The organism is Shewanella ulleungensis (assembly GCF_014648315.1).
Lineage (GTDB): Bacteria > Pseudomonadota > Gammaproteobacteria > Enterobacterales > Shewanellaceae > Shewanella > Shewanella ulleungensis.
Genome location: NZ_BMQW01000002.1, coordinates 634,386 through 679,674, shown reverse-complemented (window position 1 = coordinate 679,674; position 45,289 = coordinate 634,386). Strand labels below are relative to the sequence as shown.

Below are 45,289 nucleotides of genomic sequence, written 5' to 3'. Positions count from 1 at the left end.
TTTGTGCTTTCATGGATGTAACGTTGGTATTTACTGAAATAGCCATAATTTATGCCCTCTACCTAACTCAAATAGTGCCTGTCAGTTATATCAGGCAAAGTTTATTTTCTACATACACTGTAACGGCTACGAAGATAAAAACTTTAGGAAAATTTTTGACTTGTGACTTTTTGCTAAAAGATATTGATAAATAACAAAAAACAGGCCAGACGACCTGTTTGTAGTAGCACTTATTTATAACATTACTAAGTCAATTAGATTAATTAACCTAATAGTGACAATGCCGTTTGTGGAATTTGGTTAGCCTGAGCCAACATAGCAGACGATGTTTGCGATAAAATCTGCTGCTTAGTTAATTCTGCTGTTTCAGAGGCAAAGTCAACATCTTGAATACGACTACGGGCATCTGTAACGTTTGATTCAATATTACTTAAATTATTAATGGTAAAACTCATACGGTTTTGCACCGCACCTAAATCAGCTCGCTGCGCATCAATATCAGCCAATGCAGCGTCAATAATAGTAACTGCGTTTTGAGAACCTTTAGCGGTTGTAATATCTATTTGGTCTACCGTTGATGTAGCATTGGCACTATCGTCGCCACCTAAAGCGAATGCTGTTGTTGAAGTTCCTGCTGAAGTTAAAGTCGCACCATTGTTAGCGATGCCTTCAAAAGTAAATCCAGTCCCTGCAGCATCTAAAACCGCAAAGACTCCTGTTGGTTCAGAGGCACCATTTAGTGCATTATTGATTGCATCAACCATAGAGGCTGCATCATCTACATCTCCCATGTTAACGGTTAATGCCTCAGCAGCAGCACCGGTACCAGATGGAGTATAGGTAAAATCGAAATTACTACCGGCAGTGATTGCTGTAGTTACATTTGCTGCAGTATATGAACCTGCTACTGTTTGACCTTCTTTACCCAGTACATCTGCAGATACATCACCAATGGTAACAGAAATAGTTTCATTGGCATTTGAACCCACTTGAAAAGATTGCGTCCCGTAATTACCGTTTAATAACTTTTGGCCACCGAAAGATGTCGTATCAGCTATTCGAGTTAATTCTGTTTGCAATGCTGATAATTCTTTTTGAAGCGCTTCGCGGTCTGATGACGAGTTAGAGCCGTTAGCAGATTGTAATGATAAGTCACGCATACGTTGTAAAATATTGGTCGACTCTTGCATCGCACCTTCAGCAGTTTGCGCAATAGAGATACCATCATTGGCATTACGAATTGCCACACCTGTACCATTGATTTGGCTAGACATACGATTTGAAATTTGTAAGCCGGCGGCATCGTCTTTGGCACTATTAATGCGTAACCCTGAAGATAAACGCTCCATAGAGGTAGATAACTTGCTGTTAGCACCATTAAGGTTATTTTGTGCTTTCATTGATGTGACGTTGGTATTAACTGAAATAGCCATATGTAAAATTCCTCTTCTTAGTTGAACGCCAAGACTCGGAGCTTGGCTAAACGGTTAATCATTAAACTGTTTAATCTGTTGTAAAGCCTTTTATAAAAGGCTATTTTCGAATGTCTTTTACAGATATTGATTATTCACATCTGTGTCCAAACACTCTGCATTTCATTACATGTATTTATCACTACTATTTTATAACTGCTGTTCAAGCTTATATATAATCAAACAAACTGAGCGTGCCGACTTTAGTAAACAAACTCGATACCGCATTAAGCGCTAACTGCTGTTTTTCAAACTCGGTAATCGCTGAGGCAAAATCTAGGTCTTCTAACTTTGATAATGCCGAGGTGTTAATAATCTTTTCGTCAGTGTGATTGTCGCTGTACTGTTGCAACACTTTTAAGCTGTTGCCGGTTAAGCTCCGTTGCTGACTCATTTGATTGACACCACTGTCTAAGTTATTCAATAGTTGTGCCAACTCTGACTGACCTGCGGGAGTTTGTGTATCTTCACCGCTTTCAAATAAGGCGATAGCCTTGCTGAACGTATCGAAAATACTGACTTCTGCCACTTCATTAATGCTAAAAGTGTCGCCAGCTTGAGGTTCGCCATCGATGTTAACCGTAATGCCGTTAACGGTAACCGGCACAGAAGCGTCAAAAGGTGTTACCGTTGTGACAAGGTTTGCCGCACCGTCATACACTTCTACATTAAGCCCACCTATACCGTCATCTACAAAATTAAAACTATACGTATCAGGCAGATGCGCTGCATCATCAGTGATTTTGGCACTGGTCACCACAAAGTCGCCTTGCTGTAACGACGAATAATTGACGCCATAGTCGCCCATGGCATTGGGCGCGTTCATAAAGGCGGCATCACCTGGAGTATTGGTGTTTACCTGTACGCCGGTGGCGATATTACTTTTACGGATACCTGAGTCGCCGCTATAAACTACTTGACCGTTATTATCGAAAGCAAATGGAATATCGTTAGTTTTAGTGCCGCCAAAAATATAATTGCCCGACTCGTCTTTGGTGTTAGCGATGGACATTAATTGTTCAAGACTTTGACGCATGTCATCGGCAATGGTTTGCCGCTCGGCGGAAGTCATGCTGCCGTTGGCGGCGCGTAACATGGATTCTTTCATGCTGGCAGCTAAATCGTCGGCCTGGCCTAACTGACTTTCGGTTTGTTGGACATGATTGGTGGCGTAATCAATATTTTTAACAAATTGATCGACCAGGGTGTTCCTTTGTTTAAGATTATCAATCGCAATGGCCGCTACAGGGTCATCGCCTGCGGTTTCAACTCTTTTGCCGCTCGAAATCTGCCCCATGATGCTATTAGTGGCAGACTGCTTTTCTAAAATACTGTTGGTACTTTGCTGAAACATTTGTCCGGTAGAAATTCTCATGGCTTATCTCCTAGCGAACCGAGCTTAATAAGGTGTCAAAAATCGTTTGCGCGGTAGACATAATGCGCGCAGCGGCCTGGTAAGATTGTTGAAAGCGCAATAAATTGGCGGCTTCTTCGTCAAGGTTAACGCCTGACTCACTTTGTACCCTGTCGTAAGCTTGCTGATAAATGGCCGTTGCTGAATCAACTCGCACTTCTGCGGCTTTGGTTTGGCTACCAATATCTAATTTGGTGTTTTCAAATACGCTGGTTAAGGTGCCAGTGCCGTTGTTCATTAATTTGACGTCCGACAAGGATGCCATTTCAACTGCGTTGCTGTTATTACCTTCGGCAAAGGCTAGGTCGAAGGTAAAACTGTCGGCGGTTGCGGTGCCACTGGTGCTAATGTCAAAATCAATACCAAAGGCATTGATGTTGTTGTTGGTAATTGTGCCTGTGCCTAATGAAGCGCCTGCACTGTCAAATGCTTGATAAGTATTGGCAACCGTATTAATGGTAAACGTAATTGATGAACCCGTTGCTGAGCCAGGGAAACCAGCCACACTTGAGTCCATGCTGTTTAAGCTAATTGACGTATTACCAGAATTTGCTGTGGCGGCGGTTAAAGTTGGCCCTGCTGCGGTAATGCCTTTAGGGTCGGTCATTACCACTTTTAACCCCGAAGCTGCACCTGCTGTTGGCCTGATTTCAAACTTATCACCATCGGCAATTGGGCCATTAGCGACATTAATGGTGAAACCTGCACTACTGGTAAGTTCGGTGCCCGATAGCGTCAGTGTTGATACTTCACCGGTTTGGTTATCTTTTAATGCATAACCGCCTGCGGTGGTAAAGCTCAACTCATAACTGCTGCCCGATAAAGCGCCCACATCGTCAATATTGACTGATAACGCCGCAGAACTGGTGTTAGTTGAATAACTGCCAGCACGGCCTGATGACATTAACGAGCTGTTAATATCGCGAAAAATATCACTGCCCACTTCGCCATTTAAATCAAAACCACTTGATTGCATTTCATTAAAGGTATCGGCAACACCTAATGCAAGCTGGCCTAATTCGTTACTTGCAGGGATTAAGGTGTCGTCGCGATACGCGAATAACGCCCCTAATTGACCGCCTAATTTACTCGGGTCGACATTAAGCGTTTTATTAGAAATAGATGCTGTGAGTGTGGGTTCGTTAGGGAATGGATCGCCAGCGCCAACGCCCATGCTCATTGCCACTTCCCCAGACACCAACATCACCGAACCGCCTAACATAATCGATTTGGCGCCAGTATCTAGCGGGATCACGTTCACTTGTGCGTATTCGCTGAGTTCTAAAATCAATGCGTCTTGTTTGTCTAAAATCTCGTTGTTGTCGCCTTGAGATTTCATTAGCTCTAAATTGATGTTAGCCAGCTCTTTGCTAATTTCATTAACGCGAGTGGTTACAGACTCAATTTGGCTGTTGGTTTGTTTAACCTGATTATCTAGCTGCGACTGCATTTGATTGATGTTAATGGCCATTTGCTCGGCCGAACTTAAACTGTTGCTGCGAATACCTAAATCAGTGGGTAAATCAGCCACACTATTAATGCTGGCAAAAAAGTCATTGATGCTATTAGGCACCATGCTGCCAACTTGCGCGTAAAGCTCGTCAAGTTCACTTAATTTTGAGTATGTGGTTTCTGCCGCGCTCATGCTGGTTTGGCCGATGCGCAATTCACGCGCCGCAAACTCGTTATAAACACGTTTTACGTCAGACACATAAGTACCTGTACCATAAAAGCTGTCGCCAAGGCGTTGTGATTGTAACGTCGCCTGTGTTGCCGTTTGACGGTTGTAGCCTTCGGTATTGGCATTGGCGATGTTATTACCGGTTACCCCAAGTTGAGACTGAGATGCCATAACGCCGGTGCGTGCGATGCTAAGTAGATCAATCGCCATTATTTAGTCTCCAGGGGTAATACAGATTTAAGGCCTTCTTTTACCGACTTCATCACGTTAATCACCTTGTTGGCATATTGTGGGTCGGTGGCATAGCCCGCCTTTTGTAATGCGCGAATAAATTGTGTTGGCTCGCTAGCCACTTTGCGCGCATCTTCGTAACGATCGCCTTGACCAATAAATGACACAAAGTCGCTAAAGCTTTGTTCAAGGTCGTCGTACATTCTAAAGTCTGCTTTTTGTTGCACAGGGATGCCTTTTTCAAACTCCAGGGTGTTAACCGAGGTTTTTTCGCCCTGCCAACGTTTGTCGGCTTTAATGTTAAATAAGTTATGACTCATGGTGCCGTCGTTACGGCGAACCACTTTTTGACCCCAACCGGTTTCAAGTGCCGACTGAGCAATTAACACTTCAGCTGACGTACCCAAGGTTTTAGCCGCTTTTTCAGCATGCGGATACAACACTGAAATAAAATGTTGTGGGCTAGTAAATTCGCTCACTGCCACGCCTTTGGGTTTTAATTTATTGGTCTCTTGCGGCAAGTTATTGCCTGCGCTTATCGCCGCACTCACGGGTGTAGCAGCTTGCTGCCCAGAAAAAGACTGGCTTGCTAACTGCTCGCCACGTAATACGCTGGCTAATTGTTGTGGCATCACAGAAGCCATTTCGCTGTGATTAATGGCATGGTGCGATGTTGCGACTTGCTCTGTTGGCGCTATGGTGTCTAAAGTGTCTTGGTCAAGTTCGCTTGGTTGCGGCACAAACATCGTTGGATTAACTTTACTATCACTGTCGCCACGCAATACTGACGCTGGGGTAACAGGGCTGTTGTTTGGATCAAGTTGCTGCACCATTAACTCTGCAAGGCCTAACATGCCTTTGTTTGACAGGTCGACCGACATTTGTTGGTCAAGCATTTGCTCAAAAAACTCTGTTGTTTCACTGTTCATCGGATTGTCTGACTTAAAAGCGGCATTCGCATCGCGCATGCTTTTCATGAGCATTTGAACAAAAATACCTTCAAATTGCTTTGCCGCTTCTTTAAGTGCCCCCTTCTCGTCTTTCTGGGCCTGGACACGAAGTGAATCTAGTCCTCCTAGATCCAGAAAGTTCGATGAATTTGACAACTTTTCCATAGTCATACCGACAATTTTTAGATGATGATAAGTTCACCATGCAAAGCCCCTGCCATTTTTAACGCTTCGAGTATGGCAAGTACATCGGATGGTGCTGCACCCACTAGATTGACGGCTCTTACAAGCTCATCAAGACTGGTGCCTGGATTAAACATAAACATACGACGATCTTTTTCTGACACATCGATAGTGCTGTTGGTGGTGACCACGGTATCGCCACCGGCCAATGCGTTAGGCTGTGACACTTGAGTAGCTTCTGCAATGGTGACCGTTAAGCCGCCATGAGTCACTGCAGCAGGCAACAACTTAACGTGCTGGCCAACCACAATGGTGCCGGTACGTGAGTTAACAATCACTTTGGCTGACTCGTCTGCTGGCTCAACTTCAATGTTTTCAAGGGTTGAAAGAAACGACACCCGTTGCGATGCATCACGCGGTGCACTCACCTGAATAGAGGTTGCATCGATGGCACGGGCCATTTCTGGACCAAGTAAATCATTAATGGCATCAGCCATACGCTTTGCGGTAGAAAAGTCTGAGCGACGTAAATTAAATGTGAGGTAGTCGCCACTTGCAAATGGGCTAGCCACACTGCGCTCTACAATCGCACCGCTTGGAATACGCCCAACCGTTGGGGTATTTTGAATCACTTGCGAGCCATCTAAGCCTTCGGCACTGAATCCGCTCACTACAAGGCTGCCTTGTGCAATGGCATAAACGTTGCCATCAACCCCTTTTAAGAAGGTTTGAATTAAGGTACCGCCACGTAAACTTTTAGCTTCGCCTAAACTCGACACGGTAACGTCAAGGTTTTGACCCGGCTTGATAAATGCTGGCATGTCGGCATGTACAGCTACTACCGCGACGTTTTTTGAATTAGGTCTTACTGAGTCGGGTAAGTTAATGCCAAAGTTTTTAAGCATGGTACGAAAGGTTTGCTCGGTATATCGGGTTTTTTCACCAGTACCGGGTAAACCGACAACTAAACCATAACCAATTAACTGGTTACTTCTTACGCCTTGAATATTGGCAATATCTTTTATGCGCTCTGCATGAACTGGTGCTGTTAGGATTAACAGCGAGGTCATTAGCGACACCAACAATTTGATTTTCATGTATTACTCCTTAAAAAGGCCACCAGTCGCTCATGAAAAACGAATTCAACCAACCCACTTTTTGTGAGTCGGCAAATGTGCCTGTGCCGCTGTATTGAATACGAGCATTGGCAACACGGGTTGAATCGATGGTGTTGTCTGGGTTGATGTCTTGGCTACGAACAATGCCGGTAACGCGAATAAATTCATCACCGTTATTAATTGATATCCATTTTTCGCCGCGAATAACTAAGTTGCCGTTACTAAGCACTTGCATCACGTTAGCCGAAATACTGCCATCTAAACTGTTAGATTGGTCAGCATCTGCTTCACGGGTTGTACTCATGCTATCGGAGTAGCCAAGATCAAGTGGAATGCCGTTAATTGACACATTTTTACCACCGGCATAAACAGGTTCGACATTTAAGTCACTGCCTTTAGATATGTCATTATTGGCGCTCTTTTTAGCTTGAGTAGACTCTTTTAACGTAACGGTAATGATGTCGCCGACTCGATGAGCACGAATGTCGGAGAACAAGCTCGAGGCTTGAGTATCAAGAAAAATAGATCCCGTTGCGGCTACCTGCGTCGGTGGCGTGTCTGGGTATACCGGCGCATAAAATGGGTCATCGGCAATCGGCTTTTTAGGTGTAGAGCTGCAGCCTACCAATAAAATTACAGACGCTAACGTTATGTACTTAATCATGATAGCTCCTTAGAGATTCTGATTAACGTAAGACAGCATTTGGTCAACCGCTGAAATTACTTTTGAGTTCATTTCGTAAATGCGCTGACCTTGAATTAAGTTAACTAATTCTTCTGTCACGTTGACGTTAGAGGTTTCTAACGCGCCCTGACGAATAGCACCTAAACCATCTTGCGATGCAGTGCCTTGAATTGGTGTACCGCTGGCACCGGTTTCGGTGTAAAGGTTTTGCCCTAATGGGTCTAACCCTGACGGGTTAATAAAGTCTGTCATGGTTAGCTGGCCGATAACCTGGCTTTCTGCAGTACCTGGTATTTGCACCGACACTTCACCTTCTGCTGATACGGTTATACTGGTGGCATCATCTGGAATAGTAATGGCGGGTTGCACCACATAACCTGAACCTGGAGTAACAATTTGGCCAGTATCATCCAAGCTAAATTGACCGTTACGGGTGTAAGCTGCGGTGCCGTCTGGCATTTGCACTTCAAAGAAGCCTGAGCCTTCAATCATTAAATCTAATGAGTTGTCGGTGGTTAACATGCTGCCCTGAGTAAACATTTTTTGGGTGGCAACCACTTTAGTACCCGCACCAATGTTTAAACCATTAGGTAACTTGGTATTGTCGGCACTGACGCCACCGGCTTGATTAACGGTTTGATACAGTAAATCTTCAAACACAGCGCGACTTTTTTTGAATCCAACCGTACTGGCGTTAGCCACGTTGTTAGAAATGACCGCGATGTTTGTTTGCTGGGCATCAACACCTGTTTTACTTATCCATAACGCTGGAATCATAATAATTACTCCTAACTAATTCTCATCAAGGAAGTCGACGCGCGATCAATTTCTTCGGCGTTCTTCATCATTTTGACTTGCATCTCGTATTGACGCTGGATTTCTATCATTGCGACCATTTCATGTACTGGGTTGACGTTACTGCCTTCAACCGCGCCGCTTTCTACTGCAACATTGGGATCCGTTGGCGCGTTACCGCCGGCCATAAGACGAAATAAACCGTCTTCGCCGCGCATCATTTGATCGTTACCTGGATTAACCAGTTTGATACGGGCGACTTCTTCAATCACTTCTGCAGTTGCGCCCTGTGGCCTCACTGAGATAATACCGTTGGCTGCAATTTCGACGTGTTCAATTGGCAGTGGCAATACGATTGGCCCTGCATCGCCCATTACCGGACGGTTGCTGCTGTTAACGAGTAAACCTGTACTGTCAAATTTTAAGCTACCGGCTCGGGTATAGGCTTCTGAGCCATCAGCTGCCTGTACCGCTAACCATCCATCACCTTTAACGGCAACATCAAGATTACGACCAGTAGTCACAATCGGGCCGCTTGCAAAGTTACTGCCTGGGCTTTCAATCATTGAAAACACGCGACTGGGTAGACCTTCACCAAACGCCTGCATAGAGCGAGCTTGAGTCATATCAGCCTTGAAACCGTCAGTATTGGCGTTGGCAAGGTTGTTGGCACTGACCGCTAAGGCATTCATGCCTTGCTTAGCGCCACTCATGGCAACATAAAGAAATTTGTCCATTTGCTGCTCCGTCAAACTTTCTACAAAAATAATATATGTAGAGTTAAAGCAAGCATCGTGCCAATGAACTTTATTGCTAGGGAGTTATATTCAACACTATGAATGTAAAGGAGTAAAAATAAGGAGTTGGAGATGCCGATAGTCAAAAAAACAACAGTTAGGCGGTAAAACAGATGGAGAAAAACTAAAATGGCAAGGTGTTGCCGACAACGGCAACACCTTGTTTATCGATTACGCTGAGTAATGAATAATTAACGGATTTGCAACACGGTTTGGTTCAATGTGTTGTTCACTTCTAGGGTACGAGAGTTGGCCTGGAAGTTACGCTGAGCTGAAATCAAATCAACCAATTCTGTGGTCAAATCTACGTTTGATTGCTCAAGTGCAGATGACTGGATACTACCAAAAGTACCACTGTTAGCTTCACCCGCTAACGCTTCACCTGAATCTAAACTGGCTTTCCATGAAGTGTTACCCACCTGAGTTAAGCCTTGCTCGTTAGCAAAGCGCACTAACGCTACGCGGGCTAATGGCACGGTTGAACCGTTACTGTAGCTGGCAGTAATTAATCCATCAGAGCCAATACCCACATTGGTTAAACGGCCAACAGTAATACCGTCTTGACTTAATGATGTGACCTCAAATGGCGAAGCATATTGAGTAGGATTATCAAATCTAACTTCAAGGGCTTGAGTACCATCGGCACCTGGATCTAAAACCCCCGCACCAGTCGTACCCAGTGCTTCTGTGGTAATTGTAGTAGGGTCACTGCCAACGTAAGCACCAACAGAGTTAAACTTAATCACAGCACCATTCCAGGCAGTACCATCTACTGGGTTTGTTGCACTTGCAGTTGCGGTACTATCGGAAGCACCATCACCAGTAGTATCAGTACTATAAGTTCCAGCAGTGGTGACATCAACGGGTTCTCCGTCAACAGCATAAAATGCCACCCAGTTACTTTCACCTGTATATGAACCCCCAGTAGGTTTTACAAAATACGTGGTCATAATATGTGACTCACCTAGTGAATCATAAATAGTCACCGAGGTTGAATTATTGTAGGTGTCAGAATTATCAGGGTCAAAACTAGCAGGGTCGAGAGCTTCGTCACCCACGTTTAAATTCATTTGCATTTCAACAAGGCTGGTTTTAACAGGGCTACCAGCAGTATCAGGAATTTGAATAGGCTGAGTAGTTGTTAAGCTAACCGAGGTTGAATTACCTTCGTCATCTACAGGGAAACCTTGTAAAAAGTTACCTGCGGCATCGACCATGTAGTTGTCTGAGTCGACTTTAAATGCACCGGCACGAGTGTAAGACAAATCTTGTGTGCCAACACCAGAAGATGTGACAAAAAATCCGCCGCCACTGATTGCCATATCCAATGAGTTACTGGTAAAGGCTAAGCTGCCTTGGTGAAATTGTTGAGCAACTTGGGTAGTGGTTACACCACCGCCCACTGCAGTTTTACTGTTAGAAAAAATTGAGTTTGCGTACACATCAGCAAATTCAGCGCGCGACTCTTTAAAGCCGACAGTATTAACGTTGGCAATGTTGTTTGCCGTTGTGTTCAAGTCTTTTTGCGCGGCAGAGATACCACTCAATGCAATGTTAAATGACATAATTCACCTCAAAGGTTTAATTCATAATCAACAAGTTTATTTAGCAAACTGTAGATAATGTTAAGTTTCAGATACGGCAAGTACGTCAGATAACTTAATACCGCCGACACCGCGCAAATTCAAAATAGCTCCTGTTGCAGTGGTGCCTAACGACACACTGCTAACATGGGCATAAGTAGATACCGCTAAGTCTTGGGCTTCACCATCGACTTTTCCGCTAGCCTTAATAGAGTACAATCCCTCTTTTACTGGCTCGCCATTTTTATCCAGTCCATCCCAAGACACATCAACATTGCCGCCTTCACTGCCATCAACACTAAAGGTTTTGATTAACTGTCCTGATGAGTCTTGTACACTCACAGTAATAGTATCGATAGCCGATGGCGTACTGATCACACCGTTTATACCAGGGCTATCAGCTGAAATAACTCCAGTGTCTGATGGGATCAACACCTTGCGTCCAACAAGACCCGATGCTTGCAATGCCTGGCTTGAACTCATTACGGTATTGAGGTTTAAAATTTCATCGTTAAGATTTGAAATACCATCAACCGTAGAAAATGATGCCATCTGAGCAATCATTTGATCATTGTCTACTGGCTCAAAAGGGTCTTGCATTGATAATTGCTGACTGAGTAAAGCAAAGAAGTCCTCTTGCTTTAACAGCTGATCATTTGCTTCAGGAACCGTACTCTCTTCAGGCAAACGAATTGAATCAAGAAACGAATTACCCGTTGTTGTCGTAGTAGTGCTCTGTACTGAACTTTTAGTGACTGCACTAGTATTTGACACACTGCTAGAGGTCTGTGGTAAAGACTGACTGTAAGAATTAATTAGGCTCATAGCTGCCTCCTTGAAAAATCATACTATTTACCCATTCTGAGTGTTTGCTGCAGCATTGATTTTGTGGCATCAGCTACCTGAACATTCATTTGGTAAGAACGTGAAGCTGAAATCATGTCAGCCATTTCTTCCATTACATTAACGTTTGGTTTGTAAATAAATCCGTCGCCATCAGAAAGCGGATGATCTGGCGAGTACTCTTTAATAAGCGGCTTATCACTTTCAACAATCCCTTTTACAGAGACACCTGGAGACTGATTTTGCTGATTGCTGGCTTTGGCCATTTCAGCTTCAAAAACGGGATGACGTGCACGATAGGTTTTATCGACACTGCTCGACACGGAATCAGCATTGGCGATGTTACTGGCCGTAGTATTGAGCCTGACAGATTGCGCAGACATTCCAGAACCAGAAACATTAAAAATATTGAATAAACTCATGATTAATCACCTCGCAATGCTTTACGCATGCCACTAAATTTGCTTTCAAGAAAACCCAGTGACATTTGATATTCGAGCGCATTTTGCATAAATGCAGATTGTTCTTTTTGCGTGTCAACTGTGTTGCCATCGCCAGTATCAGGCTGATTCGGCACACGATATTGCACGTGTTGTTGCGTTAATGACGTTAAATCAAAGTGCTTTTCAGTGGTTTGACTCATGCTTAAGCCATTTTGATGAGAGCTTGCTGCTTTCATCGCTGATGCAAAATCAACATCTTTCGCTTTGTAGTGAGGGGTATTGGCATTGGCGATATTACTTGAAATCACTTCTGCTCTTTGAGCACGCACACCCAACGAGTATTGGTGAACACCTAATGCATTATCGAAATTAATCGCCATAAAATTGCCTCCATCAGCTAACTGATAGGATTAAAGCAAAGGTTATGCCAACAATTACAACAAAGGATGAATAAGTATTTTAAATGAACATGCCGACGAATGTCGGCATGATAAATCTAGTAAATCATTTATTTAATTAGGTTTTCTTTTGATAGTAAATACCAGGATTGCAACGAACCATATTAAATTCTTCGGTTAAACCGGCAATAGATTCTGACGCACCTAAAAATAAAATCCCTTTAGGGTTAAGTGCGGCAGCAAATTGCCGCAAAATTTTAGCCTTTGCCTCTGGTGCAAAGTAAATCAGCACATTACGACAAAAGATAATGTCGTATTTGCCTAATAAACTATAACTTTCAAGGAGGTTATGCGCTCTAAAGTTAACCAGACGCTTCACATTATCTTTAAGTTTCATATTGCCAGACGATAAAGTATCAAAAAACTGACGCTTTCGCTCATCAGACAAACCACGCGCTAACGCTAAACTATCGTATTCAGCATTTTTACAACGTTCAAGCATTGAAGGAGATAAATCCGTAGCCTGAATAGATGCGCCACCAGGAAGTGCGCCTGGCTTACGTTGCTGATATTCAAGTACTGTCATGGCTAAAGAATAAGGTTCTTGACCAGATGAACAAGCAGCCGACCAGATCTTTAATGGCCGGCCTAGCTTACTGTACTCAGGCAATAAGGTATTGTGCAGTAACTCGAAAGGATAACGATCGCGAAACCACAAGGTTTCATTGGTCGTCATTGCATCGATAACTTCAGCACGTAGCTGACGCTCGGTCGGCTTCATCGACTTTTTAACGACCTCAGACAAAGAGGGTAAGTTATGCTTACCCATCAAAGGTGCTAAACGGCTACGTACTAAATATTGTTTATTCTCGCCTAACACAATACCGCTATGCTGTTCTAAAAACAGCCTAAATTGATTGTACTCTGCTTCAGCAAGTGATTTATCTGTCACATTAACATCCTAAAATAAGTAAGCTTGTAGCGCTTAATAATTTACACGCTGTCATTATAGACAGTTATAAGCTCAAGTGTTTATTTACCGCTGCCGCTAATTCATCCGGATTGAACTTAGCAATAAAGTCATTTGCACCCACTTTTTGAACCATTGCTTGGTTAAATACGCCACTGAGAGAAGTGTGTAATACCACTTTGATTTTTTTCAGTTTTGGGTCGTCACGTATTTCTGCCGTTAAGGTATAACCATCCATTTCAGGCATTTCGATATCTGAAATAATTAATGGGATTTCCTGCGATACATCGTCCATTTCTGCAGCGATAGCTTTAAGTTTATTTAATGCTTCTCGGCCATCTTTGGCGGTATCAATCTGTAAATTTAACGACTCAAGTGAGCGAATAATCTGCTTACGTGCCACGGCTGAGTCATCTATCACCATAATGTGGTAATGCTGTTCTCTGTCAATGGTTAGCGTTTCATTAACTTCTTTACTAATAGCTGTTTTGACAGGAGAAATCTCATCAAGAATTTTCTCTACGTCTAAAATCTCAACTAACTCGCCTTCGATTTCTGTTACAGCCGTTAAATATGAATAACGCCCAGCGCCTTGTGGTGGAGGCATAATTGAAGCCCAGTTCATGTTGATAATACGTTCAACAGAACTCACTAAGAAGCCTTGCACGCTGCGGTTGTACTCAGAAATGATAATGAAGCAATTTTCAGTTGACGTAAGTGGACGACCACCGGTTGCAGCACTTAAATCAATGACAGAAATAGTGGCACCACGAATATGCGCGACACCTTTAACAAATGGATTCAATTTAGGTAAAGTCGTTAATGGAGGGCATTGCAGCACTTCTTTAACTTTAAACACGTTAATGCCGAAGCGTTGACGACCATTAAGCCTAAATAGCAGCAACTCTAATCTGTTTTGCCCAACAAGTTGGGTACGTTTATTTACTGAATCTAAAATGCTCGACATAGCGCGGCCTTGTAGTTAACTGTCACCCAAAAGGATAAAAAATTCTTAAAAGTATCGTAAAAACTCACTTTTTCTTATAAACCCAGCTCTTGCTTAAAAATATAATTATTACGAATAAATTCAAATTATCGAAAGTAAAACCCAGTTAGCAATAATTGCGCGACTAAGTTGCAGTTGCAATAATTAATACATTGTTAATAACACATTTTTCTGGCAACGAACACAAGTTAAACATTGTATAGTCAGCGACTCAACGAATACTTATCACAACAAATAGGCATACAACTTGCTTAGTAAAACAAACTAGACGATGTGGTATTTTTTTGACGGAGGATAATGAACATGATTAGCCGTCATACCAATCGATTTACAGTTTATTCAATACGTCCGCACAACTCGCGTATTTATCGTTTTTTAAAGTATAGGTGCATTCTGGCAAAACAAGCTAGTATCTTCATTATGAAAGTATTTTTTTTATGTTTTTTGTGTTCGCTCTCGCTTTCTTTACCGGCATTGGCCAGTGAAGCAGCGGTTGCTCCTTCATTATCGACCATTTATCAATTAGCTAAAGAGGCCGTTGAAAAAAAAATTGATGTAGAGTCAAATGCTAAGGTCGAAATTATCCCGCAAAATTTGGAAGGAAGGCTAACGCCTCCGCGCTGTTATCCTCCTATATCCGTTGAGCTAGCAAGCGATCGAGAAATCAGTCGAAACAATACCGTAAAAATAGGCTGTAGCACGCCAGACTATGACTACCCTTGGCAAATGTATCTTTCTGTGCGAGTTGATATTCAATACCCAGTGGTAGTAGCAACAGAATTGTTGTCACCCGATCAAATTATCGACACTCATCATTTGGCGATAATGTATGTTGATCAATACAGCTTAAAAGGCCAGTTTTTTTCAGAGCCCCACTCTTTACTCGGCTCACGAGTAAAACGTAGAGTGGCGAAAGACTCCCCCATCATAGGGAACAACCTATGCTTTGTGTGCAAAGGCGATATGGTGTCTATTTACGCCAAAACTGCCAACATACAAATAAAGACCTTAGGTGAAGCCATGCGTGATGGTAATATTGGGGAAGCGATTAGAGTAAAAAACAATCAAAGTAACAAACAATTAGAAGCTGTAGTAATTGCCGTTGGCGAAGTTGAAGTAAGAATGTAAAATACACTAAAGTTTTTTCCTAGAGCGCCGATAGCCTGTATGGAAAACCTGATACATTACGCTGGAGCCTCACATGGCAATTGATATTAAGCACAATACTGCGACAAATACACAGATGCGAACAGCACGTGATACGCAGTCTACTTCACAAACAGACACTGCTGCGCCACAAAAGTCTGCCGCACCGGTTAAAAATGATTCGGTCAGCATTACTTCACAAGCACAACAGCTGCAAAGTGCTCAAGCCAAAATGGCTGCATTACCTGAAGTAGATCAAAAAAAGGTCGCCGAAATAAAACAAGCTATCTCAGAAGGTCGTTATAAAGTCGACCCAGAAAAATTAGCGGCTAATATCGCTAGTTTTGAAGCTGAACTGAGTGGCCTATCGTTCGATAAAGAGTAGCCTAGTCCGTTACTCTTTATTGTATTTTAACCTTCTTTATCGGTGCATTTTTGCATCATAGGGAAGTGTTGATTACGTAAACCAAAGAGTAATATATGACAGACTTAACTGTGCTACTTGATGCTCAGCATCAAACTCTCACTCTGCTTAAACAGCTCATCATTGAAGAAAAAGATGCCTTACTCAAGCAAGATGCCGACAAACTGTTAGCACTCGCTAAAGATAAAATGCAACGAATGAGCTTACTCAAAGCAACAGATGAAAAGCTAGCCGCGCACCCTGAGGCCGAAAAACTGGCCTCAATCCCAGAGCTAGCTCAAAAAGTTGAATCCGCCAAAGCTATTCTTGCTGATTGCAAACACATCAACACGCAAAACTCTAGCTTGATAGAACACAACATAGCCACAATCAATCGTTTAGCTCAGGCGCTACAGGTAAGCCGTAATGCCACAAGCCTTACCTATAATGACAAAGGTAAAACCTCGACAATTTCTAGTTTAGGTAATGATTTTACAGCTTAATAAAGCCTAGAGGTCATGGTACTAAAAACAGCCTAGAGCGCTGCTAGGACGCTTTGCGGCTAGAAACTTATAAACCCAGTCGCGCAGGACATAATCTGTCCTAGAACCTAGCAGAACTTAGCCCGCCATAGAACCTAGCAGGACTTAGTCGCCCTAGAAACTAGCAGAACTTAGTCGCCCTAGAAACTAGCAGAACTTAGTCGCCCTAGAAACTAGCAGAACTTAGTCGCCCTAGAACCTAGCAGAACTTAGCCCGCCCTAGAACCTAGCAGAACTTAGTAGTCCTAGAACCTAGCAGAACTTAGTCGCCCTAGAACCTAGCAGAACTTAGTCGCCCTAGAACCTAGTAGGACGTAGTCCGCCCTAGAACCTAGCGCCATAGAACCTAGCAGTTGATTTACTGCGCTAACATATCCTGCTTTAAATTGTCTTGTGCAGGACGATCGCCCAACCAAATCTTCAACAAAGCCTGACGAAATGCCTCACCCGCAATGTTACCTTGAACCTGACCATTTTTAATACTGGTCACACCCTTGCCTTTTTGAGTCACAAAAGTAAATTGATCACCTTCGACAATTTCATCGGCAAACAATTGGGTAAAATCTTGAATATCAGATTTTATCGAACCAATGTTGTTATCGGTTGCCGCGTCAAACCCTTCTTCAATTGCACTGCGCATTTTATCTGAGGTGATCATCCCAGAGGTAATGGTTAATTGAATAACCGCAATCGGTTGCTCGAGCACGCTATCTAATTGGCTTGCTTTAACGGGCAAATATAAGCTGCCAACATATAAGTCCATAAAAAACTTACTGCGCACACCAGCACCATTAAGCACTAGGGTTTGCTCAGCAAACATCACTTGATCGGCAACATTAACATCAGCAACGATTTTGGCCTGAGCTGCTGTTGGTGCGAGGGTTAGCAATGACACCGAAAAAGCCAAACCGATTAATGCATAAAAATTCATGTTATCTCTTTTATATAATTTGTTATTCATAAAGTGTTAACCATCCGTTTTAATAAATCTTGCGGCATTACGCTGACGCAGCAAAATCAAACACATGGTTTAAAAACTAATTTATACTCAATTTAGTGGTTAACGTTAACCTCTAACACCTAATTTATATTGGCCGTTTTGCTCAAACATCAACGCTTGTTTATGTTTTGGCGCCATTAAAATTGGACCATCATCAAAAAACAAAAAGCATTTCCAGTTGCGCACAAACACATCCCAACGAGTTTCTAACACTTGATATTTTTCATAACAAAAATAAATCACAGTATCATCGGGCCATTGAATGTGTTCTAAAATGGCTTCAGGCAGTGCATTATCATGAGAATCCCACGCCGACTGCCAATGTTCAGTTGCACTCCAGGCATCTTGCTTTGCTGGCCAATCGCCTTTCTCAAATAGCTCTGCTCGGCTGCTTTTATTGCTTATCCACTTATTCCATACTTCCATGGCACTTTTATCAGCCAATGGCTTAATCAACGCCTTGTCATCATCTGACACAGGCAAATCTTTATGGTTAAAAATCCACTTACGCTTATAAAGTTCAAACGGAATATATGAGTGTGACAAACAATTGCTCCTGGCAACAAAAAATGAGGTGCAATTATAGCGTTAAACCAGTAAAGCGGTAACAAATGAATGGAACTAATATTACTCCGTAGCAAAATAACTGCTTAGGATCGCTATTTAAGTGCTAAAAATAGTCAATAAAATTAGTTAAAGTTCTAGAGCAGAGCAATCGCGTGAACGTTTTGCAATCTAAATCTGTACCAATTAAAGTTAGAGCAAATTAAGTTAATAACCATTTCTATGTTTGAAATATGAAACATTTGCTATTACAGCCTCACATTGTATAACAATGACCTCTGTCTTGCTTAATCCTCAGTGCCTAGACTTAAGCATTCAAATACAATTCGGTTCTATTTCTGCCAAGTGTTTTAGCTTGATACATAGCATTATCAGCCTGAGTAAATAAACTTGTAAATGATATATCTTTTGCGCTAATACTCACCCCTATACTGACTGTTAATCCACTATCACCCAGTTTAATTTGAGCAATTAACTTGTGCAGCCGCTGGCAAAATAATTCAGTATCACTTTTGTTCGTATCCGGTAACATGATCAAAAACTCTTCTCCGCCAAATCGAGAGACAAAATCTGTTTGACGGCAAAATCCCTTCAATAACCCGCCTAGCTCCTTCAGCACTCGGTCACCTTCTAAATGGCCAAAGGTGTCATTAATTTTTTTAAAATGGTCAATATCGAGTACTAACAAACCTACCGATTGCTTAGACCTTGCAGCTTGTTCAAGGGCTAAAGTGCTTCGATATTTCATTTCCCTTCGATTGAGTAAACCGGTTAACTCGTCTGTAGACGCCAGCAACATCAACTTCTCGGCCTGATCCTCTAATGTTTCTCTTGTTTTGATTAATTCTTCATAGAGCTGGTCTCGTTTAGATGCATTGAAAAAACTCCAATATATACAGCCATCCTCACTTAAACGTGCGTTCACCGTTATCGGAATACGCACTCCTAAAGCATTGAATATAATCAGCTGCATCTCTTCGCAAATCTTTTCATGTAACAGTGTTGGAATTAAATAACTTTGAAAAAATATTCGAGAAGATTGAGTAAATATAACATCAGCACTTTTACCTATAAGATCGCCGGGCGGCCACATTAGCTCACTGGTAAAATATGAATTTACATAGGTAATCATTCTTGAGGGGTCAGTCACTAATACCCCACACGGGAAACTATCCGGAGAGAAACCAATCGAGGTATCCCCCTCCAACTTAAGTGTTTTCAAGGTAGTTAATTCGCATATTCTATTATCGATTTAATAATAGCATCAGGATGTGTCATATGCAGGCAGTGGCCATCGGCTGCAATAACTTTAAGCTGGCTATGGGTTATTTCACTGGCAATAAACTCACCAATTGAGGTTGATGCCAGCGCATCATTTTCACTTTGTAAAATTAATGACGGTTGCTTAATCTCTTTCAAAAGATAACGATAATCAGATAAAAAAGTCGCTTCAGCAAAGTTTTTGGCAATAACAGGATCAGTAGAACAAAAACTGCCAGATAACTCGCCAATCAGATCATCAGAGTTATTGGTTCCCATGACTAATGGTGCTAAATAATTAGCCCAGCCAATATAGTTTTTATCCATTAGGTTCAATAATTCTTCAAGATCTTCTTTTTCAAAGCCACCGAGGTATTCTGGAGGAAAATTTAAAAAACACGGTGATGGGCAAACCATGATCAAGTTCGAAAACAACGTCGGTTTCTCAATTGCAGCTATTGCACCAATAATACTACTGACCGAATGACCAACAAAAATAGCATCAGTGAGCTTTAACGCTTCACAAATTTCAATAATATCTTCAGCATATCCTTCAAGTTTGCTATAGCGTTTTTTGCTGTATTGAGAAATATCAGAAGCACCCGAACCAACATAATCAAATAATACAATTTTGAAATGCTTTGCCAGTTCAGGGATTAAAAAGCGCCACATGTTTTGGTCACATCCAAAACCATGAGCAAGAAACAGCGTTTTACTGCCCTTACCGATTAACTTAACATTATTTCTAATCAATACATCATCTGCATTTAGCATACTTTGTCGTCCTTTTTATCAGGTCACCAATAATGAGCGCCTGCTGACTTTGCCATGGTCAATCTAATTTAGCCACAGCTAAGTTAAGCAAGCCATTCAAAATTATCCATTTCATGTTCTGCATCGCCGATATTTTCCGCTGATAAAAGTCAGTCAGTTCACGTTATCAGCAATGTAAATAGCGCTTTAAAATACAATAAAAACCAGTCGCTATACACCCACCTTGAAGTATTGAAAGTTTTGGGTTGAGTGATTTGGCATCGCATCACAGAACGCGCAGAGCTTAGTGGCACTGAAAAAGGCCTGCACTTTCAAAAGAGTTGTCACCATTCACGATTTAAGGCGAACCATCGCCAGCTGGAGCGTCATGCGAGGCGGTAACATTCAAACCACCAGTAAACTGCTAGGCCATAGCCCTAGGGATTTAAACAAGAGCCAGTATCACAGCAAGCACCTATGCTCATTTAGATATTGAGCATGTTAGACAAGAGTTAGGGATCACTACTGCTCATTTATTAGGTACTTTTCAGCATGAGTCGAAGGTTGATAAGGTAATGAGGGAGATTGAACAGCTCTCAGAGGAAGAAAAACGAGAGCTGATAATTCACTTAACTAGATAAACTTAAGATCTTTTTCAGTTGTTCGGTAGTCATTGCTGGTTTGGTTCTATGAAGCATTGCGTGGCAATTGGGACAAACAGGGATTAAATCGTTTATGGGATCTACCTGATATTCTTTATTTATTTTTGCGAGTTCAACCTTATGGTGTACATGTATAAAATTCTTACCAATATCTCCATATGTCTTATAAAAATCAAAATAACAAACGCTGCAAATAGCTTTGTAATGATTAATACATGCATTGCGAGCATTAATACTTCGTTCATATTTATTAACTTTTATCTCAGTTATTGTTCCTTCGAAAAAACTATGTTTATTCTGTATTAAATAATTTGCTGATATTTCATCAGGGAAGTCATTGAATACTTGATAATTAACTGTTCCGTTCTTAACAGAATCAATATGAAGTAAAGCTCCTCTCATGAACTTTAACAATGTATTTTCAATTTTATTTCCATCAAATAGCGGACTAATATTATCAAAAACATACTCAATTCCAACTATGGGAATTTCTTTTATTGATTTTTCATAATTGTTATGTGCAGCTTTGTAGCAACTGACTAAATGGTCATCAATTGACGTTTGTTTGCAATTGATTACATCATTAACAAGCTTCTCATTACGTTCATAAAACCATACTCTAATTGAAAGTTGAGAATATGGAATTGGTGGCCTAAACTTTAGGGATATCAATCGAATATTAGGTGATGGTGATTGAATTAATAACCAAAAAGTTTTAGTTGTTTTTTGAAATCTGGCACTTACTGAAGCAGGCTTTACATCCTTAAAGAATTCATTTTGAATAATTTTAGCTGCATTTTTACCAGATACTCTCCAGATTTTAAGATAGTCATCAGGGTAGTCGAATGGTGTTCTGCTACTCATAAAACATAATCCTTATGCTGATTGTTTATAAGTTACTTACTAATTTGATAACGATTAAGAGTAAGTTTTACTTATTTTTAGAATCCACATATTAAAATTTACCCTTTATTAGAGCTCAATATGTCGGCAAGTTCTTTCCGTGAACGATCAGCTTCTACACGTTTACGTTCTAGTTCCTTGGCACCGATCTGATCTTCTTGGTCACTTCTGACTTCTCTGGGGCTGCCGCGATAGTAACAATATGCATTTTGTTTGGTAAACTCTGTTGCATCAAGCTGAATAATTGGTTGTTTCATATCGCATAAAACACCTAATAATCGAGTATTGACTAAAATAAGGTCATTTTTTTTACAGCTTGCATATACCTCTATATTCTCGCTTGGTTTTACACTCTGACCAGCATCAAACAACCTTTTATTCGTACATAAGAAATTAGGATCGGCTTCAGATTGAGCAATACTAGAGAAAGCGACTCCAACCAAAATTATAAATATTTTTTCATTACGTATCCTTGTAATATAATGTTCTGCTTACGAATCTAGCAGTATATTATGACTTCAACAAGTCCAACTTAATAATGTATTAGCTTGAAATTAAGCCTATTTTTTCGCATGGTATGACCTAGAGTATCAGAAAGGGTGAAGACTCATAAATATCTGAGCGAATAAGTCAATCGAAGCTTAAAACTGTCTTTCTTTCCTACTTAGCCGCAGGAGTTACATTATCAAAAAGTCAGGCACGGTGGCTCATCACCGAGCAGGCTTGCGCAGTGAGATAAAAAGCGAGAGCTGATTTAAGGCGAATTATAGCCTGTTGGAGCGTCATGCGAGGCGGTAACATTCAAACCACCAGTAAGCTGCTAGGTCATAGCGATATTAGTATTATCGCAAGCATTTAGATATTGAGAATGTTAGGCAGGAGCTAGGGATCACTACAGCTCATTTGCTAGGGACTTTTCAACATGAGTCGAAAGTAGATAGGTTGGTGAGTGAAATTAAAATACTCCCACTTGATGAGAAACAGGAACTCTTACAAAAGATTCTAACTTGATGTAAAATTAATTAAAATCTAACCATTTAAAAATCTGACTAAGATATCTTTTAAGTCGGATGTTTCCGAAGGAAATTTAGAACATAAATAATTATAAACCTGATACTCTGTCATTAATTGCTTACTATTATATATACATATTATTTGATGATAATAATTTTTAGCTTTCTTTGAAAAGTTTCCGCCATCAACTCTAACTACACGAGGTAATTTTGGATCATTATCTAGATATCCTTGATAAACTTCTTTTTCTACACTAGAAAATGGTAAGAAAAAGACATTACTTAGGTCTTGATGGTACTTTTCGTTCAATTGATCACCATCTAGTACTGATATGATATGATTTTCATTTTCAACAAGAAAAGGCGTCTCTGAATTTTTCCTCATCAAATCAATAACCTGAGTCCCTCCAGCAATTGGGATTATCTGATATTTAAAGAAAGTAGTTTTATCATTTTCTCTGAGAAGATAATTCATAAAATCAACTAAGCACTTATCTTCAGTTAAAATATATCTATCATACCCATTAAAACCATACATAATACTTTTTACAAAATTATAAGACGTATTTTTTATAGTAACAACAGCTTCATCATTAGATGCCATGTAATATAACTCATCATCGCACAAAGTTTTCATAACAGCTAAAGAATGCGTAGTGAAAATTATATTTACAGCATACTCAGAACAAAACTGACGTAAACATTTTATTAAATTAACCTGAGCACTAGCGTCAAGTGAAATATCTATTTCATCAATTACAATGAATTTATTTCTTTTTTGTATATGTTTAAACAAGCTTATTACAAAATATTCACCGGAGCTAAGATAATCCTCTCTAATGTAAAACCGTTCAGTCTCATCTTTTAGGATAAAGTAGTACACATCGCCCTTTACGACTAATTGCTTCAAATTTAAGAAGCGATCGTTTTGATAAACTTGATTTAGAAAACGAATTAGTTCTGTGGGTATAGTATAATGCCCTAAAGCTATTTCACTTCGAATCTCACTATCAATATCAGATAATTTCCTAAAATGATTAAAACGGTCGCCATAAGGAATTGGGAGCTCAACAACTGCAAGCTTTCTGATCAAGTCATTGATTTCTTGACGTGTATCTATAGTTTTCAGTTTTGAATTGTATACAAATTTTATATAGATATCATCAATATAATACTTGACTGAGCTAGTATTATTAAAAATATATGGTGCAGCAGTTTCTTGAAAAGTATTATTTATAGATAAATTTCTAATGGCACGAGTTAGAGTTGTTTTTCCTACGCTATTCTTTCCAGTAAGACATATTATTTTATTAGACGAAAGGTCTACCTTGAATTCCATTGCTTTTATATGCTGAACATTTTCGATACGCACTTTGAAATTCAATTTAATTCACCGTTTTACGTAAAAACATCTCAATAATAGTATTACCATATTTCTTTCTTAACTTTGAGATATATAAGCTATCCATTGAACTTATAGCAATAAGTTTTCCAGATAATGAACTGATACCAAACTCTTCAAATGTACGATCACCTATTTGATTATCGCGTGGATTGATTTTATTTTTTACATAATCAGAAAATTTATCAGTATCATTGAGGTAAAAATATAAAAGTGACTCAACCTCTTCTTTATAAGATTTTGAGATAGTAATTATACCATTTGGTAAAATGGTGAAGCCTAATATTTTTACTTTCTGCCCTTTTCTTCTTACTTTAGTTTTATTATAATTTAAGTTAAATCTTTCACCCATGTGCTCATGAAGAAAACTTTTGATTACTTCATTAATATTATCAACAAAACCCTCATTGACAGATGAAATAATTAAATCGTCCGAATATCTTGTATATATTATATTACTTCTATCACAATATTTTTTTAGTGCATTATCAAAGTCAACTAAGGTTATATTACTAAGTAGTGGAGATGTAGCAAAACCTGCAGGCAAATTATTATCCACAACCATAAGCTCGAAAAGAAGCTGTTTATATTCTAATACATCTGACACGGGTACATTTAAAAGGCTAGTATTGATGACTTTCATTATATCGTCACCCGTAATACTTCCAAAAAAATCACTAATATCTGTTTGGTAAAAAAAGTTACTAGATGCATGCTTCTCTACTGCATCACGAATCGAAACACCTTTACGATATGAATATACAACATCTCGATTATAGTCCGCATACTCAAGGATGCTGCTGTTAATAAATCTTTGAAACTGCTTGAGTTTTTTTGATGGGGCATAAATCTTTCTACGATTTACTTCAAAAGTTTTATATTCTTTGTTAATTGAAAAATTAACAAAGTCGTCAAAGTTCACTTTCTCATGAAAAGTAGAAATGAATACCTCTTCTAAGCTTCTTCTTTCCTTTGATAACTCCAACTGATATGACTCCGTATCAAAAATTACTAATTTTATCATTATACTAATAGAGTCAAAACTTAACCAGCCATAAATACCATATTGATTAATTAGTTACTGGACTAGTATAGTATGAATTAGTATTATTTTTTAGCCGATTATATTACAAAGTCTGTTGTGAGTCTTACACTGTAGAGTGCTGAGAGTGCTGAGAGTGCTGAGAGTGCTGAGAGTGCTGAGAGTGCTGAGAGTGCTGAGAGTGCTGAGAGTGCTGAGAGTGCTGAGAGTGCTGAGAGTGCTGAGAGTGCTGAGAGTGCTGAGAGTGCTGAGAGTGAGGTTACTTGACCACATAACAATCACTTGCCATGTGGTCGTAACATTAATAACAGCAGGTAGTGACCTTGCGTGATGACTGGAGATACTCCTAGTCGCTAGGTATAAACAGATCATAACAACATTAATGATAAAGATCAATCATGAAAGTTTAAGCACTAGAACAAGAGAGATAATAAGGTTAATTCTAATTTTTCTTTAATATTATCGCTCTTAAAGATAGATGTTTTGGCAGATTTGCTCTTTTAGTTTTATAACCTCATCACTATTATCCTGCATTGCCTTTAAAATCATTAAATTACATTCTTTTTCTTTCAATTCTTGTTCGGTCTTTTGCATTGGTTCACTGATATAAGCAACCATAGGTTTGTAATTCAAAGATGCATTGCAGTACATGTTGGACAAGCTTCGCCCTCTCTGATTCAGATTTTCCATGCTGGATAGCTGAGAACAAAGTTCAGTGAACATAGCCTTAGCTTGTTGAGTACATTTAGAGAATTGAGTTGCTTGTTGCTCAAGGTTTGCGCAAACACTATTAGGTTTTATCTTCCATAGCTGATGCTGAAATCGAATATTAGTGTCGTTGTATACTAAGCTTTGCGAGGTAACCGTGGTGTTCATTGAATCAACATACACTTCAGTAATACTATTGCTTACCGTGTGCAGGTAGGCTGCAAACAATTGTGAAAATGGATCCATTACTCTTCCTTAAGTAAATGTTGAATATTCTATAACGCACTAACAATACTCCTTTTTCTATCTTAGTTGAACATTTTTATTACGACCTCATTTAACTATTAATTTCGGATTACGTACAGTTATTGACAGAACTCCAAGTTAGAGCGATTAAGCTCAATTTTACCATTAGTTTGTGAATAGCTTAACGTCCACTCATGTACTCTAGTGACGATCTCAAAGCCTAAAGCCACAATGCCTTTTAACTGCACGATAAGCTCGTCACCATATCGATTAAGTTTATAGGTACTAGATTCAGCATTATCATGAACTGAATTACAGGATTGCTTAGGTAATACTTCGCTTCTATCAGAATCTATTCCCGCATTAATTTCCGCATTGGCATCTTGGAATTTTCCTGGATTTCCAGAAATGCCATTAGTGTTCAATCCCTGATGACACTTAGCATTTTCCGAAATTGGTATTGGCACACCGATTGAACTCAAAGTAGGTTGAGCCACTGCATCCCTAGAGTCTTCATAGGCATTGCGGCAATTGTCATCAAAAGTATGATTTAAAGGCTTTTGTTTTTTATGTTCGTATAAAGGTCTAATTAACTGATCATCACGCTTACAAAAAACTCCGCCCATGAGCTCAGTGTAATGACCCCAATCGGAGTCATCAGCGGCTTGTCTAATTTCTTCCACCCACTCTAGGCTTTCATCAGTTATTTTACTTAACCGTCTTAATTCGCGCCAAGGTGTTACCCCTACCCCTCCAATTTGCTGAAATTGACGAATACCCCAACACGAAGCCCAAACACGAATACGTGTTGCAGCGGTTACTGATTCCGTTCCGTAAAGGTCATGATCAATCCCTTCACCATCAATTCCTTTGGCTACATACTTGGCAATATATCCCGTTGCAGAACCTTTATTAGGATCGATGTATTCAACCTTAAAACGGCGTTCTTTTGCACCTTGTTCGTCACCCTCTTCTTGTAGGCAATATTCTTGAAAGGTTTCGACTAATTGTTGTTGCTGCTCAGCTTCAACAAATAACAATAAATGCCAGTGAGGTGTGCCGTCATGGTGAGGCTCTGCCACTCTAAAACCAAATGGAGTGATCTTGTCACGGTTAAGCGATGCGCGTATACGCTGAAAAGTTCGGTTTAGGTAATCTTGACCATCTAAAGGTATAGCCCCTTGCCACTTAGGGTTTTCAGCACCCGATTTGGCAAAGCAACGGTGATATTTAGAGGGTGTAGTCATTGTCAAAAATACAGCTGAATAGCCATGCTTTGTGGCGTAATCTTCAAAACCACGAATGCGAACCATCAATTCAGCTTTACGGATTTTAGGATTAGACACATTAAGGTCTGATAATTCAGCAAGGCTTACACTGTAGTCAAGCTCATTAGTAGCTAAGGTATTCTCAAGCTGTTCACGACTGTTCAGCCATTGGTTCTTAATGCTCTCAACGGTAATGTCACTGGCATAAATACTACGATGACGACTAATTTGGTTTAGGAGCCGCGAAATAGTTTCAACTTGCCTGTTATGGAGCCGTCTAAGTTTTGGCTTCCACCATAGCGGATCACATCCACGCTTAATCACCCCCATGACTTTTGAATATTCTTCATCGGTCAAACAGTCATTTTCGAGGTGATTTAAAATAGTATCCGTTAATGGGCACGGCTTAATTTGATGGCAATTTATATAGCGTGAAATTGCAAAATAGGTATGTTTTAAACCATTAGAGTGATGCCTAATAACCATATTGGCGCATTGGCGAGCGTGGTGTTTAGACTTTTGCTTAAAATTTGGAGATTTAATATTAACGCTAGTCATTCGAATACTGCTGTGCCCCAGTATTTTTGAAATAGCTTTCGTTGTTTGTATCAAATCTAAATTAGCTTCACTATGGTGTGAAAAGCGATCATAACGCTGCTTTAGTACAGTCTTATAGATTTGAGGAATGCCATGAAGTCTTTTAGCCACAAAGCGAGCATTATCCATTTCGAGTCTAGTCATTAGACTGCCCTCCATGTTGCTTTAGCCATTCTTGCCCACGATGATTTAGTGAGCAACGTTGCCACTTTACGCCCGCAATGTAATGGGTACTCTCGGCTAAGAAGCCTTGTAGTTTTAATTTGAACAAAGTGCGTTTTTGGAAATGACCTGAATATGAGTCATAACCGACCATTTTGCTTAGGTCGGGACAAATCTCAATACACACTTCAATGTGGTTATCTTGCGATAACCATTCAATGAATGTGACTTGTTCATTAGTGAAGGCGGCCATTATTTGCCTCCTTTAACATTATGTTCTTTTACGTTATGTAACGAGCTGACTTCATAAACATTGCTATTATAATCTTCAGACTCATTAACAGGTTCATGTTCCGTTAACGGGTACAGACTCGATTCATTGGCTTCATATTGCCGTAGTAGAATAATGTTTTCGTTATATTCTCGAAGTTCATTAATTTCATCAACAGTACTTTTAAGAATGCTAGTCATATTTAATAACGAGCAAATAATGATTCCCGATAAAAAGCTATACAGTGTGTTCATATACCCTCCCGTTAACGAAGTTTTCAACATCGCTTTGGCGGTACATCACACGACGACCAACTTTGATAAAACGTAGAGGATAGCGGCCAGTACAACGCCACACTGAAAGCGTACCTGTTGTAACGCCTAAGTATCTCGCCACTTCCGCAGGGGTGAGTAGTGTATTCATATTAACTCCGATTATATTGTGTATGTCGAAGTGAAGAATATGATCGGAAGTTTTTGAAGTATTCACACCACGGGGTGTAAAAGTACTGTCACAGGGTGTGACGGTATTATTGGGGGTGTAAAAGTACCGTCACAGGGTGTGACGGTATAGATTTATAACCATTTATATTTGTGACCAGTAGCTATTAGGTTTTGCTTTAATCTGTTTTTCATTTCATCACTCGCCCTGAAATAAACAGATTTAATATCATTGTCGTAAGCGTCTTGGCTAAACCCTCGTTCTTTTGCTTTGTCATACCACTCATGGCCTAAGTCAAATTCACCCGTTGAAAGGTAAACAGCGCCTAGCAAAGTACATGGCCTAAAATTTAACGGTGTCACTTTATGTGCTTCTAAACCAAATTTAATTGAATTCACATAATCCTTTAAGTCTCTACAAACGCCACCGTATGTGGTTAATAAAGCTGATTTTAATTTCTTTTCATTCTTAGGGAGGTTAAATGGATATGATTCATCTAAAGCTTTTTTTATTTTAGTCAGCACTTCAGCTTTACGATAGGCGGCACTAGCATTAACCAGCTCCCAAGGTAAGCTTTTCTGTTTCCAGTTTTGAAAATGCTGATGGGCTAAATGAAGGTGATATTTCTGTACGACAAGTTCAGTTGAAAAACCAACAGTATCTAGCCATTTGAACTCTTCAAGGGTAATTGTCTTTTTACGAAGTTGGGTCAAAAGTTTATCTACACGAGAGTTTTTTTGGATGCCATAAAGTTCAAAATCTTCAAAATCAACACGGCTTGCTTTGAATGCTTCTGCTTCTTCTCTAAGTTGATTCTGTAACATTTCAGCTTTTGCTTTAGCTTCAGATAAAACTTTAGCTTTTCGTTCAAGAATCCCCTGCCGTTTTAGTGCTTCAATTTCATCGAGTTTGGATTGGTAATGAGAAATAACAACATCGACAACATCTTTATTGGCTTCTTTTGATAACTCAGTTTGGCTTGTTGTAAGCCTTCTTTTTGTTTCGACTTTAAGTTTAAGGCCATCACAAATTAAACTTTCAAGCTTATCTGGAACGCTTTCTTTTGAATTAACAGCCCTGAAAAGCTGACGTGTCGTTTTCCCCAACGCAATAGAAATAATTTCAAGGTCAGATTCTAAAACACAAATATCGTGTTGAGTTATATATTTCACAAAAAGGTCAATGTAGGTACTTAAAAGGGGATACTGCGATTTTGGAAATAGCAGTTGAGCTTGAGATATCTGTTTATTAACCACTGTAAAAATCCATTTTTATGAAGTTGATTTAATATGCTTACTTAGCCAAGAATTGATTGTCCTGATTGCTTGATAGGGAGAAGTAAAAGAATAATTGATACTCTGAGCAAAACTTAACACATTTTCAGCAATAGCTTGCGCAGCTTGGTGCGGGTTAGCATAATTTTTCTGATTATAAAGCTGGATTGCAAAAGCTTCTACTTTATCTTTTTTACCGTAACGTTTATCTCTGCCTAACTTGCCCGCTTTCGATAAGGTTTCTGTATAACCTTTGAATTTTGTTATATCTGTTTTAAGCGACTGATACCCATCATTAGCATCGATAAATTGACGTTTAGCAAATATTTGAAACAACAAATTGGCTTGCTTTGGCATACCAGCCATCTGGCAAGCTATGGCACCATGAATAAGCTCTGTACTGTCTTGTGGGATTGCATTTAGGAATGTGAGAGCTTCATTACCTTCTTCTTCACCAAACGCTTCATGTAAGTTGGCAGCATTCGCAAACCGTCTGATCTCTTGAATATCGTCAAGAGGATCTGCTGCAAGCGATTCAAATAAGGAATTAAAAATATCTGCGCCTTCAAGCTGTTCAGTTTCTAGTATTGACTGACTATCATCAACTTTCGAAAGCGCTTTGGCTAAAGACTCTTCATTAGTGCCTTCTGGAAGCAAAGGTCTAACGGCTGAATCTTTTTGAATGAGCATGTCGAATGACTGCAAGCTGGCTAAAAAATCGGCTTTCTGATTTTGATTAGCATATTCAGGGGAATCCAACATGTTAACCAACTGCGTTTTCAATACTTCTGGCATTGCTGATAGAAGTTCATCTAGCTGATTATCGACTTCTGATTTTTGAGGTTTAGTTTGTAGGTTAGACTCTTTCTTGAGGTTCATTACACAATACTTCCATGTTTCAACTTTAATAGAAAACTATTGGAAATACGTTTAAATGTCCATGATTGAGTTCAAACTATTAAAAAGCGGAGTTTTGAAGAATGCTTAAAAAAAAATTCCAAAAAAGTGGTTTCCAGAGGCGGCACATAGGCGGCACAACTTTTAACGATTTTAGTAAGTTGTTGATAAACAAAACAAAAAGAGGCTATATGGTCTCCCCACAGGGACTCGAACCCCGATCGGCCGCTTAGGAGGCGGCTGCTCTATCCTGTTGAGCTATAGAGAGACCCTGTGATTATACTGAGTTTAAAATTGATTTAAAGCCTTTAAATTTAATTGCTTAAATCTTAGCCGAGTTAATGACGTATGCGGATAATATTTACTTCATATTAAGCTTAAAACGACGTTAATGGGCAGCCAAACTCACTTAGATATTATTGATGATTAGTTTTTAATCGCGATATCATTCACTTGAATGTTGTCTGCAGCATCGATTCCGTCAAATATTGCGGTGGCGCTGTCTTCGCTTACTTGTTCGATAACCACACTCGCGCGGCTTTTGCTGGCGATGGGACGCATGGTGTTTAAGCGATCTGGAATATTTTTTTGCAATACTATCTGAAACTTATCGCCCATCTTTACACCATTTTTTCGGCCTAAATTGATGATAACCCTATCCCCTTGCCTAGCAACAATTTGACCTAATAATGGCCTGCAGTTTAATTGGTTATCTAATGTCAGAATGCTTTGTTGAAAGATCTCAATAATGGACTGGCCGTAAGATGAGCGCCAAAAGCGTTGGTTAGCGGGTGACACTACCTCTTGTTTTTCAAATTCCCATGGGGCAGATGTGGCAAAGGTTTCGGTCCAGACCACTTCACCACTAATCCCATGATAAAGAGTGAGTTTTATCATAAATTGTCTTAATGGATAATCTTCACTTAACCCTAAAAAACCACTTTCGGCAGGTTCGGTTGAAATATCAATAATATCGGGTTGAAGCACATACTGACTTTCGGTGATTTCACCTAACCATGTCGGAATGCGGTAACCTCTGAAATTAACCAGTTGATTAGTGTTATCAATCTTTTCATTGGCGTGGACACGAGCAAAGCTATAACGAGACTGAGCATTAATTATTTTGCCTAGTTTTTCGGTTATCTGTTGTTCAAAATTGGCCAGTTGTCCGTATCGAAGCTGCTCACGCTCTTGAAGATAAGATTGCGGCAACATAATCGCAGCTTTTAAGGCTTGGCTTTTGCATTGTGCATTGGGTTCTGGTTCGGTGAGCTCTAATTGCAAAACCACTGTGATGGTATTTTGGCTGATCATTTCGCTCATCAGTTCAACATTATTCGCTGAGCCCATACGCTGCATTTGAAAAGTGTCTTGGGTTAATCGCCCTTGGTCGATTGATTGCTCACTGGAAAAGTTAACGCCCGCTTTTAAACTCGCATAATTTAATGCTTGGCTGATGGCATCTTCGCGGGCTTTATCGATATCGCCATTGACAATTTTAGCCCTGCCGGTGACCTCGACCTGTTCAGCAAATGCCGTGTTAACCTGAAATAAGCTCAACAGTAACATCAGTGCAAGCGCGAATGTTTTATGGCTGGTTGCTTGTTTAATAAGGTTTGTTTGCGTCGGCATACGATGTCCTAATGTCAAAAAATCGTCAGTTTTGCCTGCTAAGGCTCATAAAATAATACGACTAACGCGAAAGTGTCTAATAAGTATAAATTAAGCAAAAATCGCGCCACTAACATATTTTGAGGCATTTAAGCCTTTAAAGATTAAATCTAGTAAAGCTTTTACGCTATTAGCCGATACAGATTTAGAGTTCATTGGCGGCTATGTCGCAGTAATAATGGCTTAAGCGTCAATCTTGCACGCTTCGATTAAGTGCCATTAATGCAACAGATAGCGTCGGCGACATTTTTAAAGGAATCATCATGATTAACAGGCTTATAATCCCAGTTGCTGTACTTACGTTGTTGTCTATCGCAGCGTGCAGCCAAACGCCTAACCCGGCAAATAATTTAGCGTTTAATAATGATGGTAAATACGTCAAAGTTAAAGATGAGAATAACGTTTCTCATCATCAATTAGCGTACGACATTCAAGATGCTGGCTTAGCACCTAAAGGCCAGATTAATGTATGGGCTGAAAAACTGGTTAATGAATTGGTTTTACAAAACGATGCGTTGCGCCCTGATCAACCGCTATTAATCACCACACCTGTTTTAGCTAATAATTTAAATGCGACCAACGAGCTGGCCTTGCAATTACAACAAGGTTTGTTAACAGCGTTTCATGCACACGAGTTTAATTTAGTGGATATGAATGTCGCCACGAGCTTACGTGCAACGGAACAAGGCGAATTTATGTTAAGTCGTGATTGGCAATTATTACCATCAGGCTTACCTGTGTCACATGTTTTAGTGTCGACAATGACTATGACTCCAGAGGGCATTGTGTTTAATGGTCGCGTTGTAAACGTCACCAACAACCGCGTACTTTCGGCGGTGCAATCTTTTGTTGCCGCGTCGAGTTTATCTGGTTACTTACAAGAGTCTGAATTAATCGAATCTCGTAATGGCTTGTTGTATCGCCATGAGAAAAAAGGCGATAGCCGTTATACCGTATTAGGAGAAAAACTATGAAGTCGCTGATGTTAGTTATGATGTTAGTGCTACTAAGTGGTTGCGTAAGCAAAGATAAATACGTGCAATGGGAAACTGAAGCACCAACCTCATTCCCTACATTAACAGCTATAGGTTATGCTCCGTTGGCGACTCAACCTAGTCCAGAAGCATCGCACCGTATTTTAATGGCAATGCAAGCATCTAAAATTGCGGCTTACCGTGAGTTAGCGGAACAGGTTTATGGTCAAAAGATTGCAGCTAACAGTGATGTCAGTGAATGGTTATTAACTGACGACAATGTTAAATCCAGTGTCAGTGGAATTATCCGCGGTGCTAAAGTGGTTAAGACCTACCCTTCTGGTGAGTTTTATGTCACTGAGCTTGCGTTAGACTTTAAGCAAGTATGGCAATTGTACGAACAACAAAATCGCCCTAAACGTGTTAAAGAAGTGACTTACTTTTAACGTTAAAGAATGATTAAATAAAAATGCCGCTGATGTCAGCGGCATTTTTGTTTATGTTAAAAACTGAGCTAAAAGCTGTGTTACAAACTGTACTACAAGCTGAGTTACAAGCTGAGTGAAACACTTACTTATTAAGCTATTTTAAAACGTTAGTTTAAACACTAGCCCAAATGCAGCTTGATCTTCAATGTCTTCGGTGACATCAGGTTCGCTAAGTTCCATCTCACCGCCAAAGTAGTAACCGGCGTATGCGTTTACACTCACATTATCGGTCGCTTTCCAACCTGCGCGGATAAAACCGACCCATTCGTCGATCTCAATAGTTTGGTCGTCATCTGCTATCAAAAAGCGCTCTGTACGTTTTGAGCTACCCATACCAAAATCAATATCGGGGCGATATTGATAACTCAGTTCTAAGCCTGCTGGACCGCTAAAACCAGCCTGGAATGGGTTAGCTAGCACTAACTTGTCATTAATCTGCCAACGTACCGCTAAATACGGTACGGTGCGTACTTCGGAAATATCATTTAAATAGGCAACACCAAAACCCAACATATTACCTGAGTCAAAACGGTACATACTGGATGCAACAACACCATAGCTTTGGGCGTTAGATGACGAGGCAGTATCGGCATAAGCATATTTTAATTGCGGGGCCACTAAAAACATCCAGTGATTATCTAGACGATATGTTAGTGATAACCCAGCACTGTATTGATGAACTGTCGCCCAGTCTTGCTCATTAGAGCGCAATGGCGTGGCTTGGTTAATACGCCAATCGTAATCAAGATTGTCATAACCGACATTAGCACCTAATGACCATTGACGATTTAAAGGCATGGTGGCTGAAAAACTGGTTTTCCATGCATCGCGCTGCAATTGATTAGCATTACCGGTGCCGACATCGGCAGTGGCTGCTGATGTACGTGCGACAGTGAGTGAAAATGGAGAACGATCTGGCGCTGCTAAGGTCTGTTGACTAAGCAATAACCCTGGAATTAATAATAACGATTTAACCGATAAGCTCAGTGCATTGTGCGAAAAGTCGGAGGCGTTAGAAGACGTCATAGTGATGTGCATCCTTTCGAAATAAATGGTGAGTGGCTTGCTTAGCTTAAACTATCTGAACCAATACTGATTTAGTGGCACTTCAGTTCAAATCTTATGCATTATTTTATTACAACTTTATGAGCCCGCAAAAACATCTCAGCGGTATCTTGTAAATATTGTTGTCTGCTTAATAACAAGTGTTCAGTCTCTAATGCTAATTCAAGACGTAATTTTAACTCACCAAACAGCATTAAACATAACCTTACGGCACTGTCGTGGGGGTTATCGAAATAATACTCACCATGTTGGTTAACCTTGGTTAAATATTCACGAATTAATCCCAAAACATGCTTTGGTCCTGCATCGTAAAACAGTTTGGAGACTTCTGGGTGCGTCTCGGCTTGTGCGACGCAGGTTTTAAATACTGTCATGGTGTCTTTACTGACAATCAATTCACCAAACTGTTTGGCAAATAGTAATATCACCCGCTGCGGATCGGTTGCGTCAATCAAAGCATCGTCTGTGAGCTGATGCACTACACACTTAGAATCTATTGCGGCGACAAACAAATCATCTTTAGAGCCAAAGTGCGAATATACCGTCTGCTTTGATACGCCCGCATGTTTGGCAACCTCATCCATACTGGTTAACGGAAAACCTTTATGGCAAAACAACTCCATTGCCGATTCAAGCACTTGGTTGCGCTTTTGTTCACTGCGGCTCAAGCTAACTTGTTCGTCATTGTTTGTGGCTGAAGTATCTCTAGTCATGTGTTTTCCATAAGGTGAAACGGGCGCAAAAATTAAAAGTCAGTATCAGTTAATACGATTGATGCATCATAACCAAAAATAGACTGGACAGTCTAGTTTTATAAAATTAGACTACTGAGTCTAATTAACAATTAAGTTACATCTTACGGTATGTCGTGCAGGTTTCTGTAGCGCCATTTTGTTAACGATGAGTCATTGCCGATCCACATATCGCTTTAAGGGAATAATTATGTTTGCTGTAAGGTCATTCACCCAACATCTTCGCTACTGTGCATTAGGCTTAAGCATAATGGTATTAAGTGGCTGTGGCTCTGAGGTTAAAGAGCATTCGCAAACTGTTGAGTATCAGTCGGTATTGACGCAAGCATTAGTGCTTAATGACCGTTACCAACAAATGCAAACCTATACAGGTACAATCCGCTCAGCAAACACCACAGGCATAGGGTTTGAGTTAGCAGGCAAACTCAATACCATAGTGGTAGACAGTGGTGATGTGGTCAAGAAAGGTCAGGTGTTAGCTCAATTAGACACTGACTTATTAGTTGCAGAAAAACAACAGCTAGAGGCGAGCCTGCTACAAACTCAAGCTGATATTGATTTAGCCAAAAGTACATTGGTGCGTACTGAAAAATTGAAAACGCAAAACTATGTGTCTGCGCAACAACTCGATGAAACTCAGCAACAGGTGATAAGCCTGCAAGCCAACCAAAAGCGTATTGAAGCCAGCTTAAGTGCTGCAAAGTTAAAGCTTGAAAAGTCAACATTACTTGCGCCGTTTGATGGCGTTATTAGCCAACGTTATCACAATCTTGGCGAGGTCATCGCACTTGGCAGCGCGGTGTTTAATTTAGTAGGTAACAGCCAACCTGTGGCTTACATTGGCGTGCCTATTGATATCGCGCAGCAATTATCTGCGCAACAAGCTGTCGACGTGCGTGTAGGCAAACAAACTTTTACGGCCACAATTGCTGGGATAAGCGCTGAAGTAAACACCATTAGCCGTACGGTACAACTCAGAATTCAATTACCCGACTCTGCTAGGGTGATTAACGGTGAAATCGCTTACCTCGTGTATCAACAAGACAGTTTAACTGCTGGTTACTGGGTGCCAATGTCGGCATTAACCGATGGCGTGCGTGGATTATGGAATGTGTATGTTGTGGTAAAGGATGAATCACCGCTTTACCAAATTGAGCGCAGAGATGTTGAGATTATTTACACTAATGAACAACAGGCTTATATCAAAGGAGCCATTCAAGCCGATGAGCAAATTGTGACTGACGGCCTACACAAAATTGTCGTAGGCCAAAAAGTGACTTTAGTTAAAGCTCAACCTTTGGAGGCGCTATGATTAAAGCGTTTCTTGAAAATGGCCGCTTAACCAGTTTATTTATCGCGCTATTAATTGTCGCTGGCCTGGGGGCGATTTCCAGTTTGCCGCGCACCGAAGATCCGCACATCACTAATCGATTTGCCTCGGTAATCACTCAATACCCTGGCGCTTCTGCTGAGCGCGTTGAAGCATTAGTCACCGAAGTGCTTGAAAATCAATTGCGCCGCTTAGAAGATTTAAAGCTAGTGCAGTCAACGTCTCGTCCCGGTATTTCGGTTATTCAACTTGAACTAAAAGATACGGTTATTGATACCGATCCAGTATGGTCAAGGGCACGAGACTTAATCGCAGACAGTAAATTTTTATTACCTGAAGCGGCACAAAATGGCGTGTTAGATGATCAATTAGGTTATGCCAGCACCGCGATTTTAGGCGTTGTGTGGGCAGATGACTCACCTGTTCGAGCCGATATTCTTAATCGCTATGCTAAAGAGCTTCAAAGCCGATTACGCCTGTTGAATGGCACAGACTTTGCCAAACTCTATGGCGCACCAGAAGAAGAGATCCTCGTTGAGCTTGATGGCAATAAAATCAGTCAACTTCATCTTACGCCTGCTAGTATCGCAGCAATTTTATCTAACGCCGACAGTAAAATCTCTGCTGGAGAAATCAATAATAGTCAATTTAGGGCCTTGGTTGAAGTTTCTGGTGAACTCGACTCACAAGATCGCATTCGTAAGGTGCCTTTAAAAGTCGATGAATATGGCCAAATTATTCGCTTAGGTGATGTGGCGACCATTACTCGCCAAGCTAAAACACCAGCAAGTAGCATTGCTCTTATCGATAGCCAACAAGGTATATTGGTTTCTGCCCGCATGCTCAACAATAATCGAGTGGATTTATGGCAACAACAAGTTAGCCAAACCATTGATGCTTTTTCGGTTAATTTACCGGCCAACATTGAAGTGCAATGGCTGTTCGATCAACAAGGATACACCCAAGATAGACTCGGCGATTTAGTGATTAACTTATTGCAGGGTTTTATTATCATCCTTGTGGTGTTAATGCTCACGCTTGGGCTACGTAATGCCATTATTGTGGCTATATCACTGCCGTTAACGGCATTGTTCACACTTACGTGCATGAAATATACAGGGTTACCGATTCATCAAATGTCGGTCACGGGCTTAGTGGTTGCACTGGGTATCATGGTTGATAACGCCATTGTTATTGTGGATGCTATTGCTCAGCGTCGCCAGCAAGGCATGAGTAAGCTCGAAGCCGTCTCAAAGACTTTACATCATTTATGGTTACCGTTAGCAGGTTCAACAGTCACAACTATGCTGGCCTTTGCGCCAATCGTGTTAATGCCTGGCGCTGCCGGTGAGTTTGTCGGTGGGATTGCCATTTCTGTTATGTTCGCTTTACTTGGCTCATATATTATCTCACACACTATTATTGCCGGCCTTGCGGGGCGTTTTAGTCGCAGTGAAAAACCAACGGCTTGGTATCAACAAGGCATGGCATTTCCGCGCATTAGCCAAGCCTTTACCGCGAGCTTACGTTTTGCTTTGCACCGTCCACTGGTGACAGCGGTGGTTATTGGTATTTTGCCTGTGGCCGGATTTTTTGCCGCTGGAAAAATGACTGAGCAGTTTTTCCCGCCATCAGACAGGGATATGTTTCAGTTAGAGGTTCACCTCGCGCCGCATGTCAGTATTGAACACACCCTAGCCCAGGTGGAACTCATCGATGCCAAACTGCAAAAAATAGATGACATCCTTGCGACTACCTGGGTGGTAGGCGGAAACACGCCGTCGTTTTACTATAACTTAACCCAACGCCAGCAAGGGGCAACCAATTACGCCCAAGCGATGATAAAAGTAACAGACTTTGTTGCTGCAAATCGATTGATTTTACAGTTACAAAAAGAGCTTGATAAAGAATACCCGCAAGCACAAATATTGGTGCGTAAACTTGAACAGGGCCCGCCATTTAATGCCCCTGTAGAGTTACGAATTTATGGCCCTAATTTAGACACATTAAAAGTCTTGGGCGAACAAGTGAGAGGCATTTTAAATGCCACGCCGGATGTGATTCATACGCGAGCTACCTTAAGCTCTGGTGCGCCTAAAGTGTGGTTACAGGTAAATGAAGACGCCAGCTTGATGAGTGGTTTGAGCTTAAGCGACATTGCCAGCCAAATCCAAATGGCTACCACAGGAATTATTGGCGGCAGTATTTTAGAGCAAACAGAATCGTTGCCTGTTCGAGTCAGATTAGGGGATAACAGTCGCGAACAAGCCACCCGTTTAGCCGAAATAAACTTAGTATCACCTTCCGGTTCTGGCATTCCATTGTCGGCATTATCTTATAACGAAGTGAATGTCAGTCGTGGCGCGATTCCACGTCGTAATGGTGAGCGAGTCAACACGGTTGAAGCCTACATTACTAGCGGTGTATTGCCTGCCCAGGTGTTAAATGATGCCAAAGATGAAATTGCCAAGTTGGTTATTCCAGCGGGCTATCATGTCGAAATTGGAGGCGAGAGCGCCAAGCGAAATGAAGCGGTTGGCAACTTATTGTCTAACATTGTATTGGTGTTCACCCTGCTGTTAGCCACTGTTGTACTGTCATTCAATTCATTTAGATTAACGGCAATTATCCTACTAAGCGCATTTCAATCTGCTGGCTTAGGATTATTAGCGGTATTTGTGTTTGGTTATCCATTTGGGTTCACCGTTATTATCGGTTTATTGGGGTTAATGGGATTAGCCATTAATGCTGCTATTGTTATTTTGGCAGAGCTAGAAGATGTGCCCGATGCTAAACAAGGTAATTTGGCACTAATAATCGATACGGTAAGCAGTTGTGGACGTCATATTGGTTCAACCACCATTACCACTATAGGTGGTTTTTTACCGTTAATTATCGCAGGCGGCGGATTTTGGCCCCCCTTTGCAATCGCTATTGCCGGCGGCACATTATTGGCTACTATGTTGTCGCTAATATGGGTTCCGGTAATGTATTTATTGTTGATGAAACCGCGTAGAGCCTTTCGACAAGGGCAAGCTGTCTCGCGTTAGCAGTCTCGAGTAAATAGCGTAAATTCTGAATAACAGCCAATAAAAAACCGCTTTATCTCTAAAGCGGTTTTTTTATGGGTCAATAGCAGAAGACTAATCTTCGCTTTGACGGTCCATATTCTCTGTATTCTCAAGCCATAAAGCGTTGATAATACCGAATGAACACGCCAGTAACACACCTAAAATCCACGCAAAATACCACATAGATGTTGCTCCTTAATTTAGTAAAGTGAAGTTTTATTATTTTCAATAAATTCACGATTTAAACGGCCGAACATCTTGTAATAAGTCCAAGCAGTATAAGACAGAATAATGGGTACAAAAACAGCAGCAACATAAGTCATTACGGTCAAAGTCATTTTACTGGCCGTTGCATCCCACATGGTTAAGCTCACATTAGGCTCTAAAGACGATGGCATTACAAATGGGAACATTGCTGCACCACAAGTAAATATCACACAAGCCACAGCAAGTGAGCTGAACAAGAAGGCAAAACCACTGCGATTAAAACGACTAGCCAATATAACCAATACTGGCATCACTAAGCCCAAAATAGGGAATAACATTGTCACTGGATATTTATCGTAGTTTGTTAACCAAGCACCTGCTTCAACAGCAACAGTTTTAGTGGTTGGGTTTGACGGGCCTGCGAGGTCAAGCGTTGATGTAACAACATAGCCATCAATACCATTCATTAACCACACGCCAGCGGCACCAAACAGCACAAATAACAAACTGGCACAAATCTGAGTCGCTTTAACGCTACGAACTCGAAGTTCTCCTTCAGTTTTCATTTGTAACCAAGATGCGCCTTGCATCATGAACATCGACACACACACTAAACCAGCTAGTAGGCCAAATGGATTCAATAATCCAAAAAATCCACCATGATAGGTTGCACGCAAATATTCATCAAAGTTAAATGGCACACCTTGAAGCAGGTTACCAAATGCCACACCAATAATTAACGGTGGAACAAAACCGCCGACAAACAATGCATAATCCCATGACTTACGCCATCTTGGGTCTTCAATTTTAGAACGGTAATCAAACCCTACAGGGCGTAAATATAATGCAAATAGCACCAGCATCATCGCCACGTAAAAGCCCGAAAACGATACCGCATATACCATTGGCCAAGCTGCAAATAGCGCACCGCCAGCAGTAATTAACCATACCTGGTTGCCGTCCCAGTGGGGCGCAATGGTATTGATCATAATACGGCGTTCAGTGTCATCTTTACCAATAATCGGTAATAGTGCACCTACGCCCATGTCAAAGCCATCAGCTACTGCAAAACCAACTAATATTACGCCAAGTAATGCCCACCAGATAAATCTTAATACTTCATAATCAAACATAATCAGGTCCTCCGCCTAAGCATCTTGGTTTTCAAAATGGTAACGACCGGTTTTTAAACTGCTTGGGCCGAGACGTGCAAATTTAAACATCAAATAAGCTTCTATCACCAACAGAATAGTGTAGAAAACCGTAATCGAAATAATACTGAACCATAAATCGGCCGGCGTTAAACTCGATGCTGACATAAAGGTAGGTAACACTTCTGAGATGGTCCAAGGCTGGCGACCAAACTCTGATACAAACCAACCACACTCAATGGCAACCCAAGGTAGCGGTAGGCTGTAAAGTGCTGCGCGCAGAACCCATTTTTTCTCAGCGATTTTATGGCGTGTGCTTTGCCAAAATGCAGCGGCAAATACAAACAACATAATCACCCCGGCACCAACCATAATTCGGAAAGTCCAAAACATAGGCGCTACGGTTGGAATAGAGTCATACGATGCAGCAATAATTTGCTCTTCAGTTGCATCAACCACTTTATCGGTATAACGCTTGAGCAAGAAACCATAACCTAAATCGTCTTTAGTGGCTTCAAATTGCGCTCTTATCTCTGGCGTTTCATCACCTGCACGTAACTTTTCAAGCAGTCCATATGCGACCATGCCGTTACGAATACGTATTTCATGCTCTTTAATAAGATCTTTAAGGCCGGTCACTTCTTCATCTAAAGAACGTGTGGCAATAATCCCCATTAAATACGGTATTTTAACTGCGTAATCTGTATGCATGGTTTCTTGGTTAGGAAAACCAACAGCAGTAAAGGCCGCTGGAGCTGGCTCTGTGTGCCACTCAGCTTCAATTGCAGCTAATTTAACGCGCTGTACTTCGCCAACTTCGTAGCCTGATTCATCACCTAGCACAATAACCGATAAGATTGACGCTAAACCGAAGCTAGCAGCAATGGCAAATGAGCGACGAGCAAACGGTAAGTCACGGCCTTTTAATATGTAATACGCGCTAATAGCAAGCACGAACATAGCACCGGCAACATAACCAGAAGCAACGGTATGAACAAACTTAACTTGCGCTACAGGGTTGAAAACTAGAGCGGCAAAATCAACCATTTCCATACGCATAGTTTCATAGTTAAACACCGAACCCACAGGGTTTTGCATCCAACCGTTAGCAATCAAAATCCATAATGCCGACATATTAGAGCCAATGGCCACTAACCAGGTCACCGCAAGATGCTGACGCTTACTAAAACGGTCCCAACCAAAAAAGAACATACCGACTAAAGTAGATTCAAGGAAGAAAGCCATCAAAGCTTCAATTGCCAGAGGCGCACCGAAAATATCACCTACATAATGAGAATAGTAAGACCAGTTAGTACCAAACTGGAATTCCATGGCTAAGCCTGTAGCAACACCTAAGGCAAAGTTAATCCCGAAAAGTTTACCCCAAAATTTAGTCATATCTTTATATATCTGATTATTTGTCATCACGTACAGTGATTCCATAATTGCCAGAATAAATGCTAAACCTAGGGTGAGTGGAACAAATAAAAAGTGGTACATAGCTGTAAACGCGAATTGATAACGCGAAAGCTCAACAACCTCTTCAATAATCATTGGCAATTCCTTACTTCTTTCAGTACGACCAAATACAACACGGCAATAGACTAATTACCACTGTGTGATGTTATACCTGAAAACGATAATTTTAAGACAATGGAGCTGCCACGTTTGCCGTTGAAAGTGACAATTAACCATTAACTTACATTTTTAAATTCTTTCTTAAACGCCATATATCTTACGGCATAAAGTGCAGGTAGATCATATTTTTTACTCAATTTTGTGACCAACATTAGAATTTTTGCATGGATATTTATTTAGGCTTAAAATTCATAACCTTACAAATTTAACACTTGTGCTACACAGCACGAAAAAGTCATTTTTGTGACGTTAGACAAATCCGTTTTTGATTCAAAAACGACCAAGGTTACTAAATTAACACTCACCCTCCCCGTAGAGGTATTGACAATATTAAGCAAATTGCTAGGGACGCATACTTTACGGTCCTAAAGTGCTAAATTCAGCCTCAAAATAAGCAAACGTTAATAAAAAGCTGTCGCACATTGCTATCTTTTGTGACGGATAAGTAAAATTTTAACAAATAAAAAACCAGTGTAATTATAACCCTTAATTAACAACAGCTTGAGATTCTCTACTAAAAATAAAATGATAACTAAAAATTTACTCATCAATAAAACTAATCCATAATCACATTTTTTCTCATTTGAGCAAAATTCACGCCAGCAGTATAATTTATGCACAATTAAGAACACGAATAACCACATTTACTGCGTCGTAGTCTTAATACCCTCCCCTAATGCTCCGAGATCTTGTTATGACGCTACTATTTGAAAATATTGTAAACTTGTATAAACGTGCTTTTTCTGAAATGTTTACCACTAAAGAAGATAAATAACCTACATTCAGGTTAAGTGAGTAACCCATTCTATTCACTCTAAAATCATGATGCAGTAGATTGAATTAGCGATTGTTTTTGTTAGCGCAACCCAATATTGCCAATCATTTATAATGCTCAACAAAAAGCCCCACAGCTTAATGCCGTGGGGCTTTTTGTTGAGCATATTGTTTGGCCATAAACCAATAAAAATGGCGACTCAATTGAGTCGCCATTTTTCGTTTGAACTGTAGCTTATAAACGGTTGCTGATAGCCAACCGGTTTATTGGCTGGCCTTCAAAGTTAACCTATCTTAACTCGTGCATTACGGAACATACGCATCCATGGGCTATCTTCGCCCCAACCATCTGGGTGCCATGAGTTAGCAACGGTTCTAAATACACGTTCTGGATGAGGCATCATAATAGTGACACGACCGTCAGTAGTACAAATACCCGTTAAACCGTCTGGTGAACCGTTAGGGTTTTCTGGGTACTGAGTCGCAATGTTACCGTGACCATCAACATAACGCAGTGCAATAGTGCCAGACGCCTGAGCAGCGGCAAGCGCTTGCGCATTAGCAAACTCAGCTAAACCTTCACCATGTGATACCGCGATTGGCATGCGTGAACCGACCATACCTTCGAAGAATATCGACGGTGTTTGTTGTACTTCAACCAAACTAAAGCGTGCTTCAAAACGTTCAGAACGGTTACGGACAAAGTGTGGCCAATGCTCACTACCAGGAATGATTTCTTTTAAGTTAGATAACATTTGGCAACCGTTACACACACCTAATGCAATACTTGAGTCACGCTCAAAGAAACGGCTGAATTCGTCACGTGCACGACTGTTAAATAATATTGATTTAGCCCAGCCTTCACCTGCGCCAAGTACGTCACCGTAAGAAAAACCACCACAAGCGACTAGACCTTGGAATTCTTCTAAGCTGACACGACCTGATAAAATATCAGACATGTGTACGTCACGGCTTTCAAAACCTGCGCGGTCAAATGCTGCGGCCATTTCGATGTGTGAGTTAACACCCTGCTCACGTAAAATAG

44 protein-coding genes and 1 tRNA gene (1 of these 45 running past the window's edge) are annotated in these 45,289 nt (G+C 40.7%); 8 read left to right on the top strand and 37 right to left on the bottom strand.

Annotation, left to right across the window (positions count from 1 at the left end; translation table 11 throughout):
- Positions 1-194, top strand: a 194-nt coding sequence (locus tag IEY40_RS20175) for a hypothetical protein (RefSeq protein WP_229777024.1), incomplete at its 5' end; no start/stop codon positions are given.
- Between the two features lie 69 nt (positions 195-263).
- On the opposite strand, the gene IEY40_RS06760 is transcribed toward IEY40_RS20175, so the two are convergent.
- From IEY40_RS06760 to IEY40_RS06695, 14 genes are all read right to left on the bottom strand, one after another.
- Positions 264-1,433 carry a flagellin gene (locus IEY40_RS06760; protein WP_188954533.1) on the bottom strand — a complete coding sequence of 390 codons (1,170 nt, stop codon included), beginning with the start codon at positions 1,431-1,433 and terminating at the stop codon, positions 264-266.
- Positions 1,434-1,641: 208 nt separating this feature from the next.
- A complete protein-coding gene (flgL, locus tag IEY40_RS06755; protein WP_188954530.1) occupies positions 1,642-2,847 on the bottom strand; it encodes a flagellar hook-associated protein FlgL in 1,206 nt (401 codons plus the stop codon).
- A gap of 10 nt (positions 2,848-2,857) precedes the next feature.
- Positions 2,858-4,777, bottom strand: a complete 1,920-nt coding sequence (flgK, locus tag IEY40_RS06750; RefSeq protein WP_188954529.1) for a flagellar hook-associated protein FlgK — start codon at positions 4,775-4,777, stop codon at positions 2,858-2,860.
- A complete protein-coding gene (flgJ, locus tag IEY40_RS06745) occupies positions 4,777-5,913 on the bottom strand; it encodes a flagellar assembly peptidoglycan hydrolase FlgJ (protein ID WP_188954527.1) in 1,137 nt (378 codons plus the stop codon). Before flgJ ends, flgK begins: the two co-directional genes overlap by 1 nt.
- 17 nt (positions 5,914-5,930) lie before the next feature.
- On the bottom strand, positions 5,931-7,028 hold the full coding sequence (locus IEY40_RS06740) for a flagellar basal body P-ring protein FlgI (RefSeq protein WP_160054581.1): 1,098 nt from the start codon (positions 7,026-7,028) through the stop codon (positions 5,931-5,933).
- A gap of 10 nt (positions 7,029-7,038) precedes the next feature.
- Positions 7,039-7,713 carry a flagellar basal body L-ring protein FlgH gene (gene flgH, locus IEY40_RS06735; RefSeq protein WP_188954525.1) on the bottom strand — a complete coding sequence of 225 codons (675 nt, stop codon included), beginning with the start codon at positions 7,711-7,713 and terminating at the stop codon, positions 7,039-7,041.
- Between the two features lie 9 nt (positions 7,714-7,722).
- The gene (gene flgG / locus IEY40_RS06730; protein WP_160054578.1) at positions 7,723-8,511 is read right to left on the bottom strand and encodes a flagellar basal-body rod protein FlgG; all 789 of its coding nucleotides are present in this window, start codon (positions 8,509-8,511) and stop codon (positions 7,723-7,725) included.
- An 11-nt stretch (positions 8,512-8,522) separates the two neighbouring features.
- Positions 8,523-9,266 (bottom strand): flagellar basal-body rod protein FlgF, encoded by a 744-nt coding sequence (gene flgF, locus IEY40_RS06725; RefSeq protein ID WP_188954522.1) that lies wholly within the window; start codon positions 9,264-9,266, stop codon positions 8,523-8,525.
- Positions 9,267-9,517: 251 nt separating this feature from the next.
- A complete protein-coding gene (gene flgE, locus IEY40_RS06720; RefSeq protein WP_188954520.1) occupies positions 9,518-10,891 on the bottom strand; it encodes a flagellar hook protein FlgE in 1,374 nt (457 codons plus the stop codon).
- A 60-nt stretch (positions 10,892-10,951) separates the two neighbouring features.
- On the bottom strand, positions 10,952-11,734 hold the full coding sequence (gene flgD / locus IEY40_RS06715) for a flagellar hook assembly protein FlgD (protein ID WP_188954518.1): 783 nt from the start codon (positions 11,732-11,734) through the stop codon (positions 10,952-10,954).
- Between the two features lie 23 nt (positions 11,735-11,757).
- Positions 11,758-12,174 carry a flagellar basal body rod protein FlgC gene (gene flgC / locus IEY40_RS06710; protein ID WP_188954516.1) on the bottom strand — a complete coding sequence of 139 codons (417 nt, stop codon included), beginning with the start codon at positions 12,172-12,174 and terminating at the stop codon, positions 11,758-11,760.
- Positions 12,175-12,176: 2 nt separating this feature from the next.
- On the bottom strand, positions 12,177-12,575 hold the full coding sequence (gene flgB / locus IEY40_RS06705; protein WP_188954512.1) for a flagellar basal body rod protein FlgB: 399 nt from the start codon (positions 12,573-12,575) through the stop codon (positions 12,177-12,179).
- A 136-nt stretch (positions 12,576-12,711) separates the two neighbouring features.
- Positions 12,712-13,545, bottom strand: coding sequence for a CheR family methyltransferase (locus IEY40_RS06700; protein ID WP_188954511.1), 834 nt, complete (start codon positions 13,543-13,545; stop codon positions 12,712-12,714).
- A gap of 64 nt (positions 13,546-13,609) precedes the next feature.
- Entirely contained in the window at positions 13,610-14,530 is a 921-nt protein-coding gene (locus IEY40_RS06695) for a chemotaxis protein CheV (RefSeq protein WP_188954510.1), read from the bottom strand.
- A 459-nt stretch (positions 14,531-14,989) separates the two neighbouring features.
- Here IEY40_RS06695 and flgA point away from each other — a divergent pair, with 459 nt between their 5' ends.
- The 3 genes from flgA (at position 14,990) to IEY40_RS06680 (ending at position 16,621) form a co-directional block, all read left to right on the top strand.
- Complete coding sequence (flgA, locus tag IEY40_RS06690; protein ID WP_188954508.1) at positions 14,990-15,697, top strand: flagellar basal body P-ring formation chaperone FlgA; 708 nt, start codon at positions 14,990-14,992, stop codon at positions 15,695-15,697.
- A gap of 73 nt (positions 15,698-15,770) precedes the next feature.
- Entirely contained in the window at positions 15,771-16,100 is a 330-nt protein-coding gene (flgM, locus tag IEY40_RS06685; RefSeq protein WP_188954506.1) for a flagellar biosynthesis anti-sigma factor FlgM, read from the top strand.
- Between the two features lie 95 nt (positions 16,101-16,195).
- Complete coding sequence (locus IEY40_RS06680) at positions 16,196-16,621, top strand: flagella synthesis protein FlgN (protein WP_188954505.1); 426 nt, start codon at positions 16,196-16,198, stop codon at positions 16,619-16,621.
- 397 nt (positions 16,622-17,018) lie between these two features.
- Here the strand turns inward: IEY40_RS06680 and IEY40_RS06675 are convergent, their stop codons facing one another.
- From IEY40_RS06675 to IEY40_RS06595, 17 genes are all read right to left on the bottom strand, one after another.
- Positions 17,019-17,591, bottom strand: coding sequence for a chalcone isomerase family protein (locus IEY40_RS06675; protein WP_188954503.1), 573 nt, complete (start codon positions 17,589-17,591; stop codon positions 17,019-17,021).
- Between the two features lie 135 nt (positions 17,592-17,726).
- The gene (locus tag IEY40_RS06670) at positions 17,727-18,206 is read right to left on the bottom strand and encodes a DUF2947 domain-containing protein (RefSeq protein ID WP_188954502.1); all 480 of its coding nucleotides are present in this window, start codon (positions 18,204-18,206) and stop codon (positions 17,727-17,729) included.
- A gap of 325 nt (positions 18,207-18,531) precedes the next feature.
- Positions 18,532-19,446 (bottom strand): GGDEF domain-containing protein, encoded by a 915-nt coding sequence (locus tag IEY40_RS06665; protein ID WP_428848142.1) that lies wholly within the window; start codon positions 19,444-19,446, stop codon positions 18,532-18,534.
- A 5-nt stretch (positions 19,447-19,451) separates the two neighbouring features.
- A complete protein-coding gene (locus IEY40_RS06660) occupies positions 19,452-20,258 on the bottom strand; it encodes an alpha/beta fold hydrolase (protein ID WP_188954500.1) in 807 nt (268 codons plus the stop codon).
- Positions 20,259-20,866: 608 nt separating this feature from the next.
- Complete coding sequence (locus tag IEY40_RS20170; protein WP_229777023.1) at positions 20,867-21,763, bottom strand: HNH endonuclease; 897 nt, start codon at positions 21,761-21,763, stop codon at positions 20,867-20,869.
- Positions 21,764-21,861: 98 nt separating this feature from the next.
- Positions 21,862-22,059, bottom strand: coding sequence for a hypothetical protein (locus tag IEY40_RS06650; RefSeq protein ID WP_188954498.1), 198 nt, complete (start codon positions 22,057-22,059; stop codon positions 21,862-21,864).
- A 772-nt stretch (positions 22,060-22,831) separates the two neighbouring features.
- A complete protein-coding gene (locus IEY40_RS06645) occupies positions 22,832-24,199 on the bottom strand; it encodes an OLD family protein (RefSeq protein ID WP_188954496.1) in 1,368 nt (455 codons plus the stop codon).
- 1 nt (position 24,200) lies between these two features.
- Entirely contained in the window at positions 24,201-25,202 is a 1,002-nt protein-coding gene (locus IEY40_RS06640; RefSeq protein ID WP_188954494.1) for a reverse transcriptase domain-containing protein, read from the bottom strand.
- A 525-nt stretch (positions 25,203-25,727) separates the two neighbouring features.
- Positions 25,728-26,213, bottom strand: a complete 486-nt coding sequence (locus tag IEY40_RS06635) for a hypothetical protein (RefSeq protein ID WP_188954492.1) — start codon at positions 26,211-26,213, stop codon at positions 25,728-25,730.
- A gap of 119 nt (positions 26,214-26,332) precedes the next feature.
- The gene (locus tag IEY40_RS06630; RefSeq protein WP_188954490.1) at positions 26,333-28,222 is read right to left on the bottom strand and encodes a replication endonuclease; all 1,890 of its coding nucleotides are present in this window, start codon (positions 28,220-28,222) and stop codon (positions 26,333-26,335) included.
- Complete coding sequence (locus IEY40_RS06625) at positions 28,215-28,493, bottom strand: hypothetical protein (RefSeq protein ID WP_188954488.1); 279 nt, start codon at positions 28,491-28,493, stop codon at positions 28,215-28,217. The genes IEY40_RS06630 and IEY40_RS06625 overlap by 8 nt, the downstream gene beginning before the upstream one ends.
- Positions 28,493-28,765, bottom strand: a complete 273-nt coding sequence (locus IEY40_RS06620) for a hypothetical protein (RefSeq protein WP_188954486.1) — start codon at positions 28,763-28,765, stop codon at positions 28,493-28,495. Before IEY40_RS06620 ends, IEY40_RS06625 begins: the two co-directional genes overlap by 1 nt.
- Positions 28,749-28,934, bottom strand: coding sequence for a helix-turn-helix domain-containing protein (locus tag IEY40_RS06615; RefSeq protein WP_188954484.1), 186 nt, complete (start codon positions 28,932-28,934; stop codon positions 28,749-28,751). Before IEY40_RS06615 ends, IEY40_RS06620 begins: the two co-directional genes overlap by 17 nt.
- 152 nt (positions 28,935-29,086) lie before the next feature.
- Positions 29,087-30,208: a hypothetical protein gene (locus tag IEY40_RS06610; RefSeq protein ID WP_188954483.1), complete on the bottom strand. Its 1,122-nt coding sequence runs from the start codon at positions 30,206-30,208 to the stop codon at positions 29,087-29,089.
- Between the two features lie 15 nt (positions 30,209-30,223).
- Complete coding sequence (locus IEY40_RS06605; protein ID WP_188954481.1) at positions 30,224-31,105, bottom strand: hypothetical protein; 882 nt, start codon at positions 31,103-31,105, stop codon at positions 30,224-30,226.
- Positions 31,106-31,315: 210 nt separating this feature from the next.
- Positions 31,316-31,391 (bottom strand) — tRNA-Arg (locus IEY40_RS06600).
- A 158-nt stretch (positions 31,392-31,549) separates the two neighbouring features.
- Complete coding sequence (locus IEY40_RS06595) at positions 31,550-32,755, bottom strand: flagellar assembly protein FlgT (protein ID WP_229777022.1); 1,206 nt, start codon at positions 32,753-32,755, stop codon at positions 31,550-31,552.
- 302 nt (positions 32,756-33,057) lie between these two features.
- Between IEY40_RS06595 and IEY40_RS06590 the strand changes: the two genes are divergently transcribed.
- On the top strand, positions 33,058-33,768 hold the full coding sequence (locus IEY40_RS06590; RefSeq protein ID WP_188954479.1) for a FlgO family outer membrane protein: 711 nt from the start codon (positions 33,058-33,060) through the stop codon (positions 33,766-33,768).
- Positions 33,765-34,214 carry an LPP20 family lipoprotein gene (locus IEY40_RS06585; protein WP_188954477.1) on the top strand — a complete coding sequence of 150 codons (450 nt, stop codon included), beginning with the start codon at positions 33,765-33,767 and terminating at the stop codon, positions 34,212-34,214. The genes IEY40_RS06590 and IEY40_RS06585 overlap by 4 nt, the downstream gene beginning before the upstream one ends.
- A gap of 141 nt (positions 34,215-34,355) precedes the next feature.
- Here IEY40_RS06585 and IEY40_RS06580 read toward each other — a convergent pair whose 3' ends face one another.
- Both IEY40_RS06580 and IEY40_RS06575 read right to left on the bottom strand, forming a co-directional pair.
- Positions 34,356-35,282 (bottom strand): TonB-dependent receptor, encoded by a 927-nt coding sequence (locus tag IEY40_RS06580; RefSeq protein ID WP_188954476.1) that lies wholly within the window; start codon positions 35,280-35,282, stop codon positions 34,356-34,358.
- Between the two features lie 101 nt (positions 35,283-35,383).
- On the bottom strand, positions 35,384-36,034 hold the full coding sequence (locus tag IEY40_RS06575) for a TetR/AcrR family transcriptional regulator (protein WP_188954474.1): 651 nt from the start codon (positions 36,032-36,034) through the stop codon (positions 35,384-35,386).
- Positions 36,035-36,263: 229 nt separating this feature from the next.
- Here IEY40_RS06575 and IEY40_RS06570 point away from each other — a divergent pair, with 229 nt between their 5' ends.
- Positions 36,264-37,385, top strand: a complete 1,122-nt coding sequence (locus IEY40_RS06570; RefSeq protein WP_188954472.1) for an efflux RND transporter periplasmic adaptor subunit — start codon at positions 36,264-36,266, stop codon at positions 37,383-37,385.
- Positions 37,382-40,453: an efflux RND transporter permease subunit gene (locus IEY40_RS06565; RefSeq protein ID WP_188954470.1), complete on the top strand. Its 3,072-nt coding sequence runs from the start codon at positions 37,382-37,384 to the stop codon at positions 40,451-40,453. Before IEY40_RS06570 ends, IEY40_RS06565 begins: the two co-directional genes overlap by 4 nt.
- Before the next feature lie 93 nt (positions 40,454-40,546).
- Here the strand turns inward: IEY40_RS06565 and cydX are convergent, their stop codons facing one another.
- The 4 genes from cydX to purL form a co-directional block, all read right to left on the bottom strand.
- Positions 40,547-40,657, bottom strand: a complete 111-nt coding sequence (cydX, locus tag IEY40_RS06560) for a cytochrome bd-I oxidase subunit CydX (protein ID WP_059747876.1) — start codon at positions 40,655-40,657, stop codon at positions 40,547-40,549.
- 17 nt (positions 40,658-40,674) lie between these two features.
- Complete coding sequence (cydB, locus tag IEY40_RS06555) at positions 40,675-41,814, bottom strand: cytochrome d ubiquinol oxidase subunit II (protein WP_188954468.1); 1,140 nt, start codon at positions 41,812-41,814, stop codon at positions 40,675-40,677.
- Positions 41,815-41,829: 15 nt separating this feature from the next.
- Entirely contained in the window at positions 41,830-43,386 is a 1,557-nt protein-coding gene (locus IEY40_RS06550; protein WP_188954466.1) for a cytochrome ubiquinol oxidase subunit I, read from the bottom strand.
- A gap of 1,142 nt (positions 43,387-44,528) precedes the next feature.
- On the bottom strand, positions 44,529-45,289 hold the final stretch of the coding sequence (gene purL / locus IEY40_RS06545; protein WP_188954464.1) for a phosphoribosylformylglycinamidine synthase. It continues 3,121 nt past the right edge of the window; the window shows 761 of its 3,882 coding nt (coding positions 3,122-3,882); the start codon falls outside the window, past its right edge; it ends in the stop codon at positions 44,529-44,531.

What these genes read in the sequence shown, in the direction of transcription:
- IEY40_RS06760 (WP_188954533.1), bottom strand. Translation starts at nt 1,433, where the DNA reads ATGGCTATTTCAGTTAATACCAACGTCACATCAATGAAAGCACAAAAT.
- flgL (WP_188954530.1), bottom strand. Translation starts at nt 2,847, where the DNA reads ATGAGAATTTCTACCGGACAAATGTTTCAGCAAAGTACCAACAGTATT.
- flgK (WP_188954529.1), bottom strand. Translation starts at nt 4,777, where the DNA reads ATGGCGATTGATCTACTTAGCATCGCACGCACCGGCGTTATGGCATCT.
- flgJ (WP_188954527.1), bottom strand. Translation starts at nt 5,913, where the DNA reads ATGGAAAAGTTGTCAAATTCATCGAACTTTCTGGATCTAGGAGGACTA.
- IEY40_RS06740 (WP_160054581.1), bottom strand. Translation starts at nt 7,028, where the DNA reads ATGAAAATCAAATTGTTGGTGTCGCTAATGACCTCGCTGTTAATCCTA.
- flgH (WP_188954525.1), bottom strand. Translation starts at nt 7,713, where the DNA reads ATGATTAAGTACATAACGTTAGCGTCTGTAATTTTATTGGTAGGCTGC.
- flgG (WP_160054578.1), bottom strand. Translation starts at nt 8,511, where the DNA reads ATGATTCCAGCGTTATGGATAAGTAAAACAGGTGTTGATGCCCAGCAA.
- flgF (WP_188954522.1), bottom strand. Translation starts at nt 9,266, where the DNA reads ATGGACAAATTTCTTTATGTTGCCATGAGTGGCGCTAAGCAAGGCATG.
- flgE (WP_188954520.1), bottom strand. Translation starts at nt 10,891, where the DNA reads ATGTCATTTAACATTGCATTGAGTGGTATCTCTGCCGCGCAAAAAGAC.
- flgD (WP_188954518.1), bottom strand. Translation starts at nt 11,734, where the DNA reads ATGAGCCTAATTAATTCTTACAGTCAGTCTTTACCACAGACCTCTAGC.
- flgC (WP_188954516.1), bottom strand. Translation starts at nt 12,174, where the DNA reads ATGAGTTTATTCAATATTTTTAATGTTTCTGGTTCTGGAATGTCTGCG.
- flgB (WP_188954512.1), bottom strand. Translation starts at nt 12,575, where the DNA reads ATGGCGATTAATTTCGATAATGCATTAGGTGTTCACCAATACTCGTTG.
- IEY40_RS06695 (WP_188954510.1), bottom strand. Translation starts at nt 14,530, where the DNA reads ATGTCGAGCATTTTAGATTCAGTAAATAAACGTACCCAACTTGTTGGG.
- flgA (WP_188954508.1), top strand. Translation starts at nt 14,990, where the DNA reads ATGAAAGTATTTTTTTTATGTTTTTTGTGTTCGCTCTCGCTTTCTTTA.
- flgM (WP_188954506.1), top strand. Translation starts at nt 15,771, where the DNA reads ATGGCAATTGATATTAAGCACAATACTGCGACAAATACACAGATGCGA.
- IEY40_RS06680 (WP_188954505.1), top strand. Translation starts at nt 16,196, where the DNA reads ATGACAGACTTAACTGTGCTACTTGATGCTCAGCATCAAACTCTCACT.
- IEY40_RS06675 (WP_188954503.1), bottom strand. Translation starts at nt 17,591, where the DNA reads ATGAATTTTTATGCATTAATCGGTTTGGCTTTTTCGGTGTCATTGCTA.
- IEY40_RS06660 (WP_188954500.1), bottom strand. Translation starts at nt 20,258, where the DNA reads ATGCTAAATGCAGATGATGTATTGATTAGAAATAATGTTAAGTTAATC.
- IEY40_RS20170 (WP_229777023.1), bottom strand. Translation starts at nt 21,763, where the DNA reads ATGAGTAGCAGAACACCATTCGACTACCCTGATGACTATCTTAAAATC.
- IEY40_RS06650 (WP_188954498.1), bottom strand. Translation starts at nt 22,059, where the DNA reads ATGAAACAACCAATTATTCAGCTTGATGCAACAGAGTTTACCAAACAA.
- IEY40_RS06635 (WP_188954492.1), bottom strand. Translation starts at nt 26,213, where the DNA reads ATGGATCCATTTTCACAATTGTTTGCAGCCTACCTGCACACGGTAAGC.
- IEY40_RS06630 (WP_188954490.1), bottom strand. Translation starts at nt 28,222, where the DNA reads ATGACTAGACTCGAAATGGATAATGCTCGCTTTGTGGCTAAAAGACTT.
- IEY40_RS06625 (WP_188954488.1), bottom strand. Translation starts at nt 28,493, where the DNA reads ATGGCCGCCTTCACTAATGAACAAGTCACATTCATTGAATGGTTATCG.
- IEY40_RS06620 (WP_188954486.1), bottom strand. Translation starts at nt 28,765, where the DNA reads ATGAACACACTGTATAGCTTTTTATCGGGAATCATTATTTGCTCGTTA.
- IEY40_RS06615 (WP_188954484.1), bottom strand. Translation starts at nt 28,934, where the DNA reads ATGAATACACTACTCACCCCTGCGGAAGTGGCGAGATACTTAGGCGTT.
- IEY40_RS06605 (WP_188954481.1), bottom strand. Translation starts at nt 31,105, where the DNA reads ATGAACCTCAAGAAAGAGTCTAACCTACAAACTAAACCTCAAAAATCA.
- IEY40_RS06595 (WP_229777022.1), bottom strand. Translation starts at nt 32,755, where the DNA reads ATGCCGACGCAAACAAACCTTATTAAACAAGCAACCAGCCATAAAACA.
- IEY40_RS06590 (WP_188954479.1), top strand. Translation starts at nt 33,058, where the DNA reads ATGATTAACAGGCTTATAATCCCAGTTGCTGTACTTACGTTGTTGTCT.
- IEY40_RS06585 (WP_188954477.1), top strand. Translation starts at nt 33,765, where the DNA reads ATGAAGTCGCTGATGTTAGTTATGATGTTAGTGCTACTAAGTGGTTGC.
- IEY40_RS06580 (WP_188954476.1), bottom strand. Translation starts at nt 35,282, where the DNA reads ATGACGTCTTCTAACGCCTCCGACTTTTCGCACAATGCACTGAGCTTA.
- IEY40_RS06575 (WP_188954474.1), bottom strand. Translation starts at nt 36,034, where the DNA reads ATGACTAGAGATACTTCAGCCACAAACAATGACGAACAAGTTAGCTTG.
- IEY40_RS06570 (WP_188954472.1), top strand. Translation starts at nt 36,264, where the DNA reads ATGTTTGCTGTAAGGTCATTCACCCAACATCTTCGCTACTGTGCATTA.
- IEY40_RS06565 (WP_188954470.1), top strand. Translation starts at nt 37,382, where the DNA reads ATGATTAAAGCGTTTCTTGAAAATGGCCGCTTAACCAGTTTATTTATC.
- cydX (WP_059747876.1), bottom strand. Translation starts at nt 40,657, where the DNA reads ATGTGGTATTTTGCGTGGATTTTAGGTGTGTTACTGGCGTGTTCATTC.
- cydB (WP_188954468.1), bottom strand. Translation starts at nt 41,814, where the DNA reads ATGTTTGATTATGAAGTATTAAGATTTATCTGGTGGGCATTACTTGGC.
- IEY40_RS06550 (WP_188954466.1), bottom strand. Translation starts at nt 43,386, where the DNA reads ATGATTATTGAAGAGGTTGTTGAGCTTTCGCGTTATCAATTCGCGTTT.